Origin of the sequence: Streptomyces sp. NPDC001407, assembly GCF_042895325.1 — a bacterium.
GTDB lineage: Bacteria > Actinomycetota > Actinomycetes > Streptomycetales > Streptomycetaceae > Streptomyces.
Genome location: NZ_JBIAWF010000021.1, coordinates 1 through 56,043, shown reverse-complemented (window position 1 = coordinate 56,043; position 56,043 = coordinate 1). Strand labels below are relative to the sequence as shown.

Sequence of the window (56,043 nt, the reverse complement as noted above, 5' to 3'; positions counted from 1 at the left end):
GCCACGGCCCGGCGTTCTCCACGCACAGGGCGCCGCCGGCCGCGTCCCAGGACAGCAGCGTGTCCGGCCGGTCCGCGAGCCAGAACCGCCCCCGGCTGCGCGCCGCGGCGCACGACAGGTCCTCCAGCGCGTCGTACAGCCGCCCGGGGTGGAACGGCCGGTGCCGGTGCCATACGAGCGTGCTGACGCCGTCCGCGTCGGCGGCCTGCGGCAGCAGCGCACAGGCGGGGTGCTGCCGGGCGGCCGCGGCCTCCACGTCGAACCCCTCGACCGCGGCGGCCGCCAGCTCCTCCGATTCGACCGGAACGCGGCGGGCGGTGGGGACGAGCTGGTCGAGCAGCGCGAAGTCGGCGGCGTCCGCGGGGGGCGTGGCGTCCGGCCCCCCGCTCCCCTCCACCACCGCCAGCACCGGCGCGTATTCCAGCTGCCGCGCGAAGGTGTCCGCGACGGTCCGCTGGTCCGACGCGGCGGCCGCGAGCCCCGCCTCGGCGAGGTCGTCGCCGCAGCCGAGAGCGGGCAGCAGCAGGGCGGGGTCGATCGCCGTGATCACGCCGGTGAGCCGGAAGTTCTCCTCGCCGTGGGCGGCGACCACCTCGGCCATCGCCTTCGGCTCGACGGAGTCCCACAGCTCCACGACGGCGAGCCGGCAGAGGCCGCCGGCGGCGAGGCGTTCGAGCTCGGGCACCAGATCCTCGCGCAGCGCGCAGCAGGCGCAGTCGTTGACGAGCGGAGCGTCGCCCTCGTCGAGGACGCCCGAGCCGTCCCGTACGGTCCGGCGCACCGTTCCCGTGACGGCCGTCGCGAGGTCGTGATGGAGCGCGACACTGCCCGGCACGGTGCTCAACAGCCTTTCGACGACGGCTACGCGCGCGTCGGAGTGCAGACCTCCGACGAGCACGACGGGCAGCGGCAGCGGACCGGTCACCGGCCGGCCTCCCGCTTGCCGTAGCGGCGCTCGAAGCGCTCGACCCTCCCGGCCGTGTCCAGGACGCGGGCGGTGCCGGTGTAGAAGGGGTGGCTCGCCGAGGAGATCTCGACGTCGATGACGGGATAGGTGTTGCCGTCCTCCCATTCGACGGTCTTGTCGCTGGTGGCGGTCGACCGGGTGAGGAAGGCGTAGTCCGCGGCGCGGTCGCGGAAGACGACGGGGCCGTAGGGCGGGTGGATTCCGGGCTGCATCGGGGTCAGCGCTCCTCTCGGAAGGTGACGTGGCGACCGACGACGGGGTCGTACTTCCGCAGTTCCATGCGGTCGGGGTCGTTACGGCGGTTCTTGCGGGTCACGTAGGTGTGGCCGGTCCCAGCCGTGGACCGGAGCTTGATCACGGGGCGTAGCTCGTTGCGGGCCATGGGGGCTACTATACAGAAATGGTTTCCATTTTCATTAGGCCCTTCGCGGCCGCCCGAGGACCGGAGGTCTGACCTTGTCCGCCCACTGCCAGCTCACCGGCCGCAAGCCCGGCTTCGGCAACTCCATCTCCCACTCCCACCGGCGCACCGCCCGCCGCTTCGACCCCAACATCCAGAGCAAGCGCTACTGGCTCCCCAGCGAGGGCCGCCATGTGCGGCTGCGCCTGAGCGCGAAGGGCATCCGGACGGTCGACAGCATCGGCATCGAGGCCGCGGTGGCCCGCATCCGCGCCCGGGGAGTGCGCGTCTGATGGCGAAGAAGAGCAAGATCGCGAAGAACGAACAGCGCCGCCTGACGGTGGCCCGCTACGCGGCCCGCCGGGCCGTCCTGAAGGCGATCATCCGCGACCCGCGCTCCCCGGAGGCGGAACGCGCCGCGGCCAACCGCGAGTTGCGCCGCCAGCCGCGCGACGCGAGCGCGACGCGCGTACGCAACCGCGACTCGGTGGACGGCCGCCCGCGGGGTTACGTCGGGGCGTTCGGGCTGTCCCGGGTGAACGTACGCGCGCAGGCGCACGCGGGATTCCTGCCGGGGGTCAGGAAGTCGAGCTGGTAGCGGGGGCATTGGGCGCCGGGTGGGTCCGTGAGGGCCTGCCCGGCGGGGCCCGTCAGAGGACCGCCGGTTACCGCCGGGGGTGGACCCCCGGACCTAGTCTTTTTGCGACGGCTTCGCCGCGACGAACGAACCCATGCCGTGGGTCGTGATGATCAGGCCCTCTTCGCGCAGCGCGGCAGTAACCTTGCGCACGGTCACCCGAGCAACACCGAATTCCTGCTCGAGGCGCATCTCGGAAATCAGGTGGTTCACCGGGTACTCGCCACTGGCGATGCGCTCGCGGATCACGGCGGCGATCTGCGTCCACTTGGGCTGCGTCGGGTCGAACTCCATCACGCGCGCAACTGTATGTATGAGCGGCTACTCGAACATAGCAGCTAGCGTCAGCAGACACCTATAGACATGTGCATCCGAGGCGCCCTATGGTTGCGCTCAGCACAAGACCCCCGCGACCGCTCGAACGGTCCGGGGGCGTGGCCACCAGCCGAAAGCCAAGGAGCTGATGACGTGAAGGACTTTATCGCTCGCTTCCTTCGATGGGCGAGGGCTCCGTTCAAGCCCCGCTCCCTCAACACCCCCCCAGGCGGCCGCCACTCCGCCCACTCCCCCGGCCCCCACCTCCGAAACGCCGGACACCTGCGGCGTCTACACATGGGCCATCGCACGCGGGATCGACATCAAGCCCAGTTCACCCCTCGCCTCCTGCCCCTGCACGGAGCACGCTCCCGCATCCGTCCCCCACGTCGGCTCGTTCGTCTTCGACCTTCGCCTCGGCCGCGTCGGGCAGGTCATGGGTGACGAGGGCCTTCGCCTTCAGCTTCGGCCGCCTCACGGTGGGCGGGAGTGGGACGCCGAGGTCGGGGACACCCGGCCCGCCACCGGCGCCGAGCTGCTCAGCGCGAAGGTCAAGGCGGCCAACTCCGGCGGTGCCTGGGGAAGGTGAGCGCGGGCGCGGTGCGCCCCGCGCGCCCCCCGTGCGCCGGTTGTGCGCGCCAAGCCCCCCTTCACGGAGCGCGACCGTCAGATACTCTGAGTGACGACAGCGGTTTCGGGAGGGGACGCGAAATGACTGATCTCAAGGAGCCCGTGGAGGTCTATGAGCCTCCGGCGCTCGTCGAAGTAGGCGCCTTCGGTGACCTCACGCTCGGCTGGACCGAGGGGAGCGCGCTGGAGGAAGGCGGCGAAGGCCAGCTCTGGTATTGGCGGTAGCGGGCCATGCCTGGTGAGGAGTGGTTCGCCGTCCTGCCGGACGGCCCGTCGGCGCAGGCCGCGGTGTGCGCGCTGCGGCCACGCGCCGAGCGGATCGTCGCCCACGCTTCGGGGAGGCCGTGGCTGCTGGGCCGGTGGGCGGACGACCAGGTGACGATCGCCCGTACGTACAGGGCCCGGGTCGCGGTGATCGGGCGCTGCGCGGTCACGGCGCCCGAGCTCACCGCCCTGATCGCCCGGGTGGACGACGTCGCACAGGTGGAGCGGGCAGCCGGGCCGCTGGCGGGCAGCTTCCATCTGATCGCGTCGGTGGGCGGCCAGGTGCGGGTGCGGGGCAGCGCCTCGGGGGTCCGGCGGGTCTTCCACGCCCTGCTGGGCGGGGCGACGGTCGCCTCCGGCCGCAGTGACGTGCTGGCCGCCGCGATCGACGCGCCGGTGGACGAAGAGGTGCTGGTGACACGGCTGTTGGCCGCCGGGTCGGTGCACCCGGTGGAGGAGCGGAGCCCATGGCGCGGCGTCACAGCGGTGGCGCCCGACCACTGCCTGGTCGTCGAGTCCGACGGCCGGTCCGCCCCGCGCCGCTGGTGGACCGCGCCGGAGCCGGCGCTGCCCCTGACCGAAGGGGCCCAGGCACTGCGTCAGGCGCTCTCGGCAGCGGTGGATTCCTGCACGGCGGGCGGCGGCACGGTCAGCGCGGATCTCTCCGGCGGCCTCGACTCCACCAGCCTCTGCTTCCTCGCGGCGCACGGCCCGGCCCGGCTGGTGACCACCTACCGACAGGGTGCCGACCCGGTCAACGGCGATACGGAATGGGCGGAGCGAGCCCGGGCGGCCCTGCCCGAAGCGGAGCACCGGTCGGTGGGGCAGGACGAGGCCCCGTTGTGGTTCGCCGGGGCGCGCGGCCCGCACCCGGCACTGGAGGAGCCGGGCGCCTGGGTGCGGGACACCGCCCGGCTCGCCGACCTCGCCCGGCGGATGCGCGAAGCGGGCTCCCGGCTGCACCTGGCCGGGCACGGCGGCGACGAACTGTTCTCCGTCACCCCCCGCTATCTCCACGACCTGGTCCGCGACCACCCGGCGAGGGCCCCCGCCCACATCCGCCGCCACTGCCTGCGCTTCCGGCAGCCGCTCTGGCCACTGCTGCGCACCCTGGCCGAGCGGACCACGTACGCGGACTGGCTGCACCAGGCCGTCGAGGAGATGGACGCGCTGCCAGCCACCCCCACCGCGCCGTCCATGTCCTGGGGGCCACCACTGCGCATGCCGCCCTGGGCCACGCTGGAGGCAGTCCGCGGCGCCCGGATCCTGCTCCACGAGGCCGCCGCCGCGGAACCCGAACCGCTGGCACCGCACCGCGCCCAGCACACCGCCGTGCAGTACGCGCGGACCGCCGGGGCGGCCGTCCGCCGCATCGACCAGGCCACCACCCGCTCCGGGCTGCCCCAGGCGGCACCCTGCCTGGACGACCCGGTGATGAACGCGGCCCTGTCCGTACGCCTGCCCGACCGCGCCGGGCGCAGCGCGTACAAACCGCTGCTCACCGCCGCGATGCACGACGTCGTCCCGGCACCGCTGCTGGCCCGCACCACGAAGGGCGACTACAGCGCCGATTTCTACATAGCCCTCGCTCGGCACCGCGCCGAGCTGCTGGAGCTGTTCGACGGCTCGCTGCTGGCGGACATCGGGCTCATCGACATATCCGTGCTGCGCGCCGCGCTGCTCGTCCCGCACCCCACACCGCACATCGTCACGCACCTGTCCCAGACGCTCGCCTGTGAGACCTGGCTGCGCTCCCTGCCCCGCCCCCACCACCGGCCCACTTCCACCCCGACCGGGAGAGCACGATGACCGTCAGCCTGCGCGACACCATCAGCACCGCACCCGTCGACGACGGCATGATCCTGCTCGACGAACGCACCGGCCGCTACTGGCAGCTCAACGCCACCGGCACGCTCGTACTGAACGCGCTCCTCCAGGGCGCCACCACCGCCGAGGCCGCCCGTGATCTGAGAGAGCATCACCCGAGCCTGCCGGCCGGACAGGCGGAGGAGGACGTATCGGCCCTGGTCACCTCGCTGCGCACGGCGCGCCTGGTGACGTCATGAGCAGCCCCGCCGTCACACGGCGGCCGGAGCGGCGCGCGGCCGTACGGGCGGCCGTCGCAGGGGCGCGGGTGCTCGCCACCATGCCGCCGGAGCGCATCCGCCGGATGCTGGGCCGCTTCGGGTCCGGATCCGTCCCCGCCACGGTCGAGCAGGTGCTGGCGGCGCGGGAGGCGGTGGTCGGGGCCAGCGCGCGGTGTGCGGTGGAGGCGGGTTGTCTGCAGCGGTCGCTGGCCGTCGTACTGCTCTGCCGAATGAGTGGCCTGGGGGTGGTGTGGCGTACGGGAGTCCGAAGCCGGCCGTTCCGGGCGCACGCGTGGGTGGAGGCCGATGGGTCGCCCGTGGGTGAGCCGTATCCGACGGGGTACTTCACGCCGATCGTGACGGTGCGGGTGGGAGCGGCGGATCCGCTCCTGTCGCCCCGCCTCCGGCAGCCGGAAACGCGGCTCTAGCGCGGCCGACGCGTCTAACGCGGCACCAGCAGCAGCTGATCCGCATAGCACCAGGCCCAGTCCTCGCCCGGCTCGAAGGAGCGGGCGAGGTCGTGGCCGGACTCACTGTGCGCGTGGGCGCTCGCGTGCCGGTTCGGGGAGCTGTCGCAGCAGCCGATGTGACCGCAGACCAGGCACTCACGCAGGTGCAGCCAGGTGCTGCCGATGCGCAGGCAGTCCTCGCAGCCGTCCGTCGTGCTGGGGGTTACTTCCTGGATCTCGGCCAGGTGGGCACATGCTCTTTGGGTGGGGCGGCCTTCTACGTCTGCGGCGACGTGCCAGGTGGGTGGGGTCATGTTGTCCACGGTAGGGGTGGGCGGGGGTGGGTGCGAGCTTGTTCTTCGGGCCGGTGGGTGCGGGCTGCCTGCGGCGCGTTGCCTCAACCCCGCCCCTTCCCGACCGGAGCACGTGCGCGACGGCTTGGCGCCTGCGGCGGGCTTGTTCCCCTACCCCGCCCCTTCCCGGCTGCATCTCCTTTGCGGCTCCGCCGCGTGGGGGGCGCTGCCCCAGACCCCGAGCTGCGGGTCCGTTGCCGCCTTCGGCGGGAGCGGCCTGCGGCCGCGTCCTCAAACGCCGGACGGGCTGAGTGCGTACCCCCGAAGCCCGCGCTTGCCCTCCGGCGGGAGGGGGTGGGGTCGGAGGGTGGGGTTCTGGAACGCGGTGCGACTTCACGGCACTCAATGCGTCTCACGGTGCCCGCACCGCGTTCCAGGTCCTCAGCCCGGAGGCCCCACCCCCGGCACCCACCACAACCCAAGCCCGGCCGGCGCTTGAGGCCACGCCCGAAGGGCGTCCCGCCGCAGGCGCAACGGACCCGCACCCCTACGCCACAAGAGTGGCCCACCCTGACCCCCCGTCAACCATGCGGCCCAATCCAGAGCGCCGCACCCCAAGACGCACCCCACGATGGACCGTGGGCCCCCGGGTCCGTCGCCGTCTTCGGGAAGGATCCGCCTTGACCCCTCACAGCCTTGAGCAGCTGCGCCGTTGCACCGTGGCCGTCGACCTCGGGGCCGCCCGTACCCGGCTCTACGTCCGGGACACCGGGCTGATCGTGGACGAGCCGAGCATCGCGGCGGTGAACACCCGCACGGGTTCCCTGATCGCGGTGGGCGCCCTGGCGGAAGGCATGGCGGGGCGCACGCCGCACCACATCCGGGTCGTACGGCCCATCTCCGGCGGCACGGTCGTGGACATCGACATGGCGCAGCGCATGCTCCGCTTCCTCGTCAGCGACAAGATCCGCCGGGCCTGGCGGCGCAAGCCGCTGCTGCGCGCGGCGGTCTGCCTGCCGCACGACGCGGAGCCGCTCGCGCAGCGGGCCGCGACCGAGACGCTGACGGGCCTGGGCGCGCGCCGGGTCGAGCTGGTGGACACGCTCATCGCGGCGGCCGTCGGGTGCGGGCTGCCGGTCGAGCAGCCCGAGGCGACGATGATCGTGGTCTGCGGGGCGGCGTCCACGCAGGTGGCCGTCCTCTCGCTGGGCGCGATCGTGGCGGCGGAGAAGGTGCTGGTGGGCGGCGACGCCATCGATTACGCCGTGGTCCAGCACCTGCGCAGCAGGCACGAGCTGATGCTGCCCACGCAGGGGCTGGCGCCGTTGCAGCGCGCGCTGTGCGCGGACCCGATGGAGGAGGGCGCGGAGGTACGCGGCCGCGACGTGGCCACGGGCCTGTCCCGCACGGTCATGGTGAGCACCGAGCACGTCCGCGAGGCGATCCACACCCCGCTGACCGGCGTGCTGGACGCCATCGGGCGCGTGCTGCGCGACTGCCCACCGGATCTCGTCGCCGACCTCGCCGATCGCGGCGTGATGCTCGCCGGCGGCAGCGCGGTCCTGCCGGGCCTGGACCGGATGATCGCGGACGCCACGGGGATGACGGTGCGGATCGCCGAACACCCCGACACCTGCGCGGTGATGGGGCTCGGCGCGATGCTGGAGGGCCGGGTCCGGCCGCTGCACCTCGACCCGATGGCCACCTGACCCGGGCCCGAGACCTCCCCTCGTCCCCGGCCCCCACCCGCCCCCTTGGGAACTTCTTTACCTTTGGGTCCGTTCCGTCTGTGCACCCCTGATTTTCACGAGGAGAGACACAGATGGCGCTCTGGGACCGGCTCAAGGACTCCGCCGCAACGATGCAGGGTCAGCTGGTGGCGAAGAAGAACGACCTCAAGAGCGGGGCGTTCCGCGACGCGAGCATGGCGATGTGCGCGCTGGTGGCCGCGGCCGACGGCTCGATCGACGCCTCCGAGCGGCAGCGCGTCGCCTCGCTGATCGCCACCAACGACGTCCTCCAGAACTTCCCGGCGGACGACCTCCAGGCCCGCTTCAACGACTACTGCCAGAAGTTGACGGCCGACTTCGACTTCGGCAAGGTCAGCATCCTGCAGACGATCGGGAAGGTCCAGAAGAAGCCGACGGAGGCGCGGGCGGTCATCCAGATCGGCATCGTCATCGGCGGCGCCGACGGCGACTTCGACAAGGACGAGCAGGCCGTCGTCCGCGAGGCGTGCTTCGCGGTGGGCATCAACCCGGCCGAGTTCGACCTGTAGTCCACGCTGTAGTTCACACCCACTGGCGCACCCACCGGGCGCCGCCGCACCGTGGAGACACACCGTGCGGCGGCGCCGCGCCGCACCGCACCGCACGTCGCAGGCGCCAGTGCGCCACTCGCCCGTCACTCCCCCGTCACTCCCCCGCGCGGACGTCCGCCGCGAGCGCGAAGAAACCCTTGACACTCCGCCGCGCCCCTGTTGAGCATGTGCGCATGACGGGGGAGTCAAAGAGGAGTTGTGAGCCGCGTCCTGCGCGCGCTCGCATCAGACCGAGTTCTGGTCGCCGTACCGGTTCCGCCGCTGCCTTCGACGCTCCGTCACCGCACCGGCAGGGCCGCCCCCCACGCCACTATCCGGCTCTGCTGTGTGCCGACAGCCCCATTCGCCAGGCTCCACCTGCTGCCGAACCCGGCCAGCGGGACATTCCCCGTGCGTTCCGGTGGGCAGGCCGAAGGATCTCGGACGCCCGCACCGGACGTGCCGGCCTCTTCCGAATGGCACACAGTGGCAGAGATATTGCACGTGATGAACCCGGGGCAGATGGGACGTCTCCTGGGTGACTGGCGTTCGCGCGGTCCCGCGTACGACGCGCTGGCGCAGCGCGTACGGATCCTCATCCGTGAGGGGCAGCTGTCCCCGGACACCCGGGTGCCCCCCGAACGGGCCCTCGCCGAGCAGCTCGGCATCAGCCGCACCACCGTCACCAAGGCGTACGACATGCTGCGCGCCGAGGGGCGGCTGCGCAGCGCCCGCGGTTCCGGCACCGTGATCGCGCTGCCCGAGCCGGCGGCGGACGGCCCCGAGACGGCCTCGCCCGGGCCCGCCGCGCAGTGGTGCCGGCCCGCCACCGACTGGGCGGCCGACTTCGCCTCCGACCTCCTGCCCGTACCCCAGGAACGCCTCGGCCAGGCGCTCGACGCCATCGCCCCGGACGTGGCCAGGGCGTTCACCGAGCGGAGCCACGAGCCGTACGGGCTGCCGGGTTTACGGCAGGCAGTGGCGGACCACTACACCGCGCGCGGACTGCCCACGTCACCCGCGCAGATCCTGATCACCCAAGGGGCCGGGCACGGCTGGCAGCTGCTGCTGCGGCTCCGGGTCCGGCCGGCGCAGCGCGTCCTCATCGAATCCCCCGCCGCGCCGCACGTCATGGACGCGATCTGGCTGCACGGTGCCCGCCCGTGGCCCGTGGGCCTGGGGGCGAACGGCTGGCACATCGAGCTCTTCAGCGCCGCACTGCACCAGGCCAGGCCCCAACTGGCGCTGCTGACCCCCGATTTCCAGCAGCCGACCGGGCATGTGATGCAGGCCGAGGAGCGCCGCCTCCTGGTGCGGACCGCGCTGCGCACCGGCACGCTCCTGGTCGCCGACGAGAGCGCGGCCGGACTGTGGCTGGACGACGGCGCGATGCCCGAGTCGCTCGCCGCGCACGCCCCCGAGGGCACGGTGGCACTGATCGACTCCGCGCGGGCGGTGACCGGGGACGGCGTACGGGTCGGATGGATCCGCGCGGCGGCGTCGACGGTCCACCGGCTCGCGGTGATCAACAGCGGCCTGGGGACGACGTGTTCGGTTCCTGACCAGGTGCTCGCCGCCCGGCTGCTGGCCTCGGCGGACGGGCTGCTGGCCGAGCGGAGGGCGGCACTCCGGGCGGGACGCGCGACCCTGACATCGGCTCTCGACCGGCACCTGCCCAGCTGGCGGTATACGACCCCGGGCGGCGGGACCACCTTGTGGGTCGACCTGGGCGCGCCCGTGAGCAGCGCGCTGGCAACCGCCGCCGAACGGCACCGCGTTCATCTGCTGAGCGGCCCGAGGTTCGGCACCGGCGGCACCTTCGACCGCAGGCTGCGGCTGCCGTTCACGCTCGACGAGCACGCGCTGCGGGACGGGGTCCGGCGGCTGACCCGCGCCTTCGACGAGGTCGTGGAGACCACGGGGACCGGTGCCGCCGAGCGCACGGAGAACCGGAGCCCGGCCTTCGTCTAAGGCAGGCCAAGCCTTGCCAATTGGCTATTTGAAGCGCACCACCCGTGTTTCATACTGGTAAAAGAAATTCTGCACGGCCCTTTCCCTCTTCCAGCGATGACCCTGGGCCCGGCTTTTCCTGCCGCCCGGTGGAATCACCCTCGAAAGGCTGTAAAGAAGCATGCCGAAACTCGATCGTGACCGCCTTGAATCCCTTGCCGCGGAGCTGCTGGAGAAGCAGTTCAAGCGCGTCCCGAAGATGCGTGAGCTGCACCGCGGCGAGTGGATCGACCGGGACTACTACATCCGCCACATCACCGAGACGGTGCTGCGGATCCGCCTCAACAACGAGGTGGACAGCTACGCCCTCTACAAGGTCGGTTCCCAGGACGACCAGCTGGCCGCGAAGCTGGCCCGCTATCTGGCCGAGGAATTCGGGCACGAGAACATGTTCACCCGCGACCTCCAGAAGTTCGGTCTGACCATCGAGCAGCTGGACGCCACCCCGGTGCTCACCTCGACCGCCAAGCTGATGGGCTACCTGCGGCTGGAGGCCGACCACGCGGGTCCGGCGCCCACCACCATCTGGGACTGGTTCGTCGAGTGGTACTCCGACCGCTACAACCCGGTCATCACCGACAAGGCCGCCGAGGAATTCGGCAAGGAATACGTGCACGGCACACAGGCGCACATCGCCTTCGACGAGCAGCACGACCACGACGAGCTGATGTTCCGTACCGTGTCCCGCGCGGTGGAGAACTTCAGCACGCCGGAAAAGGCGGAGGTCTACCTCACCACCTTCATCGACCTCATCGGGGATTACTTCGCCGAGCTCTACGAGGTCACCGTGGGCGCCCGTGAGGCCGTTTCCGCCTGATCGCGGCCCACACACCGGCACCGCTGCTCCGACCAGTGAACGCACAGCGGCGGCCCGTCCCGTTGCGGGCCGCCGCCACCGATGTCCCGGAGAGCCACTGCAATGACCGAACCGCTGCCCCGAACCCGTAACCGCATTCTGGTCGTCGAGCCCATGTCGTCCGGAAATCAACTGCTCGTGGAGGCCCGCGCGCTCGGCTTCGAGCTCGTCGTCGCCTCCTACGACCGCGACGACCGGCGCATTCCCGACCCGTTGCGCGAGCACATCGACGAACTCGTCGTGGTGGACACCAACGACGAGCCGGCGCTCTACGACAGGGTGGCGGAGCTGCATCGCGAGCGGCCGTTCGCGGGCATCGTGCCCGGCTTCGAGTTCTACGTCGGCACGGCCGCACGGCTCGCCGGCCGGCTGGGGCTGCGCGGCCTGCCCGTGGCCGACGTGGAGGCGCTCCGGGACAAGGCGGTCATGCGCGACCGGGCGCGGGCCGCCGGGCTGCGGGTGCCGCGCTACGCCGAGGCGTCCGACGCCGCCGGCCTGGACGCGGCCGCCGCCCACGTCGGCTTCCCCGCCGTCCTCAAACCGACCCGCTCGGCCGGCAGCGTGCACGTCACCCGCGTGGAGAACGCGCGTGAGCTGCACCGGGCGTACGACTGGATACGCACCGACCCGCGCACCGACCTGGGCCGCGGCCTCGACGGGCCCGTGCTCCTGGAGGAGTACGTCGCCGGGCCGGAGGTCAGCGTGGAGGGGTATGTGCTCGACGGCCAGGTCGTCATCGTCTCCGTCACCTCCAAACTCCTCGGCGCCGAGCCGTACTTCGTGGAACTCGGCATGATCGTCCAGCATGAGCTGGAGCCGCCCGTGCGGGCCGCCGTCGAGGCGTACGTCACCGACGTCTGCCGGGCGCTGGGCGTCACGCTGGGCCCCTTCCACTGCGAACTCCGCCTGCCCGAGGGCGATCCCGTACTGATCGAGACAGGCGCCCGCCTCGCCGGACATTCCATTCCCCAGCTCGTGGAGCTCGTCACGGGCGTCTCCCTGGCCCGCGTCATGCTCGCCTCGTACGCCGGGCTCGACCCGGCCGAACTGGGCGTCTTCTCGGCGCCGCGGGCGAAGTGCGCGGCAGTGCGGTGCTTTGTGGCGGAGGAGGGGGTGCGGGCCTTCAACGGGCTGGTGGGGCTGGAGGAGTTGTCCGCTTCGGATGATGTCCTGGACGTCTCGCTCTATTACGAGCACGGGGCGGAGGTTCCGCCTGCGGAGGACTTCCGGTCCTTGCTGGGACATGTCATCTTCCAAGCGGAGTCGTACAGCGAGGCGCTGGCGCGTTGGGAGGCGATCGGGGATCTGGTGCGGCTCGCTTGACCGGGGGTTTTTCCCCTACCCGCCCCTTCCCGAAACTGGGGGCAAGCCCCCAGACCCCCGCAGCACGCGGCGCAGCCGCGTCAGGGACCGGCCCGAGGACGACAACCCTTGGAACAGATCACCTCCCCGCCCGCCCAGGACAACCGAATAGGCAGAGACTTCGGCTATCTGTGGTCCGCCAGTCTCATCGCGCCGCTCGGTGACGGCGCACTCGTCGCCGCCTTGCCGCTGGCCGCCAAGAGCCTCACCGACGACCCGCGGCTGATCTCCGGCGTCGCCTTCGCGTCCACCCTGCCCTGGCTGCTGCTGTCGGTGGTCGGCGGGGCGCTCGTGGACCGGATGGACCGGCGGCGGATCATGCTCGGCGCACAGATCGCGCAGGCGCTGCTGGTGGCGGTCATCGCCGTCCTCGTCTCCAGCGGCCTCACGCGGATCTGGATGCTGTTCCTGCTGCCGTTCGGCGTGGCCTCCGCCGAGGTGCTGTTCACCACGGCCAGTCAGACCGTCATCGCCGCCGTCGTGCCGGAACGCCATCTGGAGCGGGCCAACGGCAGGCTGGTGGCGAGCGAGACGGTGGCCCGCGAGTTCGCCGGACCGCCGCTCGGCGCGGCCCTGTTCGCGTTCGCCGCGCCGCTGCCGTTCTGGCTGAACAGCCTCACCTTCGCCCTGTCCGTCCTGCTCATCCAGCGCATCCGCACCCCCGCCCGGGAGCCGCGCCCGGCGGACGGTCAGAAGCTGTCCGCCGAGATCGCCGCGGGGCTGCGCTGGCTGCTGCGCCACCGGCTGCTGCGCACGCTGTCTCTGGTCGCGGGCGCGGCGATGTTCTGCGAGGCGATGGCGCTGTCGACGCTCGTGCTGTTCGCCCACGACGAGCTGCACGTGGGCGACCGCGGCTACGGCGTCCTGCTGGCGGCCATGGCGATCGGCGGGGTCATCGGCGGGATGGTCGGCGGCCGCGTCGTCGCCCGCGTCGGCCCCCGGCTGACGGCCATCGGGGCGCAGACCGCCTGCTCGCTGATGTGGCTCGCGATCGGCCTGGTGGGCCGCAGCCCGGTCACCGTCGTGGCGCTGTTCACCGTCTTCTCCGTCAGCGTCTCCCTGTGGGTCGTGGTGGTGCAGTCCGTACGCCAGAGGCTGGTCCCCGCCGAACTGCTCGGCCGGGTGTCGGGCGCCGCCCGCATGCTCACCTGGGGTGCCATGCCGCTCGGCTCGCTCGTCGGCGGCTTCGTCGCCAACTCCTTCGGCCTGGTCTCCCCCTGGCTCGTCGGAGGCACCCTCTCCCTGCTCGTCACCCTGATCGCCCTGCCCGCCCTGATCCGCTGGGACCACTGACCGAACGCCGGACACCACCACTTGGGGAACGCCACCGTGAACGCACAGTCATCCGGGCAGGACACTGCCCCGCTGCTCCTCGTCCTCAACCGGTTCGACGACGAATTCGGCGAGTACCACCGCTTCGTGCCGCCCGGCAGCTTCCGGCTGGCCTATCTGGCCACCGCCGACGCCCTCGCGCCCCTCGACCGGGACGGCGCCGTCGAGACCGCCGTGGTCGAGGACATGGCGTACGAGACGCTGCTGCCCGTCGCCCGCCGCATCGTCGAGGCGCACGGCCCGCTCGCCGGGATCATCGGGCTGTCGGAGTTCGACCTGATCACCGCCGCCCGGCTGCGGGAGGCGCTGGACGCGCCGGGCCGGAAGACGGAGTACGTCCTGCGGTTCCGCGACAAGACGCGGATGAAGCGCTGGATCCGGATGGCCGGGGTGCGCGCGCCGAAGTACCGTGCGCTGGACCTCGGTTCGCATGCCGAGTCCCTCGCCGACGAGCTCGGCCTGCCGCTGATCCTCAAGCCGCGCGACGGCGCCTCGGCCAAGGGCGTGCTGCTCGTGCGCGCCGAGCGCGAGCTGGAGGAGGCCCTGGAGACCGTCGACCGCGACGGCTACGAGGCGGAGGAGTACGTCGAGGGCGCCATCCACCACGTGGACGGAATCCGCCGCGACGGACGCTTCCACTTCGCCACCGCCTCCGCGTACGTCAACACCTGCCTGGACTTCACCCGTGGCCTGCCGCTCGGCTCGGTGCTCATCGACCCGGGCCCGCGGCGCGACGCGCTGCTGGGCTTCGCCGCGGACTGCCTGGACGCCCTGGAGCTGTGGGACGGCCCGTTCCACCTGGAGGTGATCGTCGACTCCGCGGGTGAGCACGTGTTCCTGGAGGTGGGTCTGCGGCCGGGCGGGGCCGGAGTGCCGTTCCTCCACCGCGACATCTTCGGCATCGACCTCTACGCCGAGTCCGTGCGCGCGGCGGTCGGCCTGCCCCCGATGACCCCGCCGGCCGAGCTCACCCACCCCGGCCCCGGGGTCGGCGGCGGCTGGCTGGTCTTCCCCGAGCCGAGGCCGTGGCCGCAGCGCCTCGTCAGCCGCAACTCCCTGGTCGAGGCGATACCCGAGTTCTACGGCGAGGCGCTCCCGGCCCCCGGGCAGGTCTTCGACGGCGAGGGCGGCTACGACCACGCGGGCGGCCGCTTCCTGCTGCGCGGGCCCGACGAGGCGACCGTGCGCCGCGCGGTGCTGGAGGGCATCGCCCGCTACCGGCTGGAGACCACGGCCGTGACCCCCGCCGTGGCCCAATGAGCGACGGCACCCTGCGGGTCCGCCTCGGCATGCCGTCCGCGATCGACCCCGGCACCGCCTTCGAACACGACGGCGCGCTGATCGCGGGCGTCATCGCCGACCCCCTCGTGGACTGCGACCCGGCCACCGGCCGGCTCGCCCCCGCCGCCGCGAGCAGCTGGCAGGTGGCGCCGGACGGGCTCTCCGTACGCTTCACGCTCCGCCCCGGCGTGCGCTTCCACCACGGGCGCGAGGTGACCGCCGAGGACTACCGCTACGCGCTCTCCCGCGTGGCCGCCCCGCAGACCGGCTCCGAACTGGCCGGACACCTCGCAGTGGTGGAGGGGTACGACGACGTGCGGGCGGGCCGGAGCGCGCGGCTCAGCGGGGTGCGCGTCCTCGGGAGGCTGCTGCTGGAGATCCGGCTGACCGGGCCCTTCCACGACATCGCGGCCGTCTTCAGCCACCGGGCGACCGCGCCCGTGCCCGCCGAACTGGCCGAGGCGGACCCCGCCGGGTTCGCCCTGCACCCGGTCAGCAACGGCCCGTACCGCCTGACGGAGCCCTGGCGGCCGGGCGAGGACCTGACGGTCGAGCGGTTCGACGGCTACTACGCCGCCAACGCCGCGCACCCGGCCGGCGGAGCCGGGCAGTCCGCGCGGATCACCTTCCGTACGGACGCCGATCTGGCCACGGGGCACGAGGAGTTCCTGCGGGGCGAGGTCGACGTGACCGAGGTGCCGCCGACCGTGATCGAAGCGGCGGCACGTGAGGGCGGTCCGCGCTTCCGCGTCACACCCAACCCCATGGTCACCTTCCTCGCCTTCCCCACGGCCGTCGCGCCCTACGACGATCCGGTGGTGCGGCGGGCGGTGGCCATGTGCGTGGACCGCTCGGCGATCGGCCGCACGCACTTCGCGGACACGCGCCCGGTGGCCCACCGGCTCCTGCCACCGGTCCTGGACCCGTCGGGCCCGCTCCCGGACGTCATCCCCTACGACCCCGCCGGGGCGCGCCGCCTCCTCGCCTCACGGGGCGCCGCGCCGCCCTCGCGCTTCGTCTTCCGCTATCCGGCGGGGCAGGGGCACGAGGGGTGGGCCGCGGATCTTGCGGCTGGGGTGGGGGCGGGGCTGGGCATCCCGGCTGCGGCCGTGCCGGCCGAGCGGTCCTCTTTCCTGTCCGAACTTCCGCGCTCGGACGGGCCGTTCCGGCTGAACTGGCAGGTCGACTATCTGTCGGCGGACAGCGCGGTGGCTCCGCTGCTGCGGTTCGTGGGCTACGGGGAGGGTGCGGTCGAGCGGTTGCTCGCGCGGGGGCGGGGGGTGGCTGACGCGGCTTCCCGTGTGCGGGTGTATCGGGAGGCGGAGCGTCTGCTTCTTTCTTCGTTGCCGGTGTTTCCTTTGTGGGAAGGGGCGTTGTATCACCTGGTGGGCGAGCGGGTTGCTTCGCGGGGGGCGGTGAACGATGTGTTCGGGGAGCCGGTCCTTCGGGGGATGGCGGTGTGATTTCCCCAGCCCCGCCCCTTCCCGAAACTGGGGCGCTGCCCCAGACCCCGGACCGCGCTTCGCGCGGTGTCCTCAAACGCCGGACGGGCTGAAATCAGCCCGTCCGGCGTTTGAGGACGCGCCCGCAGGGCGCTCCCGCCGCAGGCGGAGCCGTCCTCACGCCACCGAGACCGGCGCCTCCGACCTCGCCCACGTCCCCAGGGCGATCTCCGCCGTGATCCCCGGGCCGAACCCCGCGATGACCCCCCGCGCGCCGTCCTCCGCCCCGCCGTCCTGGAACAGCCGCTCCAGCGCGTCGAAGATGACCGCGGAGGCGATGTTGCCCCGCTCCGTGAGCGTGGCACGGCTGTAGCGGAACATCTCCGGGGGGAGGTCGAGGTAGGTGCAGAGGTCGTCCAGGATTCTGGGGCCGCCGGCGTGGACGATGTAGAAGTCGAGGCCGGACATGTCCCAGTCGTACGGCTCGGCCATGGCCCGCATCGCGGGGGCGAGCATGGCCATCGTGCCGGGCACCCGCTTGTCGAGCATGAAGTGGAAGCCGGTGTCGCGGACGCCGTAGGAGATCCAGTCCTCGGTGTCGGGCACCAGGTGGGAGCCGTTGCGCTCCAGCCGGACGCCGTCGCCGCCCTCGCCCCGGACGACGGCCGCCGCGAGGGCGTCGCCGAAGAGGCCGTTGGACAGGAGGTTGCCGACGCCGAGGTCGGTCGGCTGGTAGCAGAGCGAGCAGAACTCGCAGGAGACGATCAGCACGTTCGACGCCGGATAGGCCGTGCAGAAGTCATGGGCGCGGTTGATGGCCGCGCCCCCCGCGGCGCAGCCGAGCTGGGCGATGGGCAGCTGCCGGGTCTCGGACCGGAAGTCCATGGTGTTGATGATCCAGGCGGTCATCGACGGCATCATGAAGCCGGTGCACGAGACGTAGACGATGAGGTCGATGTCCCGGGTGGTGAGCTCGGCGTGGTCCAGGGCCTGCCGGATCACGTCGGGCACGCGGGACTTGGCCTCGATCTCGTAGAGGGCGTTGCGGGCGGTGAAGCCGGGGTGTTTGAGGGTGTCCTCGATGGGCTGCACCAGGTGCCGGGTCTGCACGCCGGTGTTGCCGATCAGCCGCAGGGCGAGGCCCAGCTGGGGGTGGTCGGCGTGCAGCGTGCGCGCCAGTTCCAGGGTTTGTTCCCGGGTGATGACGTAGTCGGGGACGGCGATGGACGGCCTGCACAGAGTTGCCATGATCCGCTCCTTACCAGGCGACCGGCAGGGCGAGCGGATAACGCCAGATCGAGACGGTGTTCCACTGCACCTCCTCCGCCGGTACGGCCAGCCGCAGTTCGGGAAAACGGTTGAGCAGGGTGCCGATGGAGACCTGGAGCACCATGCGGGCCATGTGGGAACCCAGGCAGTGGTGACTGCCGTATCCGAAGGCCATGTGGACCGCGGGGTCCTTGCGCTCGAAGTCCAGCTCGTCGGGGTGTTCGTAGATCATCTCGTCGCGGTTGGCGGTCAGATACGACACGTGGACCGTGTCGCCCGCCTCGATGGTCACCCCGTCGAGGTCGACGTCCTCCAGGGCCACCCGTGGGATGCCCACACCCTGACGGAACGGGATGAACCTCAGCAGCTCCTCGATGGCCTGCGGCAGGAGCTCGGGCCGCTCCCGCAGCTGGAGGAGGTGCTTGGGGTGAGTGAGCAGGGTGTAGATGATGTTGCTGATGTCGTAGGTGGTGGTGTCGTGGCCGGTGACGACCAGCAGCATGGCGAGCACGGCCAGCTCGTTCTCGTCGAGCATCTCGTCGCCGATGCGCGCGGTGGCGAGTGAACTGATCAGGTCGTCACCGGGGTTGCGCCGCCGCTCCTTGCCGAGCTCGCCGAAATAGGCCCGCAGGCCGGCCTTCGCCTCGGCCGCGGAGGCCTTGTCGGCGGCGGCCATGGACATCATGGCCATCGCCCAGGCACGCAGCTGCTTGCGGTCCTTCTCGGGGATGTCGAGCAGCTCGCAGATCGTCATCAGCGGGAGGCGGCCCGCGAGGTGGTCGGCGACATCGGCCGGGGCGCCGTGCGCCTCCATGCCGTCCAGCAGGGTGTCGACCGTCTTCTGGGTCCAGGGTCTGAGCTCCTCCACCTGCTTGGTGGTGAATGCCTTGACGATGAGCTTGCGCACGCGGTTGAGGTCGGGAGGATCCATGACGTTGATCGCCTCGGCCTGGACGATGGGCGCCGGGGTGATCCGCGGGAAGTCCATCCCGACCAGCGCGGCCCGGCTGAAGCGTCTGTCCGAGGTGACCGTCTGCACGTGGTCGTAACTCGTGACCAGCCAGCACCGGCCCTCGCCGTACGGCATGCGCACCCGGACGACGGGGGCCTCCGTCCGCATCCGCGTCATGAAGGGGTCCGGCTCCAGAGCCTCGTCATGTCGGAAGGGACAGCTTCGCACGGAGTCCGAAGTGGTCATCGCAGCACTCCCATTTGCCCAGGGCCCCGCCGATGGCGCGCCAGCCTATTTTCAGACCATGCCGCAATGGTCAGCACGCCACACACAAGCCCCCGCGATTCACCCGGATGATTGATTTCTCAGGGAATCACCGGCAACATCCCCCTCTCCACCATCTTTTTCCCCTTTACTTCGCCGCTTCCCTTTTCGCCTGCAATGAAGGGTTTCCCGGGGGCACCCCACCGGGTCCCCCGTTTGCCCCTTCCGGTTGCTCTCGAGCTGCGGATGCCCACGGATGCTTTTACAGTCGAATCCGGCATCACTGGACAAGTGATGACATTTCGCTGCAAGGAGACGCTCATGCTCGCTCAAGAAACGCTCCGACTCGTCGCAACCCCCTCCGAGGCGGCCGCCATCGGCACGCTGATGGTGGAACCTGAGGCCACGGTCAGCGATCCGCCACTCCCCGCACCCGAGGCGGCCGGCTTCCTGCTCGCGCTGCTCCTCCTGTCCCCCAAGGAGCCGAAGGAGCCGAAGGGCAAGTGAGCTCGCGGGCGGATTTCGCCGCGGCGGCCGATGATCTGGCGATCCGTGTCCTTGGTGCCCTCCGGGGCGCCAAGGACACGGCGCTCGTCGCCCGCCACATCGACAGTGCCCCCGACGCCCTGGCGGCCCTCGCCGCGATCCGGGTGATCGGGGCGGACACCTTCTCCCCGTACGTCCTGACCGACGCGGCCTTCCACGCCGAGGACGCGGCCGCGGTGGCGCGCTCCTTCGAGGCGTTCCCGCTGCCGGGCACCGGGCCCACGGCCCCCGTGGACGAGCGGACCGCCGCCTGGCGCGACTGGGCGACGGCACAACTGCTGGCCCGACTCGGCGGGAACGGCACCTGGCGGGTGGACGCCGCGCAGCCCGAGGGCGACGCCGCGCTCGCCGACACCGCGGACTGGCAGCGCTGGTCCGTGCGCATGGCCCAGCTGGCCACTCTCGCCACCCCCGGCCTCGACGGGCCGGTGCACGAGGCCGCCCGCGGCGCGGCCCTGCCGCTCTCCCGGGGCGTCACCCGCTCCGTCCTGCGCCGCGACTTCCCCACGGCGGTGCGCCTCATCCGCTGGCTGGCGTGGCTCGCCCACGAGGGCGTCCCGCTCCCGCTGGAACCGCTGCTCGCGCTCGAACACGTACGGCTGCTGGGCGGCGAGAGCCCGCGGACGGCCCTGGACCTGGCCGTCGCGCGCCACCTGCTCGAAGGACGGCACCACCAGGGCACGCAGGAGGTAGGGACATGACGGTTCCGGAGGCGGTGGCCACGGCGGCCCGCGGCATGGCGGACCGGGCCCTGTCCTGGCTGCACGCCAACCGCGCGCACGGTGCCCTCCCGGAAGGCACCACGGAGACGATCGCCGACCCCGACAGCGTCTACAAACCCCTCGGCGAGACCACCCTCGCCGCGTCCATCCTGCTGCGCGACGGCGTGGCCGGCGCGGGCCAACTGGTGGCGGCCCAAGCCCTGATGGACTTCACCTGGAAGCAGCTGCGCGAGGGCGACATGCTCTACGAGCGCCAGCTCCGGCACACCCTGATGACCGACCCGCTGGAGATGTACGCGCCCTTCGTCCGCTGCGGCTACCGCCACGCCGAGCTCGACCGGCTGCTGGCCCACCGCGCCCGGCTGCGCTCGGTGGACGGCGTCGAGCTGCTGCCCAACCGCCGGCTCGCCGTCGCCAACGCCGCCCGCGTCGCCGGGCTCGACCACGACGCCGACTGGGCGGCGCTCGCCCGCGCCACCTGGCTGGGGTCCACCCCGGAGCCCTGGGCGATCAACTGGATCACCGCCTACGCGATGACCCACACCGTCTTCCACCTCACCGACTGGGGAGGCCGCCCGCACGGCCTGCCGCCGGACCTCACCGCGTACGTACGGACCTGGCTGCCGGTGTGGATCGACATCTGGCGCGAGGTCGGACAGTGGGATCTGGTCGCGGAGCTGCTCATCGTCGGCGCCTCCCTGGACGAGCCCTACTGCGAGCCCTCGGACTGGGAAGCCATCGCCGCACTCCAGCACGAGGACGGTTTCGTGCCCCGGGACGCCGACCCCGTCGACGACGACCCCCACCAGCGGTTCAAGGACCACCAGCACACCGTGGTGGTCACCGCCGTCGCGGGCTCCATCGCGCTCGCCCGCGCGGCGCGCGAGCCGTGAGCAAGGCGCTCGACCGCACTCTCACGCCCCTGTTGGGCGCCGCCGACGGCGCACACGCCGTGGCCGTCGCGGCGGTGCGCGGCGAGGAGTGCGCGGTGCTGTGCCGGGGGCCCGCCGAACCCGGCACACGCTTCGAAGTCGGCTCGCTGACCAAGACGTTCACGGCACTGCTGCTCGCCGAGCTCGCCGCCCGCGGGGAGGTGCGCTACGACGACCCCGTCGACCGCTATCTGCCGCACGCCGTACTGGGCCCCCCGATCACCCTGCTCCACCTGGCCACCCACACCTCGGGGCTGCCCCGGCTGCCACCGGGGCTGATCGGCCGGGAGGCGCGCGCCGCCTGGTTCAGCAATCCCTACGCCGCCTTCACCTCCGCCGACCTGATGGCCGCCCTCCCCCGCACCCGGCTGCACCACGCCCCCGGCACCCGGGTGCGCTACTCCAACTACGGTGTGGGGCTGCTGGGTCACGTCCTGGCGCGTGCCGCGGGCAGGGACTACGCCGAGCTCCTCACCGAGCGCGTCCTCGCTCCGCTCGGCCTGTCCGACACCGACTGCGACCCGTACCGCCCGCAGGCCACCGGCCACTGGCACCGCAGGCCCCGGCCGCCCTGGCTCGTCCCCGGGCTGCCGGCCGCGGGTGCCCTGCGCTCCAGCGCCCGCGACCTGCTCCGCGTCCTGCTGGCCCTGCTCGACCCCGGGCACGCCGGACCATCCGGCATGCCGCCCACCCTCCGCACCGCGCTCGCCGACGTACAGCGCCCCCGGCTGGCCCTGCCCCGCACGGGCCATCGCGTCTGCCTCGTGTGGAACCTGCGCCCGCGCGGCGGCCGCCCGCTGCTCCATCACTCCGGCGGCACACGGGGGTTCACCGCCTTCGCCGGTTTCCTGCCCCGCTCCGGCTGCGCGATCGCGGCCCTGGCCGACACGTCGCCGACCCCGCTGGCGCCCTTCGTGCAGGCCGCGTACGGGGCGCTGTGCGCCCTGGACGGGTCAGACGTCGGCGATGTGCCGGGTGACGGTGTCCGCGAACTCCCGGGCGGAGGGCGAGAGAGCCGACCACTGCCGGGCGGCCCAGCCCACGTCCAGTGACGGGATGCCGCTGACGGGGATCAGCCGGACGCCGTCGCCGGACTGGCCGAACAGCCCCGGCACCGCCGGTATCAGCGCGTGCCCGAGCCCGAGCTCGGCGAGGAGCAGCGCGGTGTCCCAGTCGGTGGCCCGGGTCGTGGTGGCGCGCGCCGGGAGGCCGTGCTCGCCCAGATAGTGCTCCACCTGCCGGCCCGAACTCGTCCCGGCCGGCGGCCGGATGAGCCGCGTCCGGGCCAGGTCCTCGGCGCGCAGAGCGGTCTCCCGTGCGAGCGGGTCGTCGGGCCGCACGGCCAGCACCCAGTCCAGGCTGACGACCGGCCGCTGTTCGACGCCCTGGGCGTCGTCCTCGGGGGCGATGGTCACCCAGGCGAGGTCGACGGAACCGGCCCGCAGCACGTCCAGGCAGCGGCCGCTGGACCGCTCGGTGTGGAACTCCAGTCCCACCTCCGGGAACGCGCGGCTGAAGTCCTTGATGGCCGGGCCCAGGAAGTTCCGGATCGTCGTGGCACCGGTGGCGATGACGACCCCGCCGCCGCGGCCCGTACGCAGCTCGTCGAGCAGCCGCAGTCCTTCGGACAGCGCGGTGAGGCTGTCCGAGGCGGCACGCCGCAGGACGCGGCCGGCCGGAGTGGGCACGACGCCGCGCGGCCGGCGCTCCATCAGCGGGAGGCCGACCTCCTTCTCCAGGCGGCGCACGTGCTGGCTCACCGCCGACTGCGTGCAGTTCATCTCCCGGGCCACGGCGCTGAGGTTGCGGGCCTCACACACCATGACGAACACCTTCAGGTCGTCGAGTGTCATGGTTCGACCCTAAGGGTTTTCTTGGGTGTGTAGGGGCAACTCTTAGGATTGACTGGGTGACTGATGTGGCGACATCATCTGGGGCGACGGCGGCAACCTGGGAGCGGCCTTTCGGCTCCGAGCATGCGCGGAGGCGGCGCGACGTACCGCGACCGGGTGCCGACCGTTCCGCTTGCGGCTTCCCCGGTCCGTTCTCAGCCGGAGGAGTCCCGCCCCAGCACCGGTACCGCGCGCAGCAGTTGCTGCGTGTACGCGTGCTTCGGGTCGTTCCAGACGGAGTCGACAGTGCCGCTCTCCACCACGCGGCCCCGCCTCATCACGAGCACGTCGTCGCACAGGTACCGGATCACGCCGAGGTCGTGCGACACCACGCACAGACCCATCCCCCGCTCCTGTGTCACCGTCCTCAGCACGTCGAGGATCTGTGCCCGCACCGACACGTCGAGCGCGCTGACCGGTTCGTCGGCCAGCAGCACGGAGGGCTCCGGGGCGAGTGCGCGGGCGATGGCGACGCGCTGGCGCTGGCCGCCCGAGAACTGGTGGGGGTAGCGGCCCGCCGCGTCCTCGCGCAGGCCCACCGCGGCGAGCAGTTCCGCGACCCGCCCGGCGGAGGCGGCGCCGCGCAGGGGCTCCGCGACGATGTCCCGTACGCGCATCCGTGGGTCGAGCGAGCCCATGGGGTCCTGGAAGACGACCTGGAGGCCCTCCCGGCCCGCGCCGTCCACCGTGCCCGACGTCGGCCGGTCCAGCCCGGCGAGCAGGCGCAGCAGCGTCGTCTTCCCGGAGCCCGACTCCCCGACGACGCCGAGCCGCCGTCCGGCGCGCAGTTCCAGGCCGACGTCCTCCAGCGCGGTGACGTGGGCGCGCGACGCGAAGGGGTGGGCGCGCGGGAGGGCGTAGCGGCGGGTCAGGCCCCGGGCGGTGAGCAGCACCCGGCCGGCCTCCCGGGGCGCCTCCCGCCGCGGCGGTACGGCCCCGGCCGGGGCGCCGCCGGTCCGGGGGTACCAGCAGGCGACGGTGCCGCCCGCCGCGACGGCGACGGGCTCGGGGCGTACGGCGCACGCGTCGTCCGCGTACACGCAGCGGTCCCGGAAGACGCAGCCTTCCGGCAGCGCACCGGGCGCGGGCACGGTGCCGGGGATCGACCGCGGGCGGGCGCCGGGCGAGAGGTCGCAGGCGGCGAGGAGTGCCTCGGTATACGGGTGTGCCGGGCGGGACAGCACCCGCCGCACGGGGCCGCTCTCCACGACGCGCCCTCCGTACATCACGAGCACCCGGTGGCACACCGAGCCGACGAGCGCGAGGTCGTGGCTGATGTAGAGCACCGCCGTGCCGCGCTCCTCGGACAGGCCGGTGATCACCTCGACGATGTCCTTCTGCACGGTGACGTCGAGGGCGGTGGTCGGTTCGTCGCAGATCAGCAGGGCCGGGTCGTTGGCGAGGGCGATGCCCAGCACGCCGCGCTGCCGCTGGCCGCCGGAGAGCTGGTGGGGGTAGGCGCGTGCGGTGCGGGCGGGGTCGGGCAGCCGCAGCCGTTCCAGGAGGCCGACGGTCGTGTCCCGCGCGGCGGCGCGCTCCCTGCGGGTCCCGTGCAGCCGCAGGGTCTCGGCGATCTGCGGGCCGACGCGCATCACGGGGTTGAGGGCGGTCATCGGCTCCTGGAAGACCATTCCGGCGAGCTTGCCCCGTACGGTCGACAGGTCGCGGTCGGAGGCGCCCACGAGGTCGAAGGGCACGCCGTCGAGCCGGGCGCCGCCGGTGGCCCGCAGTCCGTCGTCGAGGAGGCCGAGCAGGGCGAGGGCGGTGAGGGTCTTGCCGGAGCCGGACTCGCCGATGATGCCGAGGCGTTCGCCGCGTGCGAGGGAGAAGGTGATGTCGCGCACGAGCGGCACGCCGCCCGCGGTCACGCCCAGCCCGGTGACCTCCAGCAGGGGCGCGGTGGTCATCGGACTCCTTCGAGCGTGGGGTCGAAGCGGTCCCGCAGCCCGTCGCCGAAGAGGTTGAGGCCGAGGACGGCGGCGGCGACGGCGAGCCCGGGCCACAGGCACAGCTCCGGCTTCGAGAACAGCAGCTCCTGGGAATCCAGCAGCATGCGTCCCCAGGAAGGCGTGGGCGGCGGGGTGCCGAGGCCCAGGTAGGACAGGGCCGCCTCGGCGAGCACGGCGGTGGCGAAGGCGACGGACACCTGCACGATGACGACGTCCCGGATGTTCGGCAGCACGTGCCGCCAGGCGATGGCCGTACGGGTGCGCCGGGCGATCCGGGCCGCGTCGATGTACTCGGCGGCCATCACGCGCAGCGTGGCCGCCCGGCTCACCCGGGCGAAGCCGGGCGCCGAGGCGATGCCGATGGCGGTCATCGCGGTGAGCGTGCTGGTGCCGTGGACGGCGGCCAGCATGATGGCCAGCAGCAGCGCGGGGAAGGCCAGCAGGAAGTCGCTCACCCGCATCACCAGTGCGCCGAGGGCCCCGCCGGACATCCCGGCGGCGACGCCCATCGGCACCCCGAGCACCGCCGCGAAGCCGACGGCCACCACCCCGACGAAGACGGTGGTGCGGGCCCCGGTCATCAGCCGGCTGGCGACGTCCCTGCCGAACTGGTCGGTGCCCAGCAGGTGTTCGCCGCCGGGCGGTGCCAGCCGGTGGGCCGCGTCGACGTGCAGGGGGTCGTAAGGGGTCCACAGCAGGGAGAGCAGCGCGGCGGCCAGGACGAGGGCGACCAGGGCGCCGCCGGCCGTGAGCGTGGCACGGTGTCTCATCAGCGGCTCCGCAGCCTGGGGTCGAGCAGGTGGTAGAGCAGGTCGGTGACGACGTTCACCACGAGCACCGCCACCACGAGGACGATCACCACGCCCTGCACGAGCAGCAGGTCGCGGTCGGCCACGCCCTGGAGGAGCAGGTCGCCGAGGCCGGGGACGACGAAGACGCGCTCCACGACGACGGCTCCGACGAGCACCGTGCTCAGCTGGAGGCCGAGCACGGTGAGCACGGGGACGGCCGCGTTGGGCAAGCCGTGCCGCCACAGGGCGGCGCGGCGGCGCCTGCCCTTGGCGCGGGCGGTGCGCAGGAAGTCCTGGTGCAGGACGGTCAGCACGGCGGAGCGTACGTAGCGGGTGAGGACGGCGCCCTGCACCAGGCCGAGCGACAGGCACGGCAGGACGAGGTGGCGGGCCCATTCCCCGGGGTCCTCGGCGAACGGCGTGTATCCCCCTGCGGGCAGGGCACCGGCGCGGACGGCGAAGACGTAGACGAGGAGGATGCCCGCGAGGAAGGCCGGTACGGCGATGCCGGCCTGGCTGAGCGCGGACAGCAGCGTCCCGGCGGCCTTGCGGTGCCAGGCGGCGGCCAGCACCCCCGCCGGCAGCGCGAGGACGACGGCCACGGCCATGCCGCCCAGGGCCAGCCAGCAGGTGACGCCCAGGCGGTCGGTGATCCGGGGGCCGATGAGGTCGTGGGTGACGTAGGAGGTGCCGAAGTCGCCGTGCAGCAGCCCCTGTGCCCAGTCGAGGTACTGCGCGGCCAGGGGCCGGTCGGTGCCGAACTCGTGCCGCAGCGCCGCCACCGCGTCGGGGATGGCGTTGGTGCCGAGGGCCACCTCGGCGGGGTCGCCCGGCAGCGCGGTCAGGAAGGCGAAGACCACGAAGCTCGCTATCACCGCGCTGATCAGCAGCGAGGCGAACTTGCGCAGCAGCAGCCTCACTTCTCGGCGCCGCTCTTGGCCCAGCGGACGCCGGTGAGCTCGAAGCCCTCGCCGACCTGGTTGACGGGCAGGCCGGTGAGGTTCTTGTCGGCCACCATCAGATTGGGCATCAGATAGAGCCAGTCGGCGGCCGCGTCGTCGGACAGCAGCCGTGCCGCCTCGCGGTAGCGGGCGGTCTCGTCCGCCGGCTTCCCGGCGTCGCCCTCCTTGAGGAGCTTGCCGAACTCGGGGTTGTCGTAGTGGAAGTAGTAGCCGCTGTCGGCGAAGGTCCACAGGTCGCGCGGCTCGGCGTGGTCGATGATCGACATGTCGTAGTCGCCCTTGGTGAAGACCTCCGACAGCCAGCGCGCGGGGAACTCCAGCGGCTCGATCGCCGCCTTCAGCCCGACCTGGTCGAGCTGGGACTTCACGACCTGCGCGGCGGAGACGGCGTACGGCAGATTGGGCACCCGCAGCCGCAGGCTCCGCCCCTCCGCGCCCGCGTCCTTCAGCAGCTGCCTCGCCTTGGCCGGGTCGTACGGGTAGCGGCCGGTGAGGTCCTCGTACCAGGGGTCGGTGGGGGTGGCCATGGTGCCGATGAGCTTGCCGTGGCCAAAGCGGGCGGTGTCGACGAGCGCCTTGTGGTCGATGGCGTAGCGGACGGCCTGCCGGACGCGCTTGTCCTTGAACGGCTCGCGGGCGTTGTTCATCGACAGGACCACCTCGCCGGTGGAGGTGCCCTCGATGGTCTGGAAGCGGTTGGTGTCGGCGAAGCGGGAGAGCGACTCGGGGGCCTGGACCGTGCCGAGGACGTCGACGCCGTGGGTGAGCATGGCGTTGCTCATCGCCCCGGCGTCCTTGAAATACTTCAGGGTCACCTTGCTCAGCTGAGGTTTGGTGCCCCAGTAGGAGGCGTTGCGGTCGAGGACGATGCGCTCGCCCCGGCGGCGCTCGCCGAGCTCGAACGGGCCGGTGCCCACAGGGTGGTTGGCGAGGTCGCTCACCCCGGTGCGGCTGAACATCGCGCCGACGCGCTCGGTCATCGAGAACAGCCAGCCGTTGCTGGGGCGGCCGAGGGTGACCTTGACGGTGTGGTCGTCGGTCTTCTCCGCCTTGTCGACCACGTCCATCTGGCGGGCGATCTTCAGCTTCCAGTCCTTCTTGACGCGGTCGATCGAGAACACGACGTCATCGGCGGTGAAGTCGGCGCCATTGGTGAACTTCACGCCCTGGCGGAGGTGGAAGGTGTACGTCCGGCCGTCGTCGGAACGCTCGTACCGCTCGGCGAGCTGCGGCTGGATCCTGCCCTGCTGGTCGAGGCGGACCAGCCCTTCGTAGACGCTGCCCAGCATGGCCTGGGGAATGGCCGCGCCGTCGGTGGTGGTGAAGTCCAGGCTCGCGGGCTCGGCGATGAGCCCCACGGACAGGGTGTCGGCGGCGCCGGAAGCGGACGATCCGCCCCCGGAACCGCATCCGGCCAGCACGCCCCCGAGCAGGGCCGAGCCGGCCACGAGGACGGACAATCGCTTCGACCTGGTCACTGTTTCTCCGTCGCTGTGCCGGTCGTCGACTCGACGCCGGCGCGGCGCCGGTCGCACTGTCTCCGCACGGACTTGGAATCGGTGGCCCTCGGGGGGAACGATTCCATGGCGTGGTGGGGCACGCCATGGGTCTGGGGCGGAGGTGATCGAGTTCACGCGAGTGGGGCAACTTGCGTGTGGGGGTGGCGGGTTGTCGCCTGCGGGCGCGTGGTCGCCTGCGGCGGGCTGTTCCCCTGCCCCGCCCCTTCCCGGCTGCGTCTGATGCGCGGCTCCGCCGCGTGGGGGGCTCCGCCGCGTGGGGGGCTCCGCCCCAGACCCCTGACCGCGCTTCGCGCGGTGTCCTCAAACGCCGGACGGGCTGGAATTCACGGACCGTGGCTCGTAAGCCTGCGGGCCGCAGGAATGGGGTACGGTCCGCACATTCAGCCCGTCCGGCGTTTGAGGACGCGCACGCTGGGGGCACCTCCCAGCGGTAGCTGGGGGAGCTCCCGCCGCAGGCGGCGAACCGGCCCGCAGCCGGGGGCCTGGGGCACGCGCCCCAGTCTCGGGAAGGGGCGGGGTGGGGAACAAAGCGCCGCAGGCGCCAACCGGCACCGCGGCGGAGCCGCACATCAGATGCAGTCGGGAAGGGGAGGGGTGGGGCAAGCGCCGCGCTACCCCAGAGCGATCGCCGTCACGACCAGACCGTCCGCCGCCAGCCACCGCCCCCTGAAGCCGTCCAAGCGGATCCCCCCGACCACCGGCCCCGGCACCAGCAGGCGCGCCGAGAACGTGCCACCCGCCGCGTCGAAGGAGAGCTCCGCCTCGCTGAAGTCGAGTTCCTGGGCGGTGAGGGGATACCACGTCTTGAAGACGCTCTCCTTCGCGCTGAAGAGCATCCGGTCCCAGGACACCTCCGGCCGCAGCGCGGCCAGTTCGGACAGTTGTGCACGCTCGGCCGGAAGGGATATCGCGTCGAGCACGCCGTTGGGCAGCGGAGCGTCCGGTTCGGCGTCGATGCCTATGGAGACCGCGTCGGCCGACCGCGCCACGACGGCGGCGCGATAGCCCTCGCAGTGCGTCATGCTGCCGACCACACCGGCGGGCCAGCCGGGCGCGCCGCGCCGGTTGGGGAGCAGGGGCCCGGGGGCCAGGCCGAGCCGGCCCAGCGCCTTGCGCGCGCAGACCCGTACGGTCGCGAACTCGCCCTTCCGCTTGGGCACCGCGCGCACCACGTGGGCTGCCTCCTCGGGGAGGAGGAGGTGGGAGACGTCGGCGGGCAGCGGGCCGAAGTCCTCCTCCGCGACCGTCGCGTGCGGCAGGATGCGCTCGATCACCAGGACGCTCCTCGCCGCTCGCCGGCCGGGCGGGGCAGGATCTGCCGCAGGGGTTCGCGCGGGGGGCGCGGGCGCCACTCGCGGGGATAGCCGACCGAGACCTCCTCGAAGCGGACTCCGTCGTGCCAGGTGACGCGGGGGATGTGCAGGTGGCCGTAGACCACGGCCGCCGCGCGGAACCTTCGGTGCCAGTCGGCGGTCAGCTCGGTGCCGCACCACTGGGCGAAGTCGGGGTAGCGCAGGATCTCCGTGGGGTGCCGCAGCAGCGGCCAGTGGTTGATGAGGACCGTCCGGTGGGCGGGGTCGACGGCGGCGAGCCTGCCCTCCGTGTACTCCACGCGCGCCCGGCACCAGTCGTCGCGCCCCGGATAGGGGTCCGGGTGCAGGAAGTGCTCGTCGGCGCAGACCACTCCCGCCTCGTACGCGCGGCGCAGCGACTCCTCCTTGGAGTGGGCGCCCGGCACGCGGAAGGAGTAGTCGTAGAGCACGAAGAGGGGGGCCACGGCCACCGGGCCGCCCTCGCCCCGCCAGACCGGATAGGGGTCCTCCGGGGTGGCGATGCCCAGGCTCCGGCACAGCTCCACGAGGTGCAGATAGCGCTTCTCGCCGCGCAGGTCGACGGGGTCCTTGGGGTGGGTCCACAGCTCGTGGTTCCCCGGCGCCCAGACGACCTTGGCGAAGCGGTCGGCGAGGAGGCCGAGGGCCCACTCGATGTCGGCGTACTTCTCGGCGACGTCACCGGCGACGATCAGCCAGTCGTCGTCCGATCTCGGCCGCAGCTGTTCGACGAGAGAGCGATTTTCCTTGTAGACGACGTGCAGGTCACTGACCGCGAGCAAGCTTCCGTTGGGCACCGTGATGTCCTCCCCGGTCACCGAAACTAATCGATCATCCGTCCGGAAGGAAGTGTTCACGGCCCTTTCCACCCCTCCGGGTCACTTCGCCCGGCGGAACACCGAACGCGCCCACCAGTAGCCGGCCGCCGTCAGACCGAGGCACCACGCGACGGCCGCGATCCCGCTGCTGCCTATGGACGTGCCCATCAGCAGGCCACGCAGCGTCTCGATGACCGGCGTGAACGGCTGGTACTCGGCGAACCAGCGCAGCCCCGTGGGCATGGACTCCGGCGGGACGATGGCGCTGCCCACGAAGGGGAGGAACTGGAACGGCAGGGGGATGTTGCTGGCCGACTCGGGGTTCCTGGCGACCAGGCCGATCGCGGCCGACAGCCAGGTGAGCGCGAACGTGAGCAGCGTGAGGAGCCCCGCTGCCGCGAGCCACTCGGCCGGCCCCGCGCTCGGGCGGAAGCCCATGAGCAGCGCGACCCCGACGACGGCCGCGATGCTGACCAGTGTCTGGATCACGCTGCCGACGACGTGTCCGGTCAGGAACGACGCGCGGGAAATCGCCATCGTGCGGAAGCGGTTGACGATGCCCTCGGTCATGTCGACGGACACCCCGACCGCCGTGGCCAGGGCCCCGGACGTCGCGGCCATCAGGATGATCCCGGGGGCGACGTAGTCGATGTACGCGGTGCTTCCGGCGGAGCCGCCTACGCCGTTGCCGAGGGCGCCGCCGAAGACGTAGGTGAAGAGCAGCAGCATGACCACGGGCATCGCGATGACCGAGACCGTCATGGTGGGGTAGCGCAGGGCGTGCTTGAGGTTGCGCCGCAGCATCGTCATCGAGTCGCTGACGGCGTAGGACATCGTGGTCATCGGACCGCCTCCTCGGCGGAGTTGCCGGTCAGGGTGAGGAAGACGTCGTCGAGGTCGGGGGTGTGCATCGTGAGCGATTCCGCCTCGATCGAGGCGGCCTCGAGGATGTCGAGGACGGCGCGCAGCGTGAGGACGCTGCCGTCGCTGGGGACGCGCAGGGTGAGCGTCTCCTCGTCGCGCGTCCCCGCGCCGAAGCGGGTGGCCGCCGCGTCGAGTACGCCCAGGTCGGCGAACCGCAGCTGGATGTGGCCGCCGGGGATCCGGCGCTTCAGCTCTTCCGCGGTGCCCTCGGCGACCAGCCGCCCGTGGTCCAGGACGGCGATGCGGTCGGCGAGTTGGTCGGCCTCCTCCAGATACTGCGTCGTCAGGAAGATGGTGACGCCCTCGTCGGCGACCAGGCCGCGGATGATCTCCCACATCGTGCGGCGGCTGCGCGGGTCGAGGCCGGTGGTCGGCTCGTCGAGGAAGATCACGCGCGGGGCGCCGACCAGCGTCATGGCGAGGTCGAGCTTGCGCCGCATGCCGCCCGAGCAGGTGCTCGCGGGCTTCTTCGCCACGTCGGTCAGGTCGAAGCGGCGCAGCAGTCCGGCGGCGCGGCGCCGCCCTTCGCGGCGGTCCAGGTGGTGCAGGTCCGCCATGAGGGTCAGGTTCTCCTCGGCGGTCAGCAGGTTGTCCACGGCGGAGAACTGGCCGGTGACGCCGATCGCGGCGCGCACGGCGTCCGCTTCGCGGGTCAGGTGGTGTCCCGCGACGCGCACCTCGCCGGCGTCGGCGGGGATGAGCGTGGAGAGGATCTGCACGGTGGTGGTCTTGCCCGCGCCGTTGGGGCCGAGGAGGGCGAAGACCGTGCCCTCGGCGATGTGCAGGTCGAGGCCGTCGAGCACCTTTTTGTCGCCGTAGGACTTCATCAGGCCCGTGGCGGTGATCGCCGCAGGAGACGTCATGGCGGTCGGTTCCCTTCTGTGGGAAGGGGGCCGGGAGCGGCCCCCGGGAGAGCGCGCTGGGTGGTCAGGAGCGGTGGATCACGATGTCGCCGACCGAGGTGCGGGCGTGCACCTCGACGGTCTCCTCGCCGTCCTCGGGGCCGTCGGCCGGGCCGAGGGAGTTGCGCACGGTGCCGACGCCGGTGCTCACGTCGAGCCAGGCGGCGGTGGAGTGCCGGATGCCGATCTCGAGGTCGCCGGAGGCGCCCTGGAGCGTGACCTTCCCGCGTGCCACTTCGCCGATGCGGATGGTGCCGTTGGCGGACTTGGCCTCGACCCCGCCGTGTGCGACGCCGACGGAGATGGCGCCGTTGGCCGAGCGTGTCACCAGGTCTCCGGTGATCTCGCCGATCTCCGTGTCGCCGTTGCCGTTCTTGACCGACGCCGTGCCGGTGATCTCGCCGATCTCGATCCGGCCCGCTCCGACGATGTCGGCGTCGCCCGCCACGCGGGCCACGCGGATGTCGCCGTGGCTGGTCCTCAGGTCGGCGGTGGCCACCTGGGCGACCTGGATGTCACCGAGCGAGGTCTTGAGCCGGCAGTCCCCGAGGACGCCCTCGCAGATGAGGTCCGCCATGGGCGCGAAGCCCTGGACGTCCGATCCGGCCGGCAGCTCGACGGTCAGCTCGACCGCCCCGCTCTTGCCGAACACGGAGCGCTTCCTGGGCGCCTTCACCAGCAACTTGCCGCCCGCGAAGGTGACTTTGGTCTGCTGCGCGACCCGGACGTCCTCCGCCTTGGCGGAGTTGCCCGGCAGCACCTCGACGACGGTGTCCGTGCGCTTGCCGGCGACGATCCGGGCGATGCCGGCGTCGAATTCGAAGATGACGGAGATGGGTCCGGGTGTGTCGAAAGTTGGCATGGCTGTCCCGTCCTGGTGGCTCGTGTACGTCTCTGTGTCCCCGCGCCCGGCGGGGGTGGTGACCCCCGCGGCTCGCGGGGTGATGAGAAGTGGTGCCCGGCGCCCTGGAGTCAGCGCACCCAGCCCGTGTACACCTGCCCGCCCGCGCTGCGGCCGCGGGCGGCGGGGCGGGGGCTCCCGCCCGGCTCCAGGGCGGCGGCCACGGCGCGTACCAGCCAGGCGTTGACCGAGAGGCCCTCCTTGCCCGCGGCCTCCTCTGCCTTCGCCTTCAGATGCGCGGGGAGGCGGAAGTTGATGCGCGCGGTGGCGCCGTCCTCCCCCTCCGGGACCGCGGCCGGCACGGGTGCGGCCTCCGGCTCGCCGGCCCGCTCGTACGGCCCTTGCGCGGGCGGGGCCGTGACCACGAACTCCGGGTCGAGGCCCCGCAGCCGCACGTCGACCGAGCCGGGCGCGAGATCGCCGGTGACCTCCGCCATCGCGGCGGACAGCGCGTTCAGCAGCATGAGCCGGGCGGCGGACTCCAGCGGTGTGGTGAGCCGGTCCGCGAGCGCGCGGGCCTCCTCACCACCGGCGTCCGCGGCGACCGCGAGCTCGTGACGGAGATTGTCGACGTAGGGCGTGAGGTCCATGACACCACTATGGCACATCGATGGCACCATGGCGAGCCATTGTGGCACCACGTTGTGGTATCCGCCATTCCGGAACGCTCCGGAACGCTCCGGAACGCGGACGGGCACCCCGCTGCCTGGCCGACAGCACGGTGCCCGTCCCTTCCGACGATCCGGCCTACCGCCGGCCGGTGTTCAGTCCCGCTCCACCGGGATCCACAGCTCCACGTCCGCCCGCGCCCCCTCCTGCGACAGCTCCGTGCGCAGGATCTCCGGCCCCCGCCGGCTCCGGTACGGGTTGGAGGGGAACCACTGCGTGAACACGTCCCGCCACATGTGCTGGAGCGACTGCGGGAACGGGCCGGAGTCCTCGAAGACGGCCCACGTGCCCGCCGGGACGGTGAGCGCGTCCATGTCCTCGGGGACCTCGTGCGCGGGCGCGCCCGTCACCGCGGCGTGGTAGTAGTCGAATTCGGATCCCTCCTCCCGGCCCTCGGAGAGCTGGTCGCTGACCGAGACGATGCCTTCCGGCTGCTGGTCGGACAGCCGGTGGATGCGCTGGTGCGTCTCCTTGCCCATGCCCTTGATGAACGCGGCGATGGCCGGGTTCACGCCTTCGTACACAAGAGGCACCCGTGCCTTCCTGCCGACCACACGGAACTCTTCTTTTTCCACGATCCGATATCGCATGCTGCTGCTTCCTTCGACGACGAGTCGGAAGGACATCCGGGGCTGTGAGCGCAGCGCCGCGCCCGTGCGGCGCGCCTCGCCGGGCCCGATGCCGTGCATGGCGCGGAACGCGCGGGCGAACGCCTCTCCCGAGGTGTAGCCGTACCGCACCGCGATCTCCAGCAGCGTCCGCTCCCCCGCGAGCACGTCCGCGCCCGCGACGGTCAGCCGCCGGCGGCGGACGTACTCCGACAGCGGCATCCCCGCGAGCGCGGAGAACATCCGGCGGAAGTGGTACTCCGACGTCATCGCGAGCCGCGCCAGCTCCTCCCCCTCGATCCGCTGGTCGAGGCGGCCCTCGATGTGCTCCAGGGCCTGGTTGAGCTGTTCCAGCACTCCGGTCTCCTTCTCTCTTACGACCTTCACGCTAGAAAGTCCGCGGCCTGTCGCACCCGACTTCCTGTGCCCGTTCCTGTCGGGTGGCACCGCCGGCGACGCGTCAGCCGGAGCCGCGGTCGTACGTCACCACGAGCGTCTTGTCGATCGCGTCGAAGAGTTCCGCCAGGGCGCCGTGGTCGGGGGCCTCACCGTAGACGATGGCGGCGAACGCCTGAGTGCCCTCACGCCAGTCGACCGGCTCGCCGGGACGGCGCACGGCCTCGACGCGCCGGACGCCCGGCAGCGCCTTCGTCTCCTTGACGCCCGTCATGGAAACGATCGCGCGGGCGTCGAGCGGCGGGGCGAAGAAGCGCTGGAAGGCGATGCGCTGGTGCACCGGTGCGGTGAGGTCGGCGGAGACGCGCCCCAGGGCGCAGTCGAGGGCCGTACGGAGCATCGGGAAGCCGGTGGCCCGGCCGACGGTGTCGTCGATGAAACCGCCCAGCCTGCCGTTGACCTCGATCAGGCGCGGGCCGTCGGCGGTCAGCTTGAACTCGGTGTGGGCGATGCCGGACGTCACCCCCAGCGCGCGCAGCGCCTGTTCGGTGGCCTCGGTGAGCCGGGCGGCCGTGACGGCGTCGACGTTGCTGGGGAAGAAGGCGCCGGTCTCACGGAAGGGGTCCAGCAGGGGCGGCTTGCCCGTGATGCCCGCGTGGACGATCCGGCCGCCCACGGCCACCGACTCCACCGAGACGTAGTCGCCCCACCGCGGGCCCGCGACGGACGGGTCCCCGACGAGGTACTCCTCCAGCACCAACTCGCTCTCGCCCGCGGCCAGCAGCTCCTCCACCGTGCGGACGCAGTCCGCCACGGTCCGCGCGAGGACGGTGTTGCGGCTGCCCGCGCCCTGCCGCGGTTTGACGACGGCAGGGGCGCCCACGGCTGCTGCGGCCGCCGCCGCGTCCCCGGGCGCGGAGACGGCGGCGTAGCGGGGCAGCGCGGGCACTCCCGCGGCGGCGAGGGTGGCTCGCTGGAGGTGCTTGTCGGCCAGGGCCGCTGCCGTGGCCGGCGAGTGGAAGGCGAGCCCCAGGCGCTCCGCGAGCGCGGCGGTGGCCTCCAGCACGCGGTCGCTGAAGGTCGTGATCCCTGCCGGGCCGAGGGCCTCCAGCCGCTGGACCGTGGCTTCGGCCAGGGGTGACGCGGCGTCGAACTCCACGACGGTGCCGATCTGCGCAAGCAGCGGGAGGTCCTTCGCGACGGCGGGCACGGACGGGTCGCAGAGGAGGACGAGTTCGCAGTGGCCGGAGGCGGCGGCCGCGAGCTGGAGCGGGGTCACGGAGCCGTTGTCGTGGACGACGGCGAGGCGGGGTGGCATGCGGTTGCCTTTCGGGTGGGAGGTGACTGCTGTGTCCTCAGGAGGTGTCTTGTGCGGGTGCGCGATCCGGCCCGTCGGGCCTCTGAGGACACCGCGGCGCGGCGGTGGCGTGGAAAGGCGCGCCCCGCACCCGAATGAACGAGGCCCGCCCCGGAGGACCGCTCAACCGCCCAGCAACTGCCGCAGGACGAAGAAGGTCACCACGCCGATCGCCGCCACCGCCAGGAAGTTCTTGATCAGGCGGCCCGCGATCAGGGTGACCACGCCGCCGATCAGCGTCGGGACCGCCCACTCCCCGCCGCCCTCGTACATGGGCGTGACGACCTCGGGGAAGACCAGGGCCGCGAGCACCGCCCCCGGCACGTAGTTCAGCGCGGTCTTCACCGCGTCGGGGAGTTCGCGGTCCTGGAAGAGCACGATGGGCAGGTAGCGCGTCGCGAAGGCGCAGGCGGCCATGCCGATGATGAGCAGGGTCAGGAACACTCAGGCCACCTCCGTTGACTTCGCGCGCTTCTTCTCCCACGTGTCGCAGCCCGCGCCGATGGCCGCGCCGCCGAGCGTGGCGACGACGAGCCCGAGGTTGTACGGCAGGGGGTGCGCGGCCAGGGCGAGCGCTCCGGCGCCGAGCACGGCGGCCCACACCTTCCAATTGACCATCGCCCCCGCCATCATGGCGATGAAGATCGCCGTCATGGGGAATTCGAGGCCCTGGTGGGCGATGTCCGGTACGGCCGAGCCGAGGATCATGCCGAGCACGAGGGACGTGATCCAGTTGGCGAACATCGCCATGGCCGCGCCGAGGAAATACCACTGCCGGTCCCGGATGCCGGTCAGTGTCTTGAACTTGTCGACGACGACGAAGAACACCGCGTCGACCAGTCCGAAGGCCAGCAGCGCGCGCCAGCGCTGCGGCAGGTCGCGCATGTGCGGCCGGAGCATGATCGCGTAGATCATCATCCGCAGGCTCAGCACCAGGGTGGTGAGGAGGATGATCGGCCAGCCCACCCCGTCGCGGAGCAGCTGCTGGCCGGCCAGCATCGCGGTGCCCGAGTTGACGGCGGCGGCCATCGCGACGGTGCCCGCCCAGCCGACGCCCCCGGCGATCCCGGCGGCCCCGGCGATGATGCCCATGGGGAACGCGCCGATCATGAACGGGGTCATGGCCCGCGCGCCCGCCCAGAACTCCGCCCGGTGCGTGCTCGCACCCCCGGCGCCGGTGTCCCCGCCGCCGGTCCCGGCCGTCACCGGCTCACGCGTGCCGGCGCGTTCGTCCACCGCACCGGGCTCCTTGGTCCCGCTGCCTACGGGCTCGTCCAACGGGTCCACCTCCCTCCACATGGCCACCTGGGGAATTCACGCGGACTGCGCGTGCACCAGGCCGGTCAGTCGGTCCTTGAGCAAGGGGGCCACCTCGCCGCGCAGCTCGGCGGGTGACCCCAGGCGGAGAGACTCCACCGCGGCGCGACGATAGAACAGTTGAGCGTCGCTGTCTTCCGTCATCCCGTACGCACCGTGCACCTGCATGACCTCCGCGGTGATCTTCCGCGCGGTTTCGGCCGCCATGGCGAGCGCCTGCGCCGCCTCCAGCCGGACCGCGCCCGTGCGCCGGTCCACGGCCCACGCCGCGGCCCGCACGACGAGCCGTACGGCGTCGAGGCGGGCGGTGAGGTCGGCCAGCCGCAGGGCGATCACCTGTTGGTGGCCCAGGGGCTTGCCGAACTGCTTGCGGGACTTCGCGTAGGAGACCGCCAGGTCGAGCACGCCCTGTCCGAGCCCGACCAGATAGGCCGCCTGCCGGACGCGAGCGGCGTCGAGCACCGTCCGCCAGTCCTCCGCGAGGGTGGCACCGGCGTCCGTTTCCAGCCAACTGTCCACCGGGGCAGCGTCGAAGACGACCGCGTACAGCTCGCCCCGCCCCAGCTCCTCGTGGCGCCGGGCGGTCACCCCGGGTGCGTCCGGCCGTACGAGCGCGGCGCGCACCGTGCTGCCCTCGTGGCCGACCACCAGGAGGTGGTCCGCCTCCGGCACGAAACCGACGAACGTCCGGGTGCCGGAGATCGTCTTCCGGTCCTGGCCGACGGTCAGCCGGGCCGGGACGGCGGTGGTGCCGGTGCCGTGCTCGCGTACGGCCAGCGCGATACGGGTGCCGTCGGCGACGGCGGGCAGGAGCTCGTCACGCGCACCGCCCGCGGCCGTACGCGCCAGGAGCTCGGCGGCCGTCACCGTGTCCAGCAGCGGGCCCTGGTACAGGGCCGCGCCCAGCAGTTCGGCGGCGACCGCCCAGGCCTCCTGGGGGCGCCCCTGCCCGCCCTGTCCCTCCGGGAGGGACAGGGCGGGCAGGCCCAGGTCGGTGAGCGCCTGGTGGATCATGGCGCGGATGTCGGGGGCGTCCTCGGTGTTCGCGTAGGGGGAGCGGTCTGCCATGCGGCGCACCAGGGGGGTGAGCTCTTCGTCGAGGAACTCGGTGAGCGTTTCGCGCAGGGTGCGCTGCTCCGGGGTGGGGGTGATCTTCATGTTGGTGGTCTCCGTACGTGCTGGTCGGCGGGTTTTGTTCCCCAGCCCCGCCCCTTCCCGGCTGCATCTGATGTGCGGCTCCGCCGCGTGGGGGCGCGTGCCCCAGACCCCGATGTGCGGGCCCGTTGCCTCCCCCAGCTACCTCCCCCGGACTCCGTCCGGGGGTGCCCCCAGAGGTGCCCCCAGCGGCGGTAGCGCACTGCGTGCGCGTCCTCAAACGCCGGACGGGCTGGTTCTGGCTGAGGTGGGTGCGGAAGTCACGCCAGCAAGCCCAACCCCGTCGACGCGATCAGTGAGCGCATGACCTCCGACGTCCCCGATGCCAGCGTGAGGCCCACCGCCTCGCGGTAGGCCGCCTCGCCCGCGCCGGCGGCCGTCGGTGACGCGTCGTGGCGGGAGAGCACGCCGTCCAGGCCCGTCAGGTCCAGGTGGGCCTGTGCCACGTCCTGGGCGACCTCCGAAGTGATCAGCTTGGACATGGCGTTGTGCACGTCGTCGCTCGCGTGCTCGCCGAGTTCGGTGACCGAGCGCCAGGCGAGCAGCCGGGCGGCGCGCACCCAGGCGTCGAGCTCGACCAGCCGCGGGCCGTGCACCGGGTGGTCGAGCAGTCCGGTGTCGGCCGCGTGCCGCAGCAGCACGTCGAACCAGCGGCACGCCTTGGCCTCGAACTCGACGCCCGTGCGCTCCAGTCCGAGGACGCTGTTGATGACCTCCCAGCCGCCGTCGACCTCGCCGACGACATCGTCCTCGGTGACCCTGATGCCGGTGAGGGTGACGTCACCGAACCGTTCGTCGCCGAGGTTCCACAGCGGGTCCACCAGGACGCCCGGGGTCTTCAGCGGCACGACGAACAGCGTGATGCCGTGGTACTTCACCTCGGACTCGCTCGTGCGGGCCGCGCACAGCGCGAAGTCGGCGAGGTGCGACTTCATGCTGTAGACCTTGCGCCCGTGGATCCGCCAGCCGTCGCCGTCCGGCTCGGCCCGGGTCTGGAGCGACGCCAGGTCGGAGCCGACGGCGGGCTCGCTGAAGAGGATGCTCGCGGCGCCCTCGCCCCGGGCGATCCTGGGCAGGAGCCTGCTCTTCTGGCTGTCCGTGCCGTACATCATCAGGGCGAGACCGACGATGTCGATGCTCAGGGTGTGCACGATGTCGGGCACACCGTGGGCTATGAGCTCCTCCGTGAGGATCGCCTTGTCCTGGATGGTGCCGCCCAGACCGCCGTACTCCCGCGGCCAGTTGACCGCGAGCCAGCCGCGCTCGCCCAGCCTGCGGTAGACGTCGAGCAGCCCCGGCTCCGCGTCCCGCGCGCCACGGACCGCGGCGACCTCGGCACGGACCTCCTCCGAGCACAGCAGCGCGCAGATCCGCTCGCGGAACTCCCGCTGCTGTGCCGTCGGCTCCAACTCCACCGTTCCACTCCTCCTGCTCGAAGACTGCTCGAAGACTGCTCGGAAACCGCTCGACAACTGCTCGAAGAACGCTCGACCTTCAGCGCGAGGCCCGCTCCAAACCCGGTGCGCTCAGCCCGCCGCCGCGTCGAGCGCCCGGCGCACCGCGCGGGCCAGCTCCTCGACGTGGGGCGGCTGGAGCATCGTGTAGTGGGTGCCGGGTACCTCGACGTGGTCGGCGCCGCGCCCGGCCAGCTCGCGCCACAGGGCGACCGGGACGTTGTCCTCCTCAGCCGCGCCGAGGAGAGTGATCCGGGCGTCGACCGGGCGCGCCACGTGGGTGCGTACGGCCTCGGTGGTCGCCAGGAACACCTCGATGCGGGCGCGCAGTTCGCCCCGTACGCCCTCGGGGACCAGTCCGCTCTCCTCCAGCAGGCGCACCACGTGGTCCGTCCGCTCGTCCTCGCCGAGCGTGCGCAGGTGCGCGAGGCCGATGTCGGGCACCGGCCGCTCGCGCAGGTGGGCCAGGTCGTGGACGAAGGAGGCCAGGCGCTCGGCGTGGTCCGGTGCGCTTCCGTCGGCGCCCGATCCCTCGCCGGGGGTGGCGGTGTCGAAGAGGAGCAGCGCGCCGATCTCCTGCCCGGCGTCGCGCAGCTGCGCGGCCATCTCGGCCGCGACGGCGCCGCCGACGGACCAGCCGCCGAGGTGGTACGGGCCCTCCGGCTGGGCCTCGCGGACGGCCGCGACGTACAGCGCGGCGAACTCCGCCAGCGTGCGCGGGGTCGGGCCGCCGTGCAGGCCGGGCGCCTCCAGGCCGTGGAACGGCTGGTCGTCGCCGAGCAGCCGGGCCAGCGGGATGTAGGGCACCGCGGCGCCGCCCGCCGGGTGGACGCAGAAGAACGCCGGGCGCGAGCCCTCGGGGTTGAGGGGCACCAGGATGTCCGGGCCCCCGGCCACGGGCGCGGTGTGCTCGTCGATCAGTGCCGCGATACCGCGCACCGTCGGCGCGAGGTAGAGGCGGCGCACCTCCAGGGTGACGCCGAACTCCTGCTTGACGGCGGTGGTCAGGCGGATCAGGTTCAGTGAGTTGCCGCCGAGGCCGAAGAAGCTGTCGTGCACGCTGAGGCGGTCGCCGTCGACGCCGAGCAGCCCGGTCCACAGGGCGGCGAGCTTGTGCTCGGTGGGCGTCGCGGGCGCGGTGTGCTCCTGCTCGCCGCGCGCCTCCGGCAACGGGAGCCGCTTCTGGTCGACCTTGCCGTTGGGGGTGAGCGGCAGGGCGTCCAGCAGGACGACGACCGCGGGCACCATGTGCAGCGGCAGCCGGTCGGCGACCTCCTGGCGGACGCGCTCGCCGTCGAGGCCGGGCCCACTGTCCGGCTCGGGCACCACATAGGCGACGAGCCGGGCGTGCGGGGTGCCCTGGTCCTGCACCACGACGACGCCCTGGCGCACGGCGGGCAGGCCGGTGAGCGCGTGCTCGACCTCGCCCAGTTCGATGCGCAGGCCGCGGATCTTCACCTGCCGGTCGGCGCGGCCGAGGAACTCCAGATTGCCGTCGGGCCGCCAGCGGACCACGTCGCCGGTGCGGTACATCCGCTCGCCCGGCGTCTGCGCGAAGGGGTCCGGCAGGAAGCGTTCCGCGGTGAGGTCCGGGCGGCCCAGATAGCCGCGGGCCAGCCCGGTGCCGGCGACGTACAGCTCGCCCGGCACGCCGACCGGCACCGGCCGGAAGGTGGCGTCCAGGACGTACGCCCGGTGGCCGGCCATCGCGCGGCCGATCGGCGGCGCGGAGGTGAGGCCCTCGGGCGGGCAGAGGTAGTCGACGCAGGCGACGGTGGCCTCGGTCGGGCCGTAGCCGTTGTGGAAGTCCCGGCCGGGCGCGCTCCAGCGGTTGACGAGCTCCGCGGGGAACGCCTCCAGGCCCACGAAGAGCACCCGCAGGTCGGTGAGCGGCGCCGGGTCGAGCAGCCGCAGCACGGCCGGGGGCACGTCGGCGACGGTCACCCGCTCCGTCCGCATCAGCTCCTGGAGGGCGTCCGGGTTCAGCAGGCGTTCGCGCGGGGCGCCGATGACGGCGGCGCCGGAGCCGAGTGCGGCGTAGAAGTCGAAGACGCTGACGTCGAAGGCGGGGTTGGCGAACTGGAGCAGCCGGTCGTCCGGGGTGATCCGGAAGAGCTCGCGGACGCCCTCCACGAAGCCCACCGCGGCCCGGTGGGAGATCAGCACGCCCTTGGGCTTGCCGGTGGAGCCCGAGGTGTAGATGACGTACGCGAGGTGGTCGGGGCGGACGTCGACGGCCGGCGCCTCGGCGGGCAGTTCCGCGAGCTCCCCGGCGGCGTCGTCCATGCACCAGTGGTCGACCGGGCCGGTCACCAGGTGGGCCAGGTCCTTGGTGGTCAGTACGGTGCGCACGCCCGCGTCGGCGAGCTGGTGGGCGATGCGGTCGGCGGGGTACTGCGGATCGATCGGCAGCCAGGCGCCACCGGCCTTGAGGATCGCCAGCTGGGCGACCGGGAGGTCGAGGCCGCGGTCGAGGAGGACGCCGACGACCTGGTCGGGGCCGGTGCCCCAGCGCTCGCGCAGCAGGTGCGCGAGCCGGTTGGCGCGGGCGTCGAGCTCGCCGTGGTCGAGCTGCTCGCCCTCGAAGCGCATGGCGACGGCGCCCGGCCGCTCGGCGGCGTGCCGGGCGACGAGCTCGTGCAGCAGCGTGCCTTCCGTGGGCCGGGTTCGCGGCGCGGGGTTCCACTCGCGCAGGACGAGGTCCCGCTCGTGCGCGGGCAGCACCTCGAAGCCGTCGACGCGGGTGTCCGGCGCGGCGACGGCCTGCGCCAGGACGCTGTGGAAGTGCTCGACGAGCCGCTCCATGCGGTCGCGCTCGAAGAGGTCGGTGGAGAACTCGATCCAGATGCCCAGGTCGCTGCCCGGCCGGTCGATCACCTGGAAGGCGAGGTCGAAGCGCGAACTGCCCTGCTGCACGGGCAGTTCCTCCACCTCCAGGCCGCCGAAGGCGAAGGTGCCCACGATCGTCCCGGTGAGCAGGGTGAAGCTGATCTGGAAGAGCGGGTTGCGGCTGGGGTCGCGCTCCGGGCGCAGCTCCTGCACGAGGGTGCCGAAGGGCACGTCCTGGTGTTCCAGGGCGCCGAGGACACCGCGGTTGGAGCGGGCGACCAGCTCGGTGAAGGCGGGGTTGCCCGTGAGGTCCGGGCGCAGCACGAGGGTGTTGGCGAAGAAGCCGACGAGCGGGTCGGTCTCGGGCCGGGTGCGGCCGCTGAAGACGGAGCCGAGGGACAGCTCCTGCTGGCCGGTGTAGCGGCCGAGGACGACGGCGAAGGCGGACAGCATCACCGACAGCAGCGAGGCGCGCTGTTCGGCGGCGAACGCGCGCAGCCGCTCGCCGAGCTCCGCCGGGAGTTCGCGCTCCAGGACGGCGCCGGCCCAGGTGGGCTGCGCGGGGCGGGCGCGGTCGGCGGGGAAGTCCACGGTCGGCAGGCCGTCGAGTGCCTTCCGCCAGTAGTCGACCTGCTCGGTGAGCGCGTCGGTGGTGAGCCAGCGCTGCTGCCAGGCGGCGAAGTCGGCGGGCTGTACGGGCAGTTCCGGCAGCTTCGCCGGGGTGCCGGTGCGCTCCGCCTCGTAGAGCGCGGCGAGCTCCTCGGTGACGCGGCCGACGGACCAGCCGTCGGTGACGATGTGGTGCATGACGAGCAGCAGGACGTGGTCGTCCGCGGCGACGCGGAACAGCGACGAGCGGAAGACCGGTCCCGTCTCCAGGTCGAAGGGGCGCCCGGCCTCCTCGTCGACGAGCTGCCGCAGCCGCTCCTCGGGGTCGCCGTCGTCCCCCAGGCCGGTGACCGGCAGCGGCCAGGCGGCCGGTTCGGTCACCGTCTGGAAGGGCACGCCGCGCTCGCTGCCGAAGCGGGTGCGCAGGCTCTCGTGCCGGGCGACCAGGGCGCCCAGCGCGGCCGTGAGCGCGGCGGTGTCGAGCTCGCCGCGCAGCCGCAGGGCGAACGGCACGTTGTACACCGGGAGTTCCGGCGCGACCTGGTGGAGGAACCACAGATAGCGCTGCTGCTCGGAGACGGCGAGCTTGCCGTCCCGGCCCACCGCGACGATCCGGTCGCGCTCGGCCTTCTCCGCGCGCTTCTGCCGCAGCTTCATCTCCAGCAGCTTGCGCTTGACGTCGGAGAGTCCCTGTCCCGCCGCCGTGCCCCGCTCTGTCTCAGCCATGTCCCTCGTCAACCTCGTACTCGTCGGCCCGCGGCCACGGTCAGCGGTGTTCCCCGCCGGCTTCCTGGTGTTCTTCGAGGAGGCGCCGCGCCTCCTCGTCGGTGAGCGCGTCCGCGCCGGACAGCAGCTCCTCCTCGACGATCGCCGTCAGGCCCGCCAGGCTCCCCTCCGTGAAGATCACCGGGAGCGGGATCCGCACGTCGAACGCCTCCTCGACGCGGGTCATCAGCTGCACCGCCTGGAGGGAGGTGCCGCCGAGCTCGAAGAAGCCCTCGTCGGGGTCGATCTCCTCGGCGGTGACCTTGAAGACGTCCTGCCAGATGGCGGTGAGTTCGTCACGCACCGGGTCGGTGGTGCTCACGCGTTCGCCTCCGCCCACTCGGCCTCGGCGATCTCGGCGGCCTTCTCCCACGGCGGGCGGTGGTCCATGGAGGCGGCGTAGCGCGTCCACACCTCGCGGTGGTTCCAGACCTTCTCGAAGGCGTCCGCGTAGGCGGACAGCAGCGGCCGGGCGTCGGGCGACAGGTGGGCCTTCTGGATGGCGAAGGAGTCGTCGATGACGGCCAGCGTGGTCGGCTGGTCCTCCGCGCGGTACCGCCGCGGCGGGACGCCGGGCAGCTGCCACGGGAAGCCGCCGTAGCCGAGCTGTTCCTGGAAGACGCGCTGCTGGGGCAGCGACATCATCTGGTAGTGCCCTGCGGGCACGCCCTCGGCGCGCAGGGCGCGCATCAGCGAGGCGCGCAGCGCCCCGGCGAGCGCGGGGTCGAGGCCGAGCGCCGCCGGGTCGACGCGGAAGCGCAGGATGTGCCAGGCGTGCGTGCGGTCCTCGGGGACGTGCGGGGTGAGCAGGCCGGGCAGGGCGGACAGGCGCTCCAGGAAGTACCGGACGTTCTCGTCCCGGATCTTGGCCTCCTCCGGCAGGCGCTCCAGCTGACTGCGGGTGAAGGCCGCCTGGATGGCGTTCGGCTTGTGGTTGAAGCCGAGCATGTGGCCCACGTAGGAGCGCTCGCCCTGCTTGGGGATGAGCTCGCCGAACTGCCGCAGCATCAGCGCCCGGCGGGCCAGCCGGTCGTCGTCGGTCGTGATGAGACCGCCCTCGCCGCAGGTGGCGAGGTTCTTGCTGACGTTGAGGCTGAAGGTGTTGATCGCGCCCAGCGAGCCGACCGTACGGCCCTGGTAGACCGCGCCGTGCGCCTGGGCGGCGTCCTCGACGACGGGGATGCCGTGCTTGTCGGCGACCGCGAGGATCTCCGTCATGTCGACCGGCAGGCCGTGCAGGTGGACGACCACGATGGCGCGGGTGCGCGGGGTGATCGCGGCCTCGACGGCCTCGGGCGTCACGTTGAAGGTCCGCGGGTCGATGTCGACGAAGACGGGCACCGCGAGGATGTGCAGCGGTGCCACGGCGGAGGCGATGAAGCTGAGCGCGGGCACGATCACCTCGTCGCCCGGCTGGATGTCGAGGGCGCCCAGCGCCACGGAGATCGCGGCGGTGCCGTTGCTCACCATGACGCAGTGCTTGGTGCCGACGGCGGCGGCCCATTCGCGCTCCAGCGACTCGATCTCCTGCTCGCCGGAGGACGCCGAGGTGAAGCGGCCACTGGCCACGGCCCGCATGACCGCGGCCTCGTCGGCCTCGGTCACCCGCGGCCAGGCGGGGATGCGCAGGGAGCGCGGGACGGACCGGGCGCCGCCCTGCATGGCGAGCTTGTCGGGCGACCTGGTGGCGCCCGGCCGAGATGCGGCGACAGCCATTACAGTTCCGCTCCTTCGTGTGCGAGTCCTGCCAGCACCTGTTCCAGGTCCTTCAGGAGGGTGTGGGCGCGCCTGGTGAGGCGCGCCGGGCCGAGCCCCTCGGACTGCGTGAGCGCCGCCATGATCCGGATCGCGGACCAGTGGTGGGCGATCCGCTCGACGGCCCGGCCCTGCTCGGCCAGGCCCGGGTGGTCGAGCGCGCGTCCGGCGAGGGCCAGCCAGTCGGCGTGCACGGCCGTGTTGGCCAGCGCGGCGCCCGCGACGACGAACAGCTCGTCGCGTACGGTCTCGCCGGCCGTGAGCCGCTTGCCCATGTCGGCGAAGAACGCGGTGAGCCCGTCGAGGCCCGCGTAGCCGTCGCCGCGCGGGGGCTCGTGGTAGCCGCGCAGGTTGCGTTCGATGACGTCACGGATGTGCGCGCGGTCGAATGCCGGGAAGTCCTCGGGGTTCGCGTCGAGTTCGACCGACAGCCAGCGGTTGCCTATGTGCACGTCCGTGAAGAACATGTCCCGGTCGTGCACCGCCGCGTTCCCCGAGTCGCGGGAGGCGGTCAGCTGTCCCAGGGTGATGTCCCCGTGGAAGTGCGGCGGGACGGCGTCGAGCACGTGGACGGTGCCCGCCTCCTCGTCGAAGCCGTGCACGATCACCATGTGGTTGGAGTGCACGTCGCGATAGGCGGGGCGGAAAGGCAGCTCGAAGTTGTCGACCGCCACGGCCACCGGCCGCCCGGCCTCGACCTCCGCCCGCACCTGCGCCCAGCCCTCGGCGGCGTCCGCCGGGCTGTGCCACACGGAGCGCACCGGGTGGTACGGGGCCAGCGCGCCCAGCAGCGACTCACCGGCGGCGCAGGGGTAGAAGTATTCCTCGCGCCGTACGTCGCCGGGCAGGTGGCGGAAGCGCCAGGCTGCGCCCAGGGTCTCCAGCGGGGCCACGCCGCGGTGCCGCAGCAGGGTCGCCATGCAGGCGTGCAGGCAGCCGGCCAGGTCGTGGCGCCAGCTGTGCACGTCGTCGATGAGGGTCGTCACTGCGCTGCCTCCGGCGGTGTGGTGGGCGCGAGGGTCATCGCGAACACGTGGATCGCGGGGTTGTCGGGCAGCGTGAGGGCCGTCAGCTCCTGCTGCCGGGTCACGGGGACGCGCTGCCGCCAGATGGTCGGCCCCATGGAGCGCTGGACGTGCCGGGGGTAGTGCAGCCGGGTGCAGGAGAACGCGGCGCTCTCGCCGAAGCGGGCCCCGGTCTCCGGCCAGAAGTCGGAGACCCGCAGCCACTCCGGGTCCACCGAGCCATCGGCGTAGTGCAGTTGCACGAAGTCCTCGGTGCGCCGCTCGGCGGCGGCGAGCACGTGGATCCAGTCGTAGCGCCCGGCGGGCAGCTCAAGGAGCTGGCCGGCGCAGCGGACGTTGTCCGGCGCCCCGGCGGCCGGTGCGGGGAAGCGGAAGGGGACGCCGTCGACGGTGATGTCGCCGCCCGCGGGCAGCTCCTCGGCCGGGAAGGTGTTGCCCCAGATGTTGAACGCGCCGTCGGACAGCCGGTCCTCGGTGGTGATGCCGGTGTTGTTGGCGAACGCCGTCAGGTCCAGGCGCGTGGGCGTCGTGTGTGCGGTCTGTGTTCTCAACTCGGACTTGCTCCAACGGTTCCGTGAGCGGAGGGTGCGGCCGGCACCGGCCGGTGCGTCCGGCCCGGGGCGAGGCGCAGGACGGCCCGCAGCCCGGGGTGGAGGGTGCGCGGCATGAGGTGGGCGGCCACGCGCTCCCGGCCGCCGGGGAAGGCGAAGGTCTCGTGGTCCCCGGCGGCCGCGCCGCCGGCTTCCCGCAGCAGTGCGGCCAGCCGGGCCCGGCCCTCCGGCCCCGCGCCGGGCCAGACGTCGAGGCCGGCCGCGCCCTGGGCACCGGCGCGGGCACAGGCCCGCTCCAGCAGCTCCGACGGGCGCCCGCCCGCTTCGAGCACGGCGAGCAGCCGGCCGTCCGCGGGCAGCCAGACGAGCGCGACGTCGGACGGCCCCAGGGGGTCGTCCACCAAGGGCAGCGCGCCGGTGTGGAACGGTGCGCCGGGGACGCGTTCCAGCGTGGTCTCGGACAGCGGCTTGTCGTCGGCGGACCAGTGGCGTACGGCACGGAAGCCCAGCCGGCCGTAGACGGCGGGCAGGCAGCGCTCCACGACGGCGTCGAGCCACAGCCGTGGCACCCCGTGCGCACGGGCGCTGTCCTCGACGGCCGCCAGCATGCTCCGGGCGATGCCCTGGCCCTGCCGCACGGGGTCCACCGAGACGCGGTGGACCTCCCAGCCGGAGGCGCCGTGACCGGTCACGCGCAGGGCACCGGCGAGCCGCCCGTCCGGGCCGGTGGCCAGCCACACCCGGCTGCCGCGCTCGATGTCGCGCAGGACACCGGCCTCCGTCTCCCGGGCGCCGTCGGGGACGGGCAGGCCGGGGTAGGGGTCGGACAGCGCGTAGGCGGCCCGGGTCAGCCCGGCGACCGGGCCGGCCCAGCGGTCGGCCGCCGCGCGGCCGGAGGGCAGCGGTGCCACGTCGACGGCCGCGGCCGTGTGCGTCTCACTCATGGTCACGCAGCAGTTCGTGGAAGCAATGGGCGCCGAACTCCAGGTCCGCCACGGCGATGCGCTCGTCCGCGACGTGCAGCATGTCGCGGTACGAGACACCCGTGGACTGCCGCAGCGGCAGCCAGCCGTACGTCTCGATGCCCAGCTGCGGGAAGAGCCGCGCGTCGGTCGAGGCGGTGGTGACCATGGGGATCGGCACGCCGTCCGGGTCCTGCTCGCGCAGCACCGCGGCGAGCCGCTCGTAGAACGCCCCGAGCTTGGGCTGCGGCATCTGCTCGCCCTCGACGAGCACCTCCAGGTCCATCTCGACGCCGGACTTGGCGCGCAGTTCGGCGAGGAAGCCGGGGGTGTCGAAGTCGCCGGGCAGCACCCGTCCGTCGAGCTCCACGGAGATCTCGCTGGGCAGCACGTTCGTCTTGGTGCCGCCGTGGATCACCGTGGCGTTGACGGTGTGCTGCACGATCGAGCTCAGGTAGCGGATGTCGCGCTCGTCGAAGCCGTCGAGCGCGGACGGGTCGGAGGGGTCGGCGCGGAAGGCGGCGATCCGGCGGCCGCCGTCCTCCGGCAGCACGCGGGCGAGCTCGCCGAGCATGGTGTCGACGGCCGGGGTCAGCACGGTGCCCAGCCCGCCGCCGTCGATGGCGGTGAGCAGCCGCGTGAGCTTGTGGGCGGCGCCCGTGCCGCCGGTGACACGGGAGGCGTGGCCCGCGACGCCGCGCAGGACGGCCCGCACCCACACGGCCCGCTTCTCGGCGACCACGATGGGGTGGAAGCGCACCTGACCGCCGAGGTCCAGGCTCGCGCCGCCGTCCTCGCCGATGGCGTAGCGCACTCCGGCGAACAGCTCGGGGTGCTCGTTCACCAGATACTTCGCGCCCGCCGCGCTGCCCGCCTCCTCGTCACAGACGACGGCGAGGATGACGTCCCCGGCCGGCGGGGTGCCGGTGGCCCGCAGCCGCAGCACGGCGTCGAGCATCATGGCCAGCTGGCCCTTCATGTCGACGGCGCCGCGCCCCCACACCTCGCCGTCGACGAGCTCGCCGCCGAAGGGCGGGCGGGTCCACCGCTGGTTCTCGGTGGGCACCACGTCGACGTGGGCGTGCAGCAGCAGGGGCGGTGCCTCGCCGCGGCCGGGCAGCCGGGCGATGAGGTTGGGCCGGGCGGGCTCGCGGCCGAGCAGCCGGGTCTCCAGCCCGGCGCCGGAGAGCAGGCGCTCGACGTACCGCACGCAGGCGGCCTCGTCGCCGGGCGGGTTGGTGGTGTCGAAGCGGATCAGCTGCTGGGTGAGTCCGACGACGCCCGGCATCTCGGCGGTGCTCATGTCCGGTCGGCCTCCGTCTGCTGCGGAACGAGTGCGTCCAGGTCTGCGGCCAGCTCGGCGACGAGGGCGGCCGGTGCGTCCAGGAAGGCGTAGTGGCCGCCGTCCAGGAGCACCTCGCGGGTGTCGCCCTCGGGGGCGTACTCCCGCCAGCCGGCCGTCAGCGCGGCGGGGATGACGTCGTCCTCGCGCCAGCCGATGGTGGTGAGGGTGGTGGGCAGCCGCAGCGGCGCGTCGAGCCGGTAGCGGCGGTTGGCCTCGATGTCGGCGGACAGGACGTCGACGCCGAGGTCGATGAGGTCGGGGTGCGGCTCGCCGCCCATGGCCCGGGTCAGGGTGATCAGTTCCCCGGCGAGCTCGTCGTGGCCGAGGTCGAGCAGCCGCCCGTACGGGCCCTCGTGCGGGGCCACCTGGGAGGAGAGGAAGAGCCGGTCCGGGACGCGCTCGCCGCGCCGCGCCAGCTCGGCCGCCGCGGCGAAGGCGGGGAGGGCGCCGCTGCAGTGCCCGAAGAAGGCGAACGGCCGGTCCAGGTGCGGCGCGAGCCCTTCCAGCAGCCCCTCGGTCAGCTCCTCGTATGTGCCGAAGTGAGGCTCCCGCAGCCGGTTCTCGCGGCCCGGCAGCTGGACGAGGCACACCTCGGCCTGCCCGACGGCCCGCGGCCACTTGGCGTACATCGAGGCGCCGACGCCCGCGTAGGGGAAGCAGAACAGGCGCACGGGGCTGTCGCCCTTCGGGCGGCGCAGCAGCCATTTCGAGGGACGTCGGTCGGAAGTCATCCTTCACCTCATGTCGGGAGCGGTCGCGGGCGGTGCGGGGCGGGGTCAGCCCGCCGACTCCTCGACGACCTCGGCGAGTTCGGCCACGGTCGCGCTCAGGTAGAGGTCGCGGGGCCGGAGCTCCACTCCGTGCCGCTCCGCGACGTGGGCGACGATCCGGGTGACCATCAGGGAGTGGCCGCCCAGCTCGAAGAAGTCGTCGTCGACGCCGACCTCGTCCAGCCCCATGAGACCGGCCCAGAGCGCGGCCAGTTCGCGCTCCAGCGGGGTCGACGGTGCCCGGAAGTCGGCGTTGGTCTCCGGCCGTTCGCGGACCTCGCGGGCCTCCAGGGCGGCCCGGTCGACCTTGCCGTTGCGGGTGAGCGGCAGGGCGTCGAGCCGGGCGAAGAGCGAGGGGACCATGTAGGGCGGCAGGGCGGCGGAGACGGCCTCGCGCAGGGCGGTGGACAGGACGCTGTCGTCGGCCACGTAGAAGGCCACCAGGCGCTTGCCGGACTCCGGGTGCGTGTGGACCACGACGGACGCGTCCTTGACGCCGGGGTGGGCCACCAATGCCGTCTCGATCTCGCCGGGTTCGATGCGGAAGCCGCGCACCTTCACCTGGTTGTCGATCCGGCCGAGGAACTCCACCACGCCGTCGGCGCGGCGGCGCACGAGGTCGCCGGTGCGGTACATCCGGGCGCCGGGCCCGGCCGCGTACGGGTCGGGCAGGAAGCGGTCGGCGGTCAGGCCGGGGCGCCCCACATAGCCGCGGGCCACTCCGGCGCCACCGGCGTAGAGCTCACCGGTCCCGCCCGCGGGGACCTCCCGCAGCCGCTCGTCGAGCACGTGCACGGTGGTGCCGGTGACAGGCAGCCCGATGGGCACGGGCCCGTCGCCGACCGGCTCGTCCATGATGTGGCAGCAGGTGAACGTGGTGTTCTCGGTGGGTCCGTAGCCGTTGACGATCCGGATGCCCGGCAGCGCGGCGAACGTCCGGTTGACGTGGTGCGGCGAGAGGACGTCCCCGCCCGCCAGCAGCTGCCGGACGGTGGTCAGCCGGGCGACGGGCCCCTCGGCCATCTGGTGGAAGAGCCCTGCGGTGAGCCACAGGACGGTGACGTTCTCCCGTACGACCGCATCGGCGAGCTCGTCGAGCGAGGGCTCCCCGGGCGGCAGCACGGCCAGCCGGGAGCCGTTCAGCAGGGGTGCCCAGATCTCCAGCGTCGACGCGTCGAAGGCGAGCGGCGCGAACATCAGGAAGGCGTCTTCGGGCCCGGCCGTCAGGAAGTTGCTCCCCTGGACGAGGCGGAGCACGGCGCCGTGCGGGATGCACGCGCCCTTGGGCGTACCGGTCGAGCCGGAGGTGTACGCGACGTACGCGGCGTGGCCGGGCCGCACCTCTGTGCCGAGGCCGGTGGCCGGAAGCACGGAAAGCACGGACCGGTCGAGCGCGGGGTCGTCGAGGACGACGGTCCGGGCGAGCCCGGACACCTGCTCGTGGAGTCGCTCCTGAGTGAGGATCAGCTTCAGGCCCGCCTCCTTCACCAGGGTCGCGTGGCGCTCGCGCGGCTGGCGCGGGTCGAGCGCCACGTAGTGGCCGCCCGCCTTGAGGATCGCGAGAAGGGCGACCACGGTCTCCACGGACCGCTGCGCGCAGACGCCGACCGGGCTCTCCACGCCGACGCCCAGGGCGCGCAGGTGGTGGGCGAGCCGGTTGGCCCGCGCGTCGAGCTCGGCGTAACGGACCCGGGTGTCGCCCGAGCTGATCGCCACGGCGTCCGGGGTGGCCGCCGCGCGCCGCTCGAAGGCCGCGTGCACGGATTCCGGGTGCACCGATTCAACGGTCGTTGTCATTCTCGAACCCTTTGCGCGTTTTTCACGGTGGACCGGCTCAGCCGCGCAGGCTCAACGGCCGCAGGTCCGTCCACAGGGTGGCTATCCGGTCCAGGCACGCCTGCCGGTCACCCGTGAATCCGATTTCGCCCCAGCCCGCCGGGAGTTCGCGTCCGGCGGGCCAGATCGAATGCTGTTCCTCGTGATTGACGACGATCGCCCAAGAATCCTGCGCCGCTTCGGCAGCCTCAGTCATGATCGGCCCTCTGGTTTATCCGCAGTGATATCGCCAGAGCGTAGGCAGGGCCGCCGTAATGCCGCGTCCACCCGGTGGTTGACCTGCCGGGCGACCACCCGTCGACCCGGGGTCGCCCGGGTCAACGCCCGGCTGAAGGGCGTCCAGAAGTTCTCAACACGCCTCGGCAGGGGTCTGCATCAGACCGGCCCGGTAGGCGAAGGAGACCAGCTGCGCGCGGTCCTTGAGGTCGAGCTTGTTGCGCAGCCGGTGCAGGTGGGTGCGGATCGTGCTGACCCCGATGCACAGCTCCGTGGCCACCTCCTCGATCGACATCCCCCGGCCGATCAGCGTGAGCACCTGGCGCTCGCGCGAGGTGAGCGAGCCTATAGAAGGCCGCAGTTCGGCGGCCGGCCGCAGGTCGCGGCCGCGGAACCACTCGACGAGCCGGCCCGCCACCTCAGGGGCCAGGGCGGTGCCGCCGCGCGCCACGGTCCGCACGGCGCTCGCGACCTCCTCGCGCTTGGCGTCCCCGATCAGCACGCCGTTGGCCCCGGCGTGCAGCACCTCGGTGATCACGTCGTCCGCGCAGTCCATGCTGAACACCACGGAGCGGGGGGCCGGCACGTCGTCGCCGGACCGGGCCAGCCTGCGGATCAGCTCGATCCCGGACATCCCCTGGAACTTGATGCCGGTGACGACCACGTCCGGCCGGTGCGTGCGGATCAGCATCAGGGCATTCATCGCACTGTCCGAGACGTCGACGACCTCGATGTCCTGGGCAGCCTCCAGGAAGGTCTTCAACCCGTTACGAATGATCGGCGTCTCATCACAGATGACCACTTTGATCGCCACCGCGCCCCGCACCCCCAGGTTACGTAATCCCATGGCAAAGCGATGGCCATCCAAGGGGCGGTGCGCCACCAAGTGCAACAGAATTTGCTCACCGCGAGGCCGACCACAGTTCTGCCTTTTGACACACGGCCGCAAAGCACCCAGAAACGCGGTGTCCCCCGCAGCACCGTTCGTCAATCTACTTCATGGAGACGGACGGCCGGAGTCCGTGAAGAACGTGACCAACCTCACCTGACGGCTCGTCGGGGCCGGAAAGCGGGTAATCAAACGGCGGTATTCAGGGAATTATCCGGCTGAACTCTTTTGCCAAGGATTCCGCCAATTGGATGGCCTGCGCACGTATCTCCGGAATGGCGGTGGTTTCCCACAGATTGCCACGCCGCGGCGAACCCAGCGTCCACACCGGCTGCCGCGCACCGCCGTCCGCCGCGACCAGCCGCCCGTCCGCGGCGGTGTCGAAGCCCAGCCCGTGCGGTCCCGGACGGGCCGCACCCGTGGCGAGCAGATCCTGGACCAGCGGGTCCTGTGACCTGCGCACGGAGGCTTCCGCTCCGGTGCAGTTGACGACGGCTCCGAAGCAGCTCGTACCCCCGTCGGCGAAGCGCACACGCACCCCATCGGATGAGGGCTCCGCCGCCACCAAACTCCCGGTCCGGACGGCCACTTGGCCGCTGTGCCGGGCCGCGTCGAGGGCGGCCGCCGTGCGCGGGGGCAGCCGGTGCCGCAGCACCTCCCACAACCGCAGGTCGTCGCGGAGGAAGCGGTCGCGGTCGGTGGCCGAAAGCCCCTGCCACAGGGCGGTGGTGTGCGGTCGCAGCTCGTCGACGGCCGGCCGCCAGTCGCCGTGTGTCCGGCGGTAATGCGCGGCCCGCACGGCCAACCACCGTCGCAAACCGGCCAGATCGGCGACGGGCGGCGGCGCGGGAAGCGGACCGGAGGCGGCCGGTTTCTCCGCGTGGACGCACGGAACGAGGCCGTGTCGTGACACCGCGTGCACCGTGCGGCCCGGCCGCGCGAGCGTCAGCGCCAGGTCGCAGGCGGTCAGGCCGGTGCCGACGAGCAGGACGTCGGCATCGGCGGGGACGCGGTCGAGCGCGCCCGGCACCCAGGGATCCGACACGAAGTGTTCATGTTCGCGGAGGCCTTCGGGCGCCCAGCCGAGCCCCGGGGCGGCCACCCCGAGGGCGAGCACGACGGCGTCGGCCTCCACCACGGCGCCCGAGCTCAGACCGATGTGCCGGCCCGCGTCGCCGTCCGCCCCGGCCAGCCGGACCGCCCGTTCGCGCACCCGGCGCAGGGCACCGGCGCCGTGCCGCGCCACCGCCTCGTCCAGCCCGGCGGCGAGATAGGCGCCGTACGCGCTCCGCGGCGCGAACTCCCCCGGCCCGACGTCGCGGGACTCGCGTGCGCCGAGCCAGCGGACGAAGTCGTCCGGCCGGTCCGGGTGACCGCTCATGCGCCCGGCGGGCACGTTGAGAAGATGACGCGAATCTTGTGTCGCGTACGCGACACCACGGCCCGTTCCGGGCGCCGGGTCGACGAGAGTGAGCGCGACCCGCGCCCCGGCCTCGTACGCCGTCTCCAGCACCCGCGTCGCGGTCAGCGTGCCGGCCGCACCGGCCCCGACGACCGCGACGCGGAAGGTCTGTTCACCCACGGATGATCACTCGGCGGTTCCGGCCATGCCGGCGGTGAGGGTGGTGCCGTCGGCGGGGTCGATGAGGAGGAAGGAGCCGGTGTGGCGGGCCTTGGCGTAGGGGTCGAGGGCGAGGGGTTCGGCGGTGCGGAGGGTGACCTGGCCGATGTCGTTGGGGTTCAGGCGACCGGGGTCGGGGTGGTGGGAGAGGTCGTCGAGGGTGAGGCGGGAGGGGATGGCCTTGACGACGGCTTTGACGGTGCGGGTGGTGTGTTTGAGCAGGACGCGCTGGCCGGGGGTGAGGGGCTGGTCGGCGACGTGGCAGACGGTGGCGTGGATGTCCTGGGTGGTGGGGGGTGCGGTGGTGGTGGGGGTGATGAGGTCGCCGCGGGAGACGTCGATGTCGTCGGTGAGGGTGAGGGTGACGGACTGGGGTGCCCAGGCGGTGTCGGTGGGGCGGCCGAGGACGTCGATGGCGGCGATGGTGGTGGTGCGGCCGGAGGGGAGCACGGTGACGGGCTGGCCGGTGTGCAGGACGCCGGAGGTGATCTGGCCGGCGTAGCCGCGGTAGTCGGGGTGTTCGGCGCTCTGGGGCCGGATGACGTACTGGACGGGGAAGCGGGCGGGGTCCTGTGCGGGGTCGTGCGTGGTGGGCACGGTCTCGAGGTGTTCGAG

Annotated in this window: 54 protein-coding genes and 1 pseudogene (1 of these 55 only partly in view); 18 read left to right on the top strand and 37 right to left on the bottom strand. The window is 72.6% G+C overall.

Annotated features, from left to right (window positions below; genetic code table 11):
• The 3 genes in view from ACFY1P_RS25820 to rpmG are tightly spaced (at most 5 nt apart) and all read right to left on the bottom strand, a layout consistent with a single transcriptional unit that may run on beyond the window.
• Positions 1–925, bottom strand: the 5' portion of a protein-coding gene (locus tag ACFY1P_RS25820) for a GTP-binding protein (RefSeq protein WP_390751996.1). It extends 251 nt beyond the left edge of the window; only the first 925 of its 1,176 coding nucleotides appear in the window; its start codon is at positions 923–925; its stop codon lies beyond the left edge, outside the window.
• Positions 922–1,179, bottom strand: a complete 258-nt coding sequence (locus ACFY1P_RS25815; RefSeq protein ID WP_361528863.1) for a type B 50S ribosomal protein L31 — start codon at positions 1,177–1,179, stop codon at positions 922–924. Before ACFY1P_RS25815 ends, ACFY1P_RS25820 begins: the two co-directional genes overlap by 4 nt.
• 5 nt (positions 1,180–1,184) lie before the next feature.
• Positions 1,185–1,349 (bottom strand): 50S ribosomal protein L33, encoded by a 165-nt coding sequence (gene rpmG, locus ACFY1P_RS25810; RefSeq protein WP_361528861.1) that lies wholly within the window; start codon positions 1,347–1,349, stop codon positions 1,185–1,187.
• 74 nt (positions 1,350–1,423) lie between these two features.
• On the opposite strand from rpmG, the gene rpmB reads away from it, so the two are divergent.
• Positions 1,424–1,660, top strand: coding sequence for a 50S ribosomal protein L28 (gene rpmB, locus ACFY1P_RS25805; protein ID WP_361528859.1), 237 nt, complete (start codon positions 1,424–1,426; stop codon positions 1,658–1,660).
• Positions 1,660–1,965: a 30S ribosomal protein S14 gene (gene rpsN, locus ACFY1P_RS25800; RefSeq protein ID WP_390751995.1), complete on the top strand. Its 306-nt coding sequence runs from the start codon at positions 1,660–1,662 to the stop codon at positions 1,963–1,965. The genes rpmB and rpsN overlap by 1 nt, the downstream gene beginning before the upstream one ends.
• Before the next feature lie 93 nt (positions 1,966–2,058).
• On the opposite strand, the gene ACFY1P_RS25795 is transcribed toward rpsN, so the two are convergent.
• Positions 2,059–2,298, bottom strand: a complete 240-nt coding sequence (locus tag ACFY1P_RS25795) for a GntR family transcriptional regulator (RefSeq protein ID WP_390752018.1) — start codon at positions 2,296–2,298, stop codon at positions 2,059–2,061.
• 732 nt (positions 2,299–3,030) lie between these two features.
• On the opposite strand from ACFY1P_RS25795, the gene ACFY1P_RS25790 reads away from it, so the two are divergent.
• From ACFY1P_RS25790 to ACFY1P_RS25775, 4 genes are read left to right on the top strand one after another with little or no spacing between them, the layout of a single operon-like run.
• Positions 3,031–3,174, top strand: coding sequence for a lasso RiPP family leader peptide-containing protein (locus ACFY1P_RS25790; protein WP_361528851.1), 144 nt, complete (start codon positions 3,031–3,033; stop codon positions 3,172–3,174).
• Positions 3,175–3,180: 6 nt separating this feature from the next.
• Complete coding sequence (locus ACFY1P_RS25785) at positions 3,181–5,022, top strand: asparagine synthase-related protein (RefSeq protein WP_390751994.1); 1,842 nt, start codon at positions 3,181–3,183, stop codon at positions 5,020–5,022.
• On the top strand, positions 5,019–5,279 hold the full coding sequence (locus ACFY1P_RS25780) for a lasso peptide biosynthesis PqqD family chaperone (RefSeq protein ID WP_361528847.1): 261 nt from the start codon (positions 5,019–5,021) through the stop codon (positions 5,277–5,279). The genes ACFY1P_RS25785 and ACFY1P_RS25780 overlap by 4 nt, the downstream gene beginning before the upstream one ends.
• Entirely contained in the window at positions 5,276–5,728 is a 453-nt protein-coding gene (locus ACFY1P_RS25775) for a lasso peptide biosynthesis B2 protein (protein ID WP_361528845.1), read from the top strand. The genes ACFY1P_RS25780 and ACFY1P_RS25775 overlap by 4 nt, the downstream gene beginning before the upstream one ends.
• A 14-nt stretch (positions 5,729–5,742) precedes the next feature.
• On the opposite strand, the gene ACFY1P_RS25770 is transcribed toward ACFY1P_RS25775, so the two are convergent.
• Positions 5,743–6,063, bottom strand: a complete 321-nt coding sequence (locus ACFY1P_RS25770) for a UBP-type zinc finger domain-containing protein (RefSeq protein ID WP_361528843.1) — start codon at positions 6,061–6,063, stop codon at positions 5,743–5,745.
• Between the two features lie 659 nt (positions 6,064–6,722).
• Here ACFY1P_RS25770 and ACFY1P_RS25765 point away from each other — a divergent pair.
• The 8 genes from ACFY1P_RS25765 to ACFY1P_RS25730 all read left to right on the top strand — a co-directional run bounded on the left by ACFY1P_RS25765 (position 6,723) and on the right by ACFY1P_RS25730 (position 16,645).
• Positions 6,723–7,751: a rod shape-determining protein gene (locus ACFY1P_RS25765; RefSeq protein WP_390751993.1), complete on the top strand. Its 1,029-nt coding sequence runs from the start codon at positions 6,723–6,725 to the stop codon at positions 7,749–7,751.
• Positions 7,752–7,864: 113 nt separating this feature from the next.
• Positions 7,865–8,320, top strand: a complete 456-nt coding sequence (locus tag ACFY1P_RS25760) for a TerB family tellurite resistance protein (RefSeq protein ID WP_361528839.1) — start codon at positions 7,865–7,867, stop codon at positions 8,318–8,320.
• 543 nt (positions 8,321–8,863) lie between these two features.
• Positions 8,864–10,312, top strand: coding sequence for a PLP-dependent aminotransferase family protein (locus ACFY1P_RS25755; RefSeq protein ID WP_390751992.1), 1,449 nt, complete (start codon positions 8,864–8,866; stop codon positions 10,310–10,312).
• Positions 10,313–10,472: 160 nt separating this feature from the next.
• Positions 10,473–11,168, top strand: a complete 696-nt coding sequence (locus tag ACFY1P_RS25750; RefSeq protein ID WP_361528835.1) for a hypothetical protein — start codon at positions 10,473–10,475, stop codon at positions 11,166–11,168.
• Positions 11,169–11,270: 102 nt separating this feature from the next.
• Positions 11,271–12,530, top strand: coding sequence for an ATP-grasp domain-containing protein (locus ACFY1P_RS25745; RefSeq protein ID WP_390751991.1), 1,260 nt, complete (start codon positions 11,271–11,273; stop codon positions 12,528–12,530).
• A 108-nt stretch (positions 12,531–12,638) separates the two neighbouring features.
• Positions 12,639–13,862 carry an MFS transporter gene (locus ACFY1P_RS25740; protein ID WP_361528831.1) on the top strand — a complete coding sequence of 408 codons (1,224 nt, stop codon included), beginning with the start codon at positions 12,639–12,641 and terminating at the stop codon, positions 13,860–13,862.
• Positions 13,863–13,898: 36 nt separating this feature from the next.
• A complete protein-coding gene (locus ACFY1P_RS25735) occupies positions 13,899–15,161 on the top strand; it encodes an acetyl-CoA carboxylase biotin carboxylase subunit family protein (RefSeq protein ID WP_390751990.1) in 1,263 nt (420 codons plus the stop codon).
• Entirely contained in the window at positions 15,158–16,645 is a 1,488-nt protein-coding gene (locus ACFY1P_RS25730) for an ABC transporter substrate-binding protein (RefSeq protein ID WP_390751989.1), read from the top strand. The genes ACFY1P_RS25735 and ACFY1P_RS25730 overlap by 4 nt, the downstream gene beginning before the upstream one ends.
• A 156-nt stretch (positions 16,646–16,801) precedes the next feature.
• Here ACFY1P_RS25730 and ACFY1P_RS25725 read toward each other — a convergent pair whose 3' ends face one another.
• Together ACFY1P_RS25725 and ACFY1P_RS25720 are read right to left on the bottom strand one after the other, a co-directional pair.
• Positions 16,802–17,872, bottom strand: a complete 1,071-nt coding sequence (locus tag ACFY1P_RS25725) for a type III polyketide synthase (RefSeq protein ID WP_361529683.1) — start codon at positions 17,870–17,872, stop codon at positions 16,802–16,804.
• Positions 17,873–17,882: 10 nt separating this feature from the next.
• Complete coding sequence (locus ACFY1P_RS25720; RefSeq protein ID WP_390751988.1) at positions 17,883–19,091, bottom strand: cytochrome P450; 1,209 nt, start codon at positions 19,089–19,091, stop codon at positions 17,883–17,885.
• 339 nt (positions 19,092–19,430) lie between these two features.
• Between ACFY1P_RS25720 and ACFY1P_RS25715 the strand changes: the two genes are divergently transcribed.
• Genes ACFY1P_RS25715 through ACFY1P_RS25700 form a run of 4 tightly spaced genes read left to right on the top strand, consistent with a single transcriptional unit; the run spans position 19,431 to position 22,361 of the window.
• Positions 19,431–19,616, top strand: coding sequence for a hypothetical protein (locus tag ACFY1P_RS25715; protein WP_361529689.1), 186 nt, complete (start codon positions 19,431–19,433; stop codon positions 19,614–19,616).
• Positions 19,613–20,356, top strand: a complete 744-nt coding sequence (locus ACFY1P_RS25710; RefSeq protein ID WP_361529692.1) for a hypothetical protein — start codon at positions 19,613–19,615, stop codon at positions 20,354–20,356. Before ACFY1P_RS25715 ends, ACFY1P_RS25710 begins: the two co-directional genes overlap by 4 nt.
• Complete coding sequence (locus ACFY1P_RS25705) at positions 20,353–21,270, top strand: DUF6895 family protein (protein ID WP_361529695.1); 918 nt, start codon at positions 20,353–20,355, stop codon at positions 21,268–21,270. Before ACFY1P_RS25710 ends, ACFY1P_RS25705 begins: the two co-directional genes overlap by 4 nt.
• The gene (locus tag ACFY1P_RS25700; protein WP_390751987.1) at positions 21,267–22,361 is read left to right on the top strand and encodes a serine hydrolase domain-containing protein; all 1,095 of its coding nucleotides are present in this window, start codon (positions 21,267–21,269) and stop codon (positions 22,359–22,361) included. Before ACFY1P_RS25705 ends, ACFY1P_RS25700 begins: the two co-directional genes overlap by 4 nt.
• Here ACFY1P_RS25700 and ACFY1P_RS25695 read toward each other — a convergent pair.
• The 30 genes and pseudogenes from ACFY1P_RS25695 to ACFY1P_RS25550 all read right to left on the bottom strand — a co-directional run.
• Positions 22,263–23,162 carry a LysR substrate-binding domain-containing protein gene (locus ACFY1P_RS25695; protein ID WP_390751986.1) on the bottom strand — a complete coding sequence of 300 codons (900 nt, stop codon included), beginning with the start codon at positions 23,160–23,162 and terminating at the stop codon, positions 22,263–22,265. The two genes, ACFY1P_RS25700 and ACFY1P_RS25695, sit on opposite strands and share 99 nt — an antisense overlap.
• 194 nt (positions 23,163–23,356) lie before the next feature.
• Positions 23,357–25,108, bottom strand: coding sequence for a dipeptide ABC transporter ATP-binding protein (locus tag ACFY1P_RS25690; protein ID WP_390751985.1), 1,752 nt, complete (start codon positions 25,106–25,108; stop codon positions 23,357–23,359).
• The gene (locus tag ACFY1P_RS25685) at positions 25,105–25,920 is read right to left on the bottom strand and encodes an ABC transporter permease (protein ID WP_361529707.1); all 816 of its coding nucleotides are present in this window, start codon (positions 25,918–25,920) and stop codon (positions 25,105–25,107) included. Before ACFY1P_RS25685 ends, ACFY1P_RS25690 begins: the two co-directional genes overlap by 4 nt.
• A complete protein-coding gene (locus ACFY1P_RS25680) occupies positions 25,920–26,861 on the bottom strand; it encodes an ABC transporter permease (RefSeq protein ID WP_390751984.1) in 942 nt (313 codons plus the stop codon). Before ACFY1P_RS25680 ends, ACFY1P_RS25685 begins: the two co-directional genes overlap by 1 nt.
• Complete coding sequence (locus ACFY1P_RS25675) at positions 26,858–28,381, bottom strand: ABC transporter substrate-binding protein (protein WP_390751983.1); 1,524 nt, start codon at positions 28,379–28,381, stop codon at positions 26,858–26,860. Before ACFY1P_RS25675 ends, ACFY1P_RS25680 begins: the two co-directional genes overlap by 4 nt.
• A gap of 653 nt (positions 28,382–29,034) precedes the next feature.
• Positions 29,035–29,697, bottom strand: coding sequence for a 4'-phosphopantetheinyl transferase (locus tag ACFY1P_RS25670; protein ID WP_390751982.1), 663 nt, complete (start codon positions 29,695–29,697; stop codon positions 29,035–29,037).
• The gene (locus ACFY1P_RS25665; RefSeq protein WP_361529734.1) at positions 29,694–30,551 is read right to left on the bottom strand and encodes a metallophosphoesterase; all 858 of its coding nucleotides are present in this window, start codon (positions 30,549–30,551) and stop codon (positions 29,694–29,696) included. The genes ACFY1P_RS25670 and ACFY1P_RS25665 overlap by 4 nt, the downstream gene beginning before the upstream one ends.
• Positions 30,552–30,632: 81 nt before the next feature.
• A complete protein-coding gene (locus tag ACFY1P_RS25660; protein WP_361529716.1) occupies positions 30,633–31,415 on the bottom strand; it encodes an ABC transporter permease in 783 nt (260 codons plus the stop codon).
• On the bottom strand, positions 31,412–32,359 hold the full coding sequence (locus tag ACFY1P_RS25655; protein ID WP_361529719.1) for an ATP-binding cassette domain-containing protein: 948 nt from the start codon (positions 32,357–32,359) through the stop codon (positions 31,412–31,414). Before ACFY1P_RS25655 ends, ACFY1P_RS25660 begins: the two co-directional genes overlap by 4 nt.
• A 64-nt stretch (positions 32,360–32,423) precedes the next feature.
• Positions 32,424–33,260 carry a DUF4097 domain-containing protein gene (locus tag ACFY1P_RS25650; RefSeq protein ID WP_390751981.1) on the bottom strand — a complete coding sequence of 279 codons (837 nt, stop codon included), beginning with the start codon at positions 33,258–33,260 and terminating at the stop codon, positions 32,424–32,426.
• Between the two features lie 110 nt (positions 33,261–33,370).
• Entirely contained in the window at positions 33,371–33,889 is a 519-nt protein-coding gene (locus tag ACFY1P_RS25645; RefSeq protein ID WP_361529725.1) for a toxin-antitoxin system HicB family antitoxin, read from the bottom strand.
• A 174-nt stretch (positions 33,890–34,063) separates the two neighbouring features.
• Positions 34,064–34,933 carry an AraC family transcriptional regulator gene (locus tag ACFY1P_RS25640; RefSeq protein WP_361529737.1) on the bottom strand — a complete coding sequence of 290 codons (870 nt, stop codon included), beginning with the start codon at positions 34,931–34,933 and terminating at the stop codon, positions 34,064–34,066.
• A gap of 103 nt (positions 34,934–35,036) precedes the next feature.
• The gene (locus ACFY1P_RS25635; RefSeq protein ID WP_390751980.1) at positions 35,037–36,290 is read right to left on the bottom strand and encodes an acetyl-CoA carboxylase biotin carboxylase subunit family protein; all 1,254 of its coding nucleotides are present in this window, start codon (positions 36,288–36,290) and stop codon (positions 35,037–35,039) included.
• A 162-nt stretch (positions 36,291–36,452) separates the two neighbouring features.
• Positions 36,453–36,773: an AzlD domain-containing protein gene (locus ACFY1P_RS25630; protein WP_361535541.1), complete on the bottom strand. Its 321-nt coding sequence runs from the start codon at positions 36,771–36,773 to the stop codon at positions 36,453–36,455.
• Complete coding sequence (locus ACFY1P_RS25625) at positions 36,774–37,607, bottom strand: AzlC family ABC transporter permease (RefSeq protein WP_361535544.1); 834 nt, start codon at positions 37,605–37,607, stop codon at positions 36,774–36,776.
• A 36-nt stretch (positions 37,608–37,643) separates the two neighbouring features.
• Positions 37,644–38,804: an acyl-CoA dehydrogenase family protein gene (locus ACFY1P_RS25620; RefSeq protein ID WP_390751979.1), complete on the bottom strand. Its 1,161-nt coding sequence runs from the start codon at positions 38,802–38,804 to the stop codon at positions 37,644–37,646.
• Positions 38,805–39,061: 257 nt separating this feature from the next.
• Complete coding sequence (locus ACFY1P_RS25615; RefSeq protein ID WP_390751978.1) at positions 39,062–40,216, bottom strand: acyl-CoA dehydrogenase family protein; 1,155 nt, start codon at positions 40,214–40,216, stop codon at positions 39,062–39,064.
• 111 nt (positions 40,217–40,327) lie between these two features.
• A complete protein-coding gene (locus tag ACFY1P_RS25610) occupies positions 40,328–44,419 on the bottom strand; it encodes an amino acid adenylation domain-containing protein (protein WP_390751977.1) in 4,092 nt (1,363 codons plus the stop codon).
• A gap of 40 nt (positions 44,420–44,459) precedes the next feature.
• Complete coding sequence (locus ACFY1P_RS25605) at positions 44,460–44,780, bottom strand: acyl carrier protein (protein WP_361533728.1); 321 nt, start codon at positions 44,778–44,780, stop codon at positions 44,460–44,462.
• Positions 44,777–46,174 (bottom strand): DegT/DnrJ/EryC1/StrS family aminotransferase, encoded by a 1,398-nt coding sequence (locus tag ACFY1P_RS25600; RefSeq protein WP_361533725.1) that lies wholly within the window; start codon positions 46,172–46,174, stop codon positions 44,777–44,779. Before ACFY1P_RS25600 ends, ACFY1P_RS25605 begins: the two co-directional genes overlap by 4 nt.
• Positions 46,174–47,199, bottom strand: coding sequence for a BtrH N-terminal domain-containing protein (locus tag ACFY1P_RS25595; RefSeq protein WP_390751976.1), 1,026 nt, complete (start codon positions 47,197–47,199; stop codon positions 46,174–46,176). The genes ACFY1P_RS25600 and ACFY1P_RS25595 overlap by 1 nt, the downstream gene beginning before the upstream one ends.
• A complete protein-coding gene (locus ACFY1P_RS25590) occupies positions 47,196–47,789 on the bottom strand; it encodes a hypothetical protein (RefSeq protein WP_361533719.1) in 594 nt (197 codons plus the stop codon). Before ACFY1P_RS25590 ends, ACFY1P_RS25595 begins: the two co-directional genes overlap by 4 nt.
• Positions 47,786–48,733, bottom strand: coding sequence for a GNAT family N-acetyltransferase (locus ACFY1P_RS25585; RefSeq protein ID WP_390751975.1), 948 nt, complete (start codon positions 48,731–48,733; stop codon positions 47,786–47,788). Before ACFY1P_RS25585 ends, ACFY1P_RS25590 begins: the two co-directional genes overlap by 4 nt.
• Entirely contained in the window at positions 48,726–50,054 is a 1,329-nt protein-coding gene (locus tag ACFY1P_RS25580; RefSeq protein ID WP_361534065.1) for a M20/M25/M40 family metallo-hydrolase, read from the bottom strand. The genes ACFY1P_RS25585 and ACFY1P_RS25580 overlap by 8 nt, the downstream gene beginning before the upstream one ends.
• Entirely contained in the window at positions 50,051–50,827 is a 777-nt protein-coding gene (locus tag ACFY1P_RS25575) for an alpha/beta fold hydrolase (RefSeq protein ID WP_361534062.1), read from the bottom strand. Before ACFY1P_RS25575 ends, ACFY1P_RS25580 begins: the two co-directional genes overlap by 4 nt.
• 45 nt (positions 50,828–50,872) lie before the next feature.
• A complete protein-coding gene (locus ACFY1P_RS25570) occupies positions 50,873–52,663 on the bottom strand; it encodes an amino acid adenylation domain-containing protein (RefSeq protein WP_390751974.1) in 1,791 nt (596 codons plus the stop codon).
• A 37-nt stretch (positions 52,664–52,700) separates the two neighbouring features.
• Positions 52,701–52,898: an MbtH family NRPS accessory protein gene (locus ACFY1P_RS25565; RefSeq protein WP_361534056.1), complete on the bottom strand. Its 198-nt coding sequence runs from the start codon at positions 52,896–52,898 to the stop codon at positions 52,701–52,703.
• A 153-nt stretch (positions 52,899–53,051) separates the two neighbouring features.
• Complete coding sequence (locus ACFY1P_RS25560) at positions 53,052–53,765, bottom strand: response regulator transcription factor (RefSeq protein WP_361534053.1); 714 nt, start codon at positions 53,763–53,765, stop codon at positions 53,052–53,054.
• A gap of 244 nt (positions 53,766–54,009) precedes the next feature.
• The gene (locus ACFY1P_RS25555; RefSeq protein ID WP_390751973.1) at positions 54,010–55,389 is read right to left on the bottom strand and encodes an FAD/NAD(P)-binding protein; all 1,380 of its coding nucleotides are present in this window, start codon (positions 55,387–55,389) and stop codon (positions 54,010–54,012) included.
• 6 nt (positions 55,390–55,395) lie between these two features.
• Positions 55,396–56,043, bottom strand: a pseudogene (locus ACFY1P_RS25550) (hypothetical protein); the annotation flags it as partial.

Bases quoted from the DNA above. Each gene is read 5' to 3' on its own strand.
- rpmG (WP_361528861.1), bottom strand. From the start codon at position 1,349: ATGGCCCGCAACGAGCTACGCCCCGTGATCAAGCTCCGGTCCACGGCT.
- ACFY1P_RS25785 (WP_390751994.1), top strand. From the start codon at position 3,181: ATGCCTGGTGAGGAGTGGTTCGCCGTCCTGCCGGACGGCCCGTCGGCG.
- ACFY1P_RS25770 (WP_361528843.1), bottom strand. From the start codon at position 6,063: ATGACCCCACCCACCTGGCACGTCGCCGCAGACGTAGAAGGCCGCCCC.
- ACFY1P_RS25620 (WP_390751979.1), bottom strand. From the start codon at position 38,804: ATGAAGATCACCCCCACCCCGGAGCAGCGCACCCTGCGCGAAACGCTC.
- ACFY1P_RS25600 (WP_361533725.1), bottom strand. From the start codon at position 46,174: ATGGCTGTCGCCGCATCTCGGCCGGGCGCCACCAGGTCGCCCGACAAG.
- ACFY1P_RS25775 (WP_361528845.1), top strand. From the start codon at position 5,276: ATGAGCAGCCCCGCCGTCACACGGCGGCCGGAGCGGCGCGCGGCCGTA.
- ACFY1P_RS25560 (WP_361534053.1), bottom strand. From the start codon at position 53,765: ATGGGATTACGTAACCTGGGGGTGCGGGGCGCGGTGGCGATCAAAGTG.
- ACFY1P_RS25575 (WP_361534062.1), bottom strand. From the start codon at position 50,827: ATGACTTCCGACCGACGTCCCTCGAAATGGCTGCTGCGCCGCCCGAAG.
- ACFY1P_RS25720 (WP_390751988.1), bottom strand. From the start codon at position 19,091: ATGACCACTTCGGACTCCGTGCGAAGCTGTCCCTTCCGACATGACGAG.
- ACFY1P_RS25750 (WP_361528835.1), top strand. From the start codon at position 10,473: ATGCCGAAACTCGATCGTGACCGCCTTGAATCCCTTGCCGCGGAGCTG.
- ACFY1P_RS25585 (WP_390751975.1), bottom strand. From the start codon at position 48,733: ATGAGTGAGACGCACACGGCCGCGGCCGTCGACGTGGCACCGCTGCCC.
- ACFY1P_RS25795 (WP_390752018.1), bottom strand. From the start codon at position 2,298: ATGGAGTTCGACCCGACGCAGCCCAAGTGGACGCAGATCGCCGCCGTG.
- ACFY1P_RS25635 (WP_390751980.1), bottom strand. From the start codon at position 36,290: ATGCCACCCCGCCTCGCCGTCGTCCACGACAACGGCTCCGTGACCCCG.
- ACFY1P_RS25730 (WP_390751989.1), top strand. From the start codon at position 15,158: ATGAGCGACGGCACCCTGCGGGTCCGCCTCGGCATGCCGTCCGCGATC.
- rpsN (WP_390751995.1), top strand. From the start codon at position 1,660: ATGGCGAAGAAGAGCAAGATCGCGAAGAACGAACAGCGCCGCCTGACG.
- ACFY1P_RS25760 (WP_361528839.1), top strand. From the start codon at position 7,865: ATGGCGCTCTGGGACCGGCTCAAGGACTCCGCCGCAACGATGCAGGGT.
- ACFY1P_RS25815 (WP_361528863.1), bottom strand. From the start codon at position 1,179: ATGCAGCCCGGAATCCACCCGCCCTACGGCCCCGTCGTCTTCCGCGAC.
- ACFY1P_RS25580 (WP_361534065.1), bottom strand. From the start codon at position 50,054: ATGAGCACCGCCGAGATGCCGGGCGTCGTCGGACTCACCCAGCAGCTG.
- ACFY1P_RS25660 (WP_361529716.1), bottom strand. From the start codon at position 31,415: ATGACCACGATGTCCTACGCCGTCAGCGACTCGATGACGATGCTGCGG.
- ACFY1P_RS25655 (WP_361529719.1), bottom strand. From the start codon at position 32,359: ATGACGTCTCCTGCGGCGATCACCGCCACGGGCCTGATGAAGTCCTAC.
- ACFY1P_RS25755 (WP_390751992.1), top strand. From the start codon at position 8,864: ATGGGACGTCTCCTGGGTGACTGGCGTTCGCGCGGTCCCGCGTACGAC.
- ACFY1P_RS25565 (WP_361534056.1), bottom strand. From the start codon at position 52,898: ATGACTGAGGCTGCCGAAGCGGCGCAGGATTCTTGGGCGATCGTCGTC.
- ACFY1P_RS25685 (WP_361529707.1), bottom strand. From the start codon at position 25,920: ATGAGACACCGTGCCACGCTCACGGCCGGCGGCGCCCTGGTCGCCCTC.
- ACFY1P_RS25610 (WP_390751977.1), bottom strand. From the start codon at position 44,419: ATGGCTGAGACAGAGCGGGGCACGGCGGCGGGACAGGGACTCTCCGAC.
- ACFY1P_RS25725 (WP_361529683.1), bottom strand. From the start codon at position 17,872: ATGGCAACTCTGTGCAGGCCGTCCATCGCCGTCCCCGACTACGTCATC.
- ACFY1P_RS25645 (WP_361529725.1), bottom strand. From the start codon at position 33,889: ATGGACCTCACGCCCTACGTCGACAATCTCCGTCACGAGCTCGCGGTC.
- ACFY1P_RS25650 (WP_390751981.1), bottom strand. From the start codon at position 33,260: ATGCCAACTTTCGACACACCCGGACCCATCTCCGTCATCTTCGAATTC.
- ACFY1P_RS25790 (WP_361528851.1), top strand. From the start codon at position 3,031: ATGACTGATCTCAAGGAGCCCGTGGAGGTCTATGAGCCTCCGGCGCTC.
- ACFY1P_RS25690 (WP_390751985.1), bottom strand. From the start codon at position 25,108: ATGACCACCGCGCCCCTGCTGGAGGTCACCGGGCTGGGCGTGACCGCG.
- ACFY1P_RS25705 (WP_361529695.1), top strand. From the start codon at position 20,353: ATGACGGTTCCGGAGGCGGTGGCCACGGCGGCCCGCGGCATGGCGGAC.
- ACFY1P_RS25715 (WP_361529689.1), top strand. From the start codon at position 19,431: ATGCTCGCTCAAGAAACGCTCCGACTCGTCGCAACCCCCTCCGAGGCG.
- ACFY1P_RS25745 (WP_390751991.1), top strand. From the start codon at position 11,271: ATGACCGAACCGCTGCCCCGAACCCGTAACCGCATTCTGGTCGTCGAG.
- ACFY1P_RS25780 (WP_361528847.1), top strand. From the start codon at position 5,019: ATGACCGTCAGCCTGCGCGACACCATCAGCACCGCACCCGTCGACGAC.
- ACFY1P_RS25695 (WP_390751986.1), bottom strand. From the start codon at position 23,162: ATGACACTCGACGACCTGAAGGTGTTCGTCATGGTGTGTGAGGCCCGC.
- ACFY1P_RS25570 (WP_390751974.1), bottom strand. From the start codon at position 52,663: ATGACAACGACCGTTGAATCGGTGCACCCGGAATCCGTGCACGCGGCC.